47 protein-coding genes and 2 pseudogenes (1 of these 49 running past the window's edge) are annotated in these 57,472 nt (G+C 71.3%); 18 read left to right on the top strand and 31 right to left on the bottom strand.

Annotated features, from left to right (window positions below; all coding sequences use genetic code 11):
* Window positions 1–200, top strand: a pseudogene (locus tag ABZV42_RS29570) (hypothetical protein); its annotated part reaches 61 nt to the left of the window's first position; the annotation flags it as partial.
* A gap of 64 nt (window positions 201–264) precedes the next feature.
* Here ABZV42_RS29570 and ABZV42_RS29565 read toward each other — a convergent pair.
* Complete coding sequence (locus tag ABZV42_RS29565) at window positions 265–3,138, bottom strand: SpoIIE family protein phosphatase (RefSeq protein WP_356054386.1); 2,874 nt, start codon at window positions 3,136–3,138, stop codon at window positions 265–267.
* A gap of 479 nt (window positions 3,139–3,617) precedes the next feature.
* Here ABZV42_RS29565 and ABZV42_RS29560 point away from each other — a divergent pair, with 479 nt between their 5' ends.
* Complete coding sequence (locus ABZV42_RS29560; protein ID WP_355985018.1) at window positions 3,618–4,775, top strand: AI-2E family transporter; 1,158 nt, start codon at window positions 3,618–3,620, stop codon at window positions 4,773–4,775.
* Window positions 4,776–4,861: 86 nt separating this feature from the next.
* Here ABZV42_RS29560 and ABZV42_RS29555 read toward each other — a convergent pair whose 3' ends face one another.
* Together ABZV42_RS29555 and ABZV42_RS29550 are read right to left on the bottom strand one after the other, a co-directional pair.
* Window positions 4,862–5,308 carry an SRPBCC family protein gene (locus ABZV42_RS29555; protein WP_355984992.1) on the bottom strand — a complete coding sequence of 149 codons (447 nt, stop codon included), beginning with the start codon at window positions 5,306–5,308 and terminating at the stop codon, window positions 4,862–4,864.
* Window positions 5,309–5,416: 108 nt separating this feature from the next.
* On the bottom strand, window positions 5,417–5,995 hold the full coding sequence (locus ABZV42_RS29550) for a hypothetical protein (RefSeq protein WP_356054384.1): 579 nt from the start codon (window positions 5,993–5,995) through the stop codon (window positions 5,417–5,419).
* Window positions 5,996–6,173: 178 nt separating this feature from the next.
* Between ABZV42_RS29550 and ABZV42_RS29545 the strand changes: the two genes are divergently transcribed.
* The 4 genes from ABZV42_RS29545 to ABZV42_RS29530 all read left to right on the top strand — a co-directional run bounded on the left by ABZV42_RS29545 (window position 6,174) and on the right by ABZV42_RS29530 (window position 8,358).
* The gene (locus ABZV42_RS29545) at window positions 6,174–6,683 is read left to right on the top strand and encodes a molybdenum cofactor biosysynthesis protein (RefSeq protein WP_355984988.1); all 510 of its coding nucleotides are present in this window, start codon (window positions 6,174–6,176) and stop codon (window positions 6,681–6,683) included.
* A gap of 222 nt (window positions 6,684–6,905) precedes the next feature.
* The gene (locus tag ABZV42_RS29540) at window positions 6,906–7,268 is read left to right on the top strand and encodes a metalloregulator ArsR/SmtB family transcription factor (protein ID WP_356054383.1); all 363 of its coding nucleotides are present in this window, start codon (window positions 6,906–6,908) and stop codon (window positions 7,266–7,268) included.
* Entirely contained in the window at window positions 7,265–7,777 is a 513-nt protein-coding gene (locus tag ABZV42_RS29535) for an SRPBCC family protein (RefSeq protein ID WP_355984984.1), read from the top strand. Before ABZV42_RS29540 ends, ABZV42_RS29535 begins: the two co-directional genes overlap by 4 nt.
* A gap of 26 nt (window positions 7,778–7,803) precedes the next feature.
* Window positions 7,804–8,358: a TIGR03086 family metal-binding protein gene (locus ABZV42_RS29530; protein ID WP_356054381.1), complete on the top strand. Its 555-nt coding sequence runs from the start codon at window positions 7,804–7,806 to the stop codon at window positions 8,356–8,358.
* A 191-nt stretch (window positions 8,359–8,549) separates the two neighbouring features.
* Here the strand turns inward: ABZV42_RS29530 and ABZV42_RS29525 are convergent, their stop codons facing one another.
* On the bottom strand, window positions 8,550–10,772 hold the full coding sequence (locus ABZV42_RS29525; protein ID WP_356054379.1) for an FUSC family protein: 2,223 nt from the start codon (window positions 10,770–10,772) through the stop codon (window positions 8,550–8,552).
* A gap of 815 nt (window positions 10,773–11,587) precedes the next feature.
* On the opposite strand from ABZV42_RS29525, the gene ABZV42_RS29520 reads away from it, so the two are divergent.
* The 3 genes from ABZV42_RS29520 to ABZV42_RS29510 all read left to right on the top strand — a co-directional run bounded on the left by ABZV42_RS29520 (window position 11,588) and on the right by ABZV42_RS29510 (window position 16,226).
* A complete protein-coding gene (locus tag ABZV42_RS29520; RefSeq protein WP_356054377.1) occupies window positions 11,588–13,639 on the top strand; it encodes a serine/threonine-protein kinase in 2,052 nt (683 codons plus the stop codon).
* 87 nt (window positions 13,640–13,726) lie between these two features.
* Window positions 13,727–14,809 (top strand): MerR family transcriptional regulator, encoded by a 1,083-nt coding sequence (locus ABZV42_RS29515; RefSeq protein WP_355984976.1) that lies wholly within the window; start codon window positions 13,727–13,729, stop codon window positions 14,807–14,809.
* A gap of 439 nt (window positions 14,810–15,248) precedes the next feature.
* Window positions 15,249–16,226, top strand: a complete 978-nt coding sequence (locus tag ABZV42_RS29510) for a lamin tail domain-containing protein (RefSeq protein WP_356054375.1) — start codon at window positions 15,249–15,251, stop codon at window positions 16,224–16,226.
* Window positions 16,227–16,424: 198 nt separating this feature from the next.
* On the opposite strand, the gene ABZV42_RS29505 is transcribed toward ABZV42_RS29510, so the two are convergent.
* The 5 genes from ABZV42_RS29505 to ABZV42_RS29485 all read right to left on the bottom strand — a co-directional run bounded on the left by ABZV42_RS29505 (window position 16,425) and on the right by ABZV42_RS29485 (window position 22,211).
* Window positions 16,425–17,447 carry an ABC transporter permease gene (locus ABZV42_RS29505; RefSeq protein ID WP_355984972.1) on the bottom strand — a complete coding sequence of 341 codons (1,023 nt, stop codon included), beginning with the start codon at window positions 17,445–17,447 and terminating at the stop codon, window positions 16,425–16,427.
* Complete coding sequence (locus ABZV42_RS29500) at window positions 17,444–18,406, bottom strand: ABC transporter permease (protein WP_355984970.1); 963 nt, start codon at window positions 18,404–18,406, stop codon at window positions 17,444–17,446. Before ABZV42_RS29500 ends, ABZV42_RS29505 begins: the two co-directional genes overlap by 4 nt.
* Window positions 18,399–19,952: a sugar ABC transporter ATP-binding protein gene (locus tag ABZV42_RS29495; protein WP_355984968.1), complete on the bottom strand. Its 1,554-nt coding sequence runs from the start codon at window positions 19,950–19,952 to the stop codon at window positions 18,399–18,401. Before ABZV42_RS29495 ends, ABZV42_RS29500 begins: the two co-directional genes overlap by 8 nt.
* Window position 19,953: 1 nt before the next feature.
* Window positions 19,954–21,054 carry an ABC transporter substrate-binding protein gene (locus tag ABZV42_RS29490; RefSeq protein ID WP_355984966.1) on the bottom strand — a complete coding sequence of 367 codons (1,101 nt, stop codon included), beginning with the start codon at window positions 21,052–21,054 and terminating at the stop codon, window positions 19,954–19,956.
* Between the two features lie 143 nt (window positions 21,055–21,197).
* A complete protein-coding gene (locus ABZV42_RS29485) occupies window positions 21,198–22,211 on the bottom strand; it encodes a LacI family DNA-binding transcriptional regulator (protein WP_355984964.1) in 1,014 nt (337 codons plus the stop codon).
* A gap of 159 nt (window positions 22,212–22,370) precedes the next feature.
* Between ABZV42_RS29485 and ABZV42_RS29480 the strand changes: the two genes are divergently transcribed.
* From ABZV42_RS29480 to ABZV42_RS29470, 3 genes are all read left to right on the top strand, one after another.
* Window positions 22,371–24,983 carry a PA14 domain-containing protein gene (locus tag ABZV42_RS29480; protein WP_356054373.1) on the top strand — a complete coding sequence of 871 codons (2,613 nt, stop codon included), beginning with the start codon at window positions 22,371–22,373 and terminating at the stop codon, window positions 24,981–24,983.
* 184 nt (window positions 24,984–25,167) lie between these two features.
* Complete coding sequence (locus tag ABZV42_RS29475; protein WP_356054371.1) at window positions 25,168–26,355, top strand: MFS transporter; 1,188 nt, start codon at window positions 25,168–25,170, stop codon at window positions 26,353–26,355.
* 263 nt (window positions 26,356–26,618) lie between these two features.
* The gene (locus ABZV42_RS29470; protein WP_355984958.1) at window positions 26,619–27,734 is read left to right on the top strand and encodes a WD40 repeat domain-containing protein; all 1,116 of its coding nucleotides are present in this window, start codon (window positions 26,619–26,621) and stop codon (window positions 27,732–27,734) included.
* An 88-nt stretch (window positions 27,735–27,822) separates the two neighbouring features.
* On the opposite strand, the gene ABZV42_RS29465 is transcribed toward ABZV42_RS29470, so the two are convergent.
* From ABZV42_RS29465 to ABZV42_RS29410, 12 genes are all read right to left on the bottom strand, one after another.
* Entirely contained in the window at window positions 27,823–28,752 is a 930-nt protein-coding gene (locus ABZV42_RS29465) for an LD-carboxypeptidase (protein WP_355984956.1), read from the bottom strand.
* Window positions 28,753–28,894: 142 nt separating this feature from the next.
* Window positions 28,895–30,055 (bottom strand): M20/M25/M40 family metallo-hydrolase, encoded by a 1,161-nt coding sequence (locus ABZV42_RS29460; protein WP_355984954.1) that lies wholly within the window; start codon window positions 30,053–30,055, stop codon window positions 28,895–28,897.
* Entirely contained in the window at window positions 30,048–30,887 is an 840-nt protein-coding gene (locus ABZV42_RS29455; RefSeq protein WP_356054369.1) for a M55 family metallopeptidase, read from the bottom strand. Before ABZV42_RS29455 ends, ABZV42_RS29460 begins: the two co-directional genes overlap by 8 nt.
* Entirely contained in the window at window positions 30,884–32,038 is a 1,155-nt protein-coding gene (gene menC, locus ABZV42_RS29450) for an o-succinylbenzoate synthase (protein WP_355984950.1), read from the bottom strand. Before menC ends, ABZV42_RS29455 begins: the two co-directional genes overlap by 4 nt.
* 30 nt (window positions 32,039–32,068) lie before the next feature.
* Window positions 32,069–32,842 carry a hypothetical protein gene (locus ABZV42_RS29445; protein WP_356054367.1) on the bottom strand — a complete coding sequence of 258 codons (774 nt, stop codon included), beginning with the start codon at window positions 32,840–32,842 and terminating at the stop codon, window positions 32,069–32,071.
* 77 nt (window positions 32,843–32,919) lie between these two features.
* The gene (locus ABZV42_RS29440) at window positions 32,920–33,948 is read right to left on the bottom strand and encodes an ABC transporter ATP-binding protein (RefSeq protein WP_355984946.1); all 1,029 of its coding nucleotides are present in this window, start codon (window positions 33,946–33,948) and stop codon (window positions 32,920–32,922) included.
* Window positions 33,945–35,030: an ABC transporter ATP-binding protein gene (locus tag ABZV42_RS29435; RefSeq protein WP_356054365.1), complete on the bottom strand. Its 1,086-nt coding sequence runs from the start codon at window positions 35,028–35,030 to the stop codon at window positions 33,945–33,947. The genes ABZV42_RS29440 and ABZV42_RS29435 overlap by 4 nt, the downstream gene beginning before the upstream one ends.
* Window positions 35,027–35,980: an ABC transporter permease gene (locus ABZV42_RS29430; protein ID WP_356054363.1), complete on the bottom strand. Its 954-nt coding sequence runs from the start codon at window positions 35,978–35,980 to the stop codon at window positions 35,027–35,029. The genes ABZV42_RS29435 and ABZV42_RS29430 overlap by 4 nt, the downstream gene beginning before the upstream one ends.
* The gene (locus tag ABZV42_RS29425; protein WP_355984940.1) at window positions 35,977–37,035 is read right to left on the bottom strand and encodes an ABC transporter permease; all 1,059 of its coding nucleotides are present in this window, start codon (window positions 37,033–37,035) and stop codon (window positions 35,977–35,979) included. The genes ABZV42_RS29430 and ABZV42_RS29425 overlap by 4 nt, the downstream gene beginning before the upstream one ends.
* 3 nt (window positions 37,036–37,038) lie before the next feature.
* On the bottom strand, window positions 37,039–38,883 hold the full coding sequence (locus ABZV42_RS29420; protein ID WP_356054361.1) for an ABC transporter substrate-binding protein: 1,845 nt from the start codon (window positions 38,881–38,883) through the stop codon (window positions 37,039–37,041).
* Window positions 38,884–39,155: 272 nt separating this feature from the next.
* On the bottom strand, window positions 39,156–40,529 hold the full coding sequence (locus tag ABZV42_RS29415) for a M20/M25/M40 family metallo-hydrolase (RefSeq protein WP_355984937.1): 1,374 nt from the start codon (window positions 40,527–40,529) through the stop codon (window positions 39,156–39,158).
* A gap of 128 nt (window positions 40,530–40,657) precedes the next feature.
* Window positions 40,658–41,671 (bottom strand): SIS domain-containing protein, encoded by a 1,014-nt coding sequence (locus ABZV42_RS29410; RefSeq protein WP_355984935.1) that lies wholly within the window; start codon window positions 41,669–41,671, stop codon window positions 40,658–40,660.
* 218 nt (window positions 41,672–41,889) lie between these two features.
* Here ABZV42_RS29410 and ABZV42_RS29405 point away from each other — a divergent pair, with 218 nt between their 5' ends.
* The 3 genes from ABZV42_RS29405 to ABZV42_RS29395 all read left to right on the top strand — a co-directional run bounded on the left by ABZV42_RS29405 (window position 41,890) and on the right by ABZV42_RS29395 (window position 46,140).
* On the top strand, window positions 41,890–42,525 hold the full coding sequence (locus ABZV42_RS29405; protein ID WP_355984933.1) for an XRE family transcriptional regulator: 636 nt from the start codon (window positions 41,890–41,892) through the stop codon (window positions 42,523–42,525).
* A gap of 4 nt (window positions 42,526–42,529) precedes the next feature.
* Window positions 42,530–43,915: a diaminopimelate decarboxylase gene (gene lysA, locus ABZV42_RS29400; RefSeq protein ID WP_355984931.1), complete on the top strand. Its 1,386-nt coding sequence runs from the start codon at window positions 42,530–42,532 to the stop codon at window positions 43,913–43,915.
* A gap of 161 nt (window positions 43,916–44,076) precedes the next feature.
* Window positions 44,077–46,140 (top strand): prolyl oligopeptidase family serine peptidase, encoded by a 2,064-nt coding sequence (locus tag ABZV42_RS29395; RefSeq protein ID WP_356054359.1) that lies wholly within the window; start codon window positions 44,077–44,079, stop codon window positions 46,138–46,140.
* A gap of 136 nt (window positions 46,141–46,276) precedes the next feature.
* On the opposite strand, the pseudogene ABZV42_RS29390 reads toward ABZV42_RS29395, so the two are convergent.
* The 6 genes and pseudogenes from ABZV42_RS29390 to ABZV42_RS29365 all read right to left on the bottom strand — a co-directional run.
* Window positions 46,277–46,552, bottom strand: a pseudogene (locus tag ABZV42_RS29390) (L,D-transpeptidase); the annotation flags it as partial.
* Window positions 46,545–47,138, bottom strand: coding sequence for an amino acid permease (locus ABZV42_RS29385; RefSeq protein WP_355985016.1), 594 nt, complete (start codon window positions 47,136–47,138; stop codon window positions 46,545–46,547). The gene ABZV42_RS29385 and the pseudogene ABZV42_RS29390, both read right to left, overlap by 8 nt.
* A 59-nt stretch (window positions 47,139–47,197) precedes the next feature.
* A complete protein-coding gene (locus ABZV42_RS29380; protein ID WP_355984927.1) occupies window positions 47,198–48,073 on the bottom strand; it encodes an oxygenase MpaB family protein in 876 nt (291 codons plus the stop codon).
* Between the two features lie 203 nt (window positions 48,074–48,276).
* On the bottom strand, window positions 48,277–49,992 hold the full coding sequence (locus ABZV42_RS29375) for a serine/threonine-protein kinase (protein ID WP_356054356.1): 1,716 nt from the start codon (window positions 49,990–49,992) through the stop codon (window positions 48,277–48,279).
* A gap of 286 nt (window positions 49,993–50,278) precedes the next feature.
* On the bottom strand, window positions 50,279–50,500 hold the full coding sequence (locus tag ABZV42_RS29370; protein ID WP_356054354.1) for a helix-turn-helix transcriptional regulator: 222 nt from the start codon (window positions 50,498–50,500) through the stop codon (window positions 50,279–50,281).
* Window positions 50,500–50,991, bottom strand: coding sequence for a DUF2975 domain-containing protein (locus tag ABZV42_RS29365; RefSeq protein WP_356054352.1), 492 nt, complete (start codon window positions 50,989–50,991; stop codon window positions 50,500–50,502). The genes ABZV42_RS29370 and ABZV42_RS29365 overlap by 1 nt, the downstream gene beginning before the upstream one ends.
* 297 nt (window positions 50,992–51,288) lie before the next feature.
* Between ABZV42_RS29365 and ABZV42_RS29360 the strand changes: the two genes are divergently transcribed.
* A complete protein-coding gene (locus ABZV42_RS29360) occupies window positions 51,289–51,981 on the top strand; it encodes a hypothetical protein (protein WP_356054349.1) in 693 nt (230 codons plus the stop codon).
* A 380-nt stretch (window positions 51,982–52,361) separates the two neighbouring features.
* Here the strand turns inward: ABZV42_RS29360 and ABZV42_RS29355 are convergent, their stop codons facing one another.
* Complete coding sequence (locus tag ABZV42_RS29355) at window positions 52,362–52,565, bottom strand: hypothetical protein (protein ID WP_355984918.1); 204 nt, start codon at window positions 52,563–52,565, stop codon at window positions 52,362–52,364.
* A 166-nt stretch (window positions 52,566–52,731) separates the two neighbouring features.
* Between ABZV42_RS29355 and ABZV42_RS29350 the strand changes: the two genes are divergently transcribed.
* Entirely contained in the window at window positions 52,732–52,956 is a 225-nt protein-coding gene (locus tag ABZV42_RS29350) for a UBP-type zinc finger domain-containing protein (protein ID WP_355985014.1), read from the top strand.
* Window positions 52,957–53,067: 111 nt separating this feature from the next.
* On the opposite strand, the gene ABZV42_RS29345 is transcribed toward ABZV42_RS29350, so the two are convergent.
* Both ABZV42_RS29345 and ABZV42_RS29340 read right to left on the bottom strand, forming a co-directional pair.
* The gene (locus ABZV42_RS29345) at window positions 53,068–53,487 is read right to left on the bottom strand and encodes a contact-dependent growth inhibition system immunity protein (protein ID WP_355984916.1); all 420 of its coding nucleotides are present in this window, start codon (window positions 53,485–53,487) and stop codon (window positions 53,068–53,070) included.
* 530 nt (window positions 53,488–54,017) lie between these two features.
* Window positions 54,018–54,869: a LysR family transcriptional regulator gene (locus ABZV42_RS29340; protein WP_356054347.1), complete on the bottom strand. Its 852-nt coding sequence runs from the start codon at window positions 54,867–54,869 to the stop codon at window positions 54,018–54,020.
* Window positions 54,870–54,964: 95 nt separating this feature from the next.
* Here ABZV42_RS29340 and ABZV42_RS29335 point away from each other — a divergent pair, with 95 nt between their 5' ends.
* Window positions 54,965–55,696, top strand: a complete 732-nt coding sequence (locus ABZV42_RS29335; protein WP_355984912.1) for an SDR family oxidoreductase — start codon at window positions 54,965–54,967, stop codon at window positions 55,694–55,696.
* A 457-nt stretch (window positions 55,697–56,153) separates the two neighbouring features.
* On the opposite strand, the gene ABZV42_RS29330 is transcribed toward ABZV42_RS29335, so the two are convergent.
* A complete protein-coding gene (locus ABZV42_RS29330; protein ID WP_355984910.1) occupies window positions 56,154–57,407 on the bottom strand; it encodes a beta-propeller fold lactonase family protein in 1,254 nt (417 codons plus the stop codon).
* Window positions 57,408–57,472 lie beyond the last annotated feature (65 nt).

The raw sequence follows: 57,472 nt of genomic DNA, 5'->3' as shown, positions 1-57,472 counted from the left end.
GCCAGCCATGGGACGGCAACGACCTCGACACGTACGCCGACGACCAGATCGTTCCCATCGTGGCCGCCGGTGACAAGTCCTCGAAACTCGTCAAGGGCGCGGTCTACAAGGTGTACCCGGGCGCGCCCCACGGCCTGGCCATGGTGCCGAAGTACGCCGAGGTGTTCAACGCCGACCTGCTGGAGTTCGCGTGCGGTTGAGACCCGGCCGCCTTCCGACGGGACGCACGAAGCGGGCCCCGGGAGGACGGTTCCCAGACCGTCCTCAGGACGCAGTGACAGGGGAACCGGCGGGGCCGTCCCCGTCCCCGTCCCCGTTCGCGTCCGCGTCCGCGTTCGCCGGTTCCGCCGTGTCGGGGAGGGACTGTTCGGTCCAGATGGCCTTGCCGTCCGGGGTGTAGCGGCTGCCCCAGCGCTCGCACAGCGCGTTGATGAGCTGAAGCCCGCGGCCCCCCTCGTCGGTGTCCGTGGCACGCCGGATCCGGGGCATGGTCAGACTCGCGTCGGACACCTCGCAGACCAGCGTCCCGCTGCACAGGAGGCGAAGCCCGATGGGGCCGCTGGCGTGCCGGATGACGTTCCCGACGAGCTCGCTGGCCAGCAGTTCCGTCGTCATGACCAGGTCGTCCAGATGCCATTGGGCGAGCTGCTCCCGTACATGGCGACGGGCCTCACCCGCGGCCTCCGGACCCTCGGGCAGCGCCCACGAAGCCACCAGCCGGTCGGCCACATGGTGCAGTCGCGCGATCAGCAGGGCGGCGTCGTCGGCCGTGGGCCCGCCCGGCAGCAGCCCCGCGGTCACGGAGTCGCACAGTTCCGCCAGATCGGGACGATCCGCTTCGCCGGCGAGCAGACCGGCGAGCTGGTTCATGCCCTGGTCGATCTCCCGCTGGGGTGATTCCACGAGCCCGTCGGTGTAGAGGACCATAAGGCTCTCCGCCGGGAGTTGCAGTTCCGTCGTCTCGAACGGAGGGAACGCGGCGCCCAGCGGAGGGTTGACGGCGACCTCGGGGAAGTGGGCGGTGCCGTCCGGCCGGACGACGAGCGGCGGCGGATGACCCGCCCGCACCACGGTGCACGACCCGTCCGTGGAGTCGTACAGCGCGAACAGGCAGGTCGCGTACGCGTGATCGCCGAGGCCGCTCACGATGTCGTTGAGGTGGCCCATGATCTCGTCGGGAGGCAGTTCCAGGGCGGCCAGCGTGTGCAGCGCGGTGCGCAGGCGCCCCATGGTCGCGGCCTCGGACAGCCCGTGGCCCATCACGTCACCGATGACCAGCGCCACCTGGCCCGCGGACAGCGGGATCAGGTCGTACCAGTCCCCGCCCACGTCGGAGGTCTGCCCGGCCGGCAGATAGCGGGCCGCCGCGGTCGCCTCGGGCACCGTGGGCAGCTCCCGGGGCAGCAACGCCTGCTGGAGTTCCTCGGAGCGGGTGAGCTCCGCCTCGTACAGCCGGGCCCGCTCCAGCGCGTGCGCCACGAGGGCGCTGATGGTGATGAGAAGCGTGCGTTCCTCGGACGTCAGGCGCCGTGCGCTGTCGAAGGCGATGACACACACGCCGAAGGTGTGGTCGGAGGCCGTCAGTGGGAGGAACGCCCAGGCCTCCTTGCTGGTCGGAGGCCTGCTGCCGGGACCGGGGAAGGCTTCGGCCCATTCCTCGCGCGACGAGTGGAAGAGGGGTTCGCCGGTCAGGACCGCCTGCCCCGCGGGACCGGTGTCCGACACCTCCATGCCGTGCGCTCCGTGCATCTCCTTCAGGAAGGAGCTCGGATAGCCGACGGACCCGATGTGCACCAGCTTCTCGTCCTCGAGGACGAGAACGAGCAGGCCCTGGGCGCCGAAGGGGGGCAGGACACGCTGGGCGACGGCCGTCACCACGTCCTCGGAGGTGGTCGCCGCCGCGAGCTGCGTGGTGAGCTCCGCCGTCCGGCTCGCGCGGTCCGCGGCGGCCCGCGCGGCCTCCGCCTGTTCGGCCTCGCGGCGGCGGCGATCGGTGACATCGGTGAAGTACACCGTCAGACCGCCGGGGACGGGGACGATCCGCAGGTCGTAACAGCGTCCGGTGTCGGCCAGCGTGATGTCGAGGCCGGCTGCCGTGTCCTCCGCGGCACCCCGCCGGCACCGCTCCTCCAGGTCGGGCACATGGCGCAGGGCGGGCAGCTCCCACAGGTTCCGGCCGAAGAGCTGCTCGTCGGCCGAACCGAGAATGCGTTCCGCCTCCAGATTGGCGAAGGTGATCCGCCAGTCGCCGTCCACCGACAGGAAGGCGTCGCTCATATGGCGCAGGGCACGGCTGAGCGCGTCGCGGGTGGAGCGCGCCGCGTCGCTCACCCAGCCCTTGCCGACGATGCGCGTGACCTGGCCCTCGTCGTCGAGCACGACATGGCCGGACGCGCGGGTCCAGGTGTAGCCCCCGTCGCTGCGCCGGACGCGGTACTCGGCCTCGAACGGCGCGTGGGTGCGGATGGTGCGCTCGGCGGCGGCCAGGGTGCCGGCCAGGTCGTCGGGGTGCACCACCTTCATCCAGGTCTCGACACCGGGCACGAACTGCCCCGGCTCGGTCTGGTAGACCTTCATCGCCGCCTGGTCCCACAGCAGCTCGCCGGTGTGCACGTCCCAGTCCCAGGTGCCGACCGGAGTGACGTCGAGGTCGGTGCGCAGGCGGGCGGGCGTCGGCACCTTGTCCAGGCGGTTCATGGTCCATTCGGCCACCGAGGTGAGGAACTCCCACTGTTCGGGCGTGGGCTCCTCGTTGTCACCGGTGAGGCAGGTGATCGCGCCGATGGCGCGGCCCTCGTAGACCAGCGGTACGGCGAACCAGCCGGACCGCGACAGCAGTGGCGCGGTGGGTTCGGTCAGGTCGGAGGCGAGCGCGGCCACCCATTCGTGCCGACCGGAGCGTATCGAGCGGGCGGTCGCTGTCGGGCCGTCCTGGTCGACGATCTCCCATGCGCGGGTGACCGACGACGGCAGTCCGGTGGAGGACACCAGACGCAGGGCCGACATGGGGCCCCGCAGGTAGACGGCCCCGCCGACGCAGCCCAGCTCCGCGATGGAGTGCTGAAGGGCGAGCCGGAAGACCTCGCTTTCCGTGATGCCGTCGTCAGCGGTTTCGAGAAGGTCCAGCCGCCTGATCACAGACCCAATATAGGGCGCAATGCCTTAAATGACATTAAAGGGGTGGTGTGCTGGTAAGAGCGCCTCGGCCGGAGCCCTGTCCGTCCGCGGGGCCGGGTGTTCCGCGTCCCGATCGGCGGAAGACCTCGGCGGGTGCCCCGGGTTGCGAGGCGCGGAGCCCGACACCACGCTGGCCAGAACGCCCGCGTGATCGACGGCCCGGGACCGGTCGCCCGTTTCCCTCCAGGACGCGCGGCGGTCAGCGTCCGGGCGCGCGTGGCGGGTGGGCCCGACGACGGGAGGACGGTGGCACACAGGTGAACGCCGGATCACGTCGTCCGCGCCGACGGCCGGGCGGGCCCGGCACCCCTCCGCCGAGTGAGCCCGGCCCGGGGTACGGCGAGCGCAGGATGCGCTACGTGGTGGGGAACCGCTCCTCGCGCGGTGCCCGGGCGGTCGTGCGGGCCCGTACCGATGCCCGGCGCGGCACCGGGGGCCACATGGGATACCCGGTGAGTCACGGACTGGGCGTCGCCGCGGCCTACGCGTGGCGGCTGATCGTCCTCGGAGTCATCGCCTACGTGATCTTCGCCCTCCTCGGCAAACTGCAACTGGTCGCCGTGGCCATCTTCCTGGCGCTCGTCGTCACGGCTGTCCTGCGTCCGCTCGCCGACCTGCTGGCACGGCGCATGCCGAGGACCCCGGCGGTGATCGTGAGCATCCTCGGAACCATCCTTCTGGTGCTCGGCGTGATGGCGATCGTCGGTCGCGTCGTCGCGGGCGAGTCGGGGAAGCTGGGCCATGAGTTCGCCGGCGGCCTGGGGCGGATCGAACGATGGCTGGAGGGCTCCCCCTTCCACCTGAGCCACGCGGTGCTCTCGAACCTCCAGGGCAAGGTGGCCACCTTCGTCTCCGAGCACCGCTCCGTACTGATCAGCAGCGCCCTCAGCGGTGCGGGCCGCGCGGTGGAGTTCGTCACCGGACTGGTCCTCGCGCTGTTCTGCTCGCTGTTCTTCATCCGCTCGGGGGACAAGTTCTGGCGCTGGTTCCAGGAGCTGATGCCGGAGAGCGCCCGTGACCCGTGGGACCGCGGCGGACGGGCGGCCTGGCGGACCTTCGCCGGTTACACGCGCGGCATCATCATCGTGGCGGCGACCAACGCCGTACTCGTCGGCATCGCCCTCTACGTGCTGGGCGTCCCGCTGGCGCTGCCGCTCACGCTGCTGGAGTTCTTCGCCGCGTTCATCCCCCTGGTGGGCTCGCCCGTCGCGCTCGGCGTGGCCACCGTCGTCGCGCTGGCCACCAAGGGGCCGGTAGTCGCCATAATCGTGCTCGCCCTGATCGTCGTCATCGGCCAGTTGGAGGGGCACGTCCTGCACCCGCTCGTCCTGAGCTGGGCCGTCCGGCTGCACCCCGTGGTCGTGGCCGTCTCCGTCATCGCCGGGAGCATCCTGGCCGGTGTGACCGGCGCCGTCGTGGCGGTACCGATGGTGTCGGTCGCCTGGTCGGTGATCACAGAGCTGCGGGCACGCCCCGAGCCGGAACCCTCCGGGCGCTCACCGGGCCACCGGTCCGCCTCGCCGTCACGGCCTCACCCCGACACGAAGTCCGAACGGCCCACCGGGCGGACGGGAAGCGCCGGCGCGGAGGAACGGTAGGGGCCGAGCGCGTCGGCGGGTGCCTCCGGGCCCGCACGGCGTCCCTTTCGGCGCCCCGACGGACGGGCACCAAAAGGGACGCCGCCTCAGGAAGCCTCGACCGCCGCCTTGATCCGCCCGCCGAAGGCGTTCGCGTCCTTGCGGGCCGCACTCAGCGCGAAGCCCACCAGGAGCTTGCCGATGCCGTGGCCCTCGAGGACGTTGAAGATCCGCACGCGGGTTGTCCCGGCGCCGGTGGACTCGAGGTCGTAGCCGCCCTCCTTCGCCATGACGACGTTCTTCGAGATCTCCGCCCAGCGGATCCGGCGGGACGGCTCGAACTCGGTGATTCTGAACTTCCGGCCCGTCTTCATGCCGGCGTCCTTGACCGTGCTGGTGAAGACCGTTCCCACGGCCGTCGGGCCCTCCGGGGTCTTCGTGATCGCCTGCACCCTGGGGCTGAACTCGGGGTCGTTCGTTCCGGCGGAGAGGAAGGTGAAGACCTCCTCGATGGGGCGGTTGATCTCGGTTGTCGCCTCGAACTGACCGGACACGGTTCCTCCTGTGCTGCGATCACGGACCGCCCGCTGGGGGCGCGCGGTGCTTGCCGCGCCCGATCAGCCTAGAGGCCGGGGGTCCGTCGGGCGCGTCGCACGGCTCGTTCAGTGGTCGAACGCGTCCGTCAGCCGCACGGTGTAGCCGTCCTCCTCCATCAGGACGACGGTGACGCCGAACGGGTTGGGATGGTCCAGGTCCATCGGAGTGAAGGCGTAGTCGACGGCGGCCTTGACCGGCGGTGGAAGCTCGCCGTCCGGCCGCGGTGCGAGTGGCTGCTTCCAGTCGAGGGCGGCCGTAGGCTCCGCCGCGTCCCCGGAGCCGACGGGCGGTGCCCCCGCGCTGTAGGGGAACTGGTGCAGCACATGACCGTCCGGGGTGGCGCGGACCATGTTCAGACACGGGGAGGGGCCGGCTGCCGGCAGCTCACAGACGGTGGCGACCTCCTCCGTCTCCCAGGCCAGGACGACCTCGTCCGCGCCGGCCGCCGCCGCGATGTTCGACAGCGCCGCGATACCGGTGAGCGCGTCGGCCCCGGGCTTCGTCGGACGGACCCAGATCAGCCCGACCAGCTCGCCCCGCACGAGCGGCATGATGACCGGCCGGGGCACCGCGCCCTCGCGCACTCCCTTGGCGTAGGTGCTTTTCATCGAGCCGACCAGCGTGTCCCACGTGCTCGTGTCCACGGAAGCCCCCTTTGCCGCTGTTGTCTTCGATCACCGCCGACCCTGTCACGCGGAGTGTCCCCGTGTCAGCGGGATGTCCGGCACACCGCCCCTTCGGTGCTCTGCGCCCACATCCGTGCGCCGCCCGCTCGCACGTGGGTCCCTCAGGCGCGACGAGGTGGCGCGTAGGCTCGATGAGGTGGCGCGCGTGGAGGTCCTTCAGTTGCTGGTCTCGGCCGTGCACCGTTTCGAGGGCCGTCCGGGTGACGGAGTGCCCGCGCTGCCCGAGGCGGAACTCGTGACGACGGCCCGGGTGCGCGCCGGACTCGGGATCGTCGGCGACCGCTACTTCGGCCATCCGGCCCATCGCGACGCGTCGGTCACGGTCATGGCCGCGGAGCGCTTTCCGCCGGGGCCGGCCGCCGAGGCGGACCTCCGGCTGACCCGGCGCAACGTTCTGCTGCGGGGGCTGGACATCGACGCGTTCATCGGCGCGACCGTCTCCCTGGACTGCGGCACCGGCCCCGTGGTGCTCGCCGTACGCAGGGCGGCCAGGCCCTGCGCGTGGATGGACACCACGCTCGGCCCCGGGGCCCGACGGGCGCTGCGCGACGGCGGGGGAGTGCGCTGCCGCCCGCTGACCGACGGCACGCTCGCGGTCGGCCCCGCGGAGTTCGAAGTGGTGGAACCGGCGCCCGCGAAGGGCTGACCGGCGAATGGGTGACCGGCGAAGGGCCGGCCCGGACTGACCCGTCAACTGCTGGCCCCGAAGGTTTGACCGTGAAGTGCTGACCCCCGAATGCCTGACCCGTGGGTGCGGTCGGTCGTGGGGAGGAGCGGGACCCCTCGACTTGTTCAACCGGTTGGTTGACCAAGCCGCGCGACCGTCGTACGGTTATTCAACCAACTGGTTGATTACGTGAGGTGAGAGGTGTCCGACGACCGGCTGTCCCGGGTTTTCTCGGCCCTGGCCGACCCGACGCGGCGCGACATCGTGGCCAGGCTGGCCACGGGGGACGCCACGGTCAACGAACTGGCCGAGCCGTACGACGTGACGGTGCAGGCCGTGTCCAAGCACATCAGGGTGCTGGAGGGCGCCGGCCTGGTCAGCCGCAGCAGGGACGCCCAGCGCCGGCCCTGTCACCTCGAGGGCGAGGTGTTCGACCTGATGACGCGATGGATCGAGCGCTACCGCCGCGAGGCGGACGACCGCTTCCGCCGGCTCGACGCCGTCCTCGAAGACATGGCGGACGAGCCGGGGGACCGCACCTCGGCCAAGGAAGAGGCATCGTGAGCACCACGGACCGGAGCGACCGGCGCGAGACACGGATCGAGGCCGACCCGGCGCTGCCCACCATCCTCATCACCCGGGAGTTCGACGCCCCCGCGGAGCGGGTGTTCAGGGCGTACACCGACCCCGATCTCGTCGTCCGGTGGCTCGGCCCGCGCCGGCTGACCATGCGGATCGACGTGTACGAGGCGCGCACCGGCGGCTCGTACCGCTATGTGCACAGTGAGGACGACGGAACGGAGTACGGCTTCCGCGGCGTGTTCCACGAGGTCCGCCGCGACGAGCGCATCGTGCAGACCTTCTCCTACGACGGCTTCCCGGACGGCGTCAGCCTGGAGACCACCCTCTTCGAGGACCTCGGCGGCCGGACCCGGGTCACCACCACATCGCTCATGGCGTCCGTCGAGGCCCGTGACTCGATGATCAGAAGCGGCATGGGGCGCGGCGTACGCGAGGGCCATGAGCGCCTCGACGAACTGCTCGGCGGCCGCCGGAGCGGGAACCCCTCATGAAGAACCGAGACGGAAGGCTTGAGATCATGACGAGCGCAGCCGACGAGCACCGCACTGTCGCCGGGGTCTTCACGGAACGGGTGCGCGGAGTGCGCCCCGAGGCGTGGAACAACCCCGCGCCCTGCGACGGCTGGGTCGCCCGGGACGTGGTGCGTCACCTGGTCGAGTGGTTCCCCGACTTCCTGAAGGCGGGCGCCGGGGTCGAACTGCCGAAAGGGCCGTCGGTGGACGACGACCCGGTGAAGGCCTGGACGGTGCACAGCGACGGCGTGCAGGCCCTCCTGGACGATCCGGCCACACCGCACAGGACGCTGTCCAACCCGCACATCGGCGAGGTGCCACTGGACCAGGCGGTCGACCGCTTCTACACCGCCGACGTCTTCATGCACACCTGGGACCTGGCGCGGGCCAGCGGCCAGGACGAGCGCCTCGATCCCGGCAAGTGCGCCGCGATGCTCGAGGGCATGCTGCCGCTCGACGACGTACTGCGCGGGAGCGGGCAGTACGGGCCACGGGTCCAGGTCCCGGAAACCGCCGACGTACAGACCCGCCTGCTCGCGTTCATCGGACGCCGGCCCTGAGGCGCGCCACGGGAAGCTTCACCGGTCGGCCGCCGACGGCCGCCCCGGCGGCCCGACCGCCGGACCCGCCGACCGCTTGACGTTCGCACGACCGCCGGACCCATCGACGGCCTGGCCTGTGGCCGACCGCCGGACCGATCGACCGCCTGGCGTGTGGGCGACTGCCTGACCCGCGGACCGTCCCGTCCCCTTTATCCTCCCGATCGTGATGGGGCGTCCTGGGCGGTCGCCGGTCGCGTTCCGTCGCCTCGGACCGGCGGCGGTGGCTCGTCCGGGCCACTCCCGCCCATCGCCGTCAACTCCGCCGCGAGGGTCCGCAGCCAGGTGTCGATGTCGACCAGCGCTGGCAGGACGGGGGCCGGGGCGGCGGCGACGATCTCGTGCGGAAGTGGCACCGGCGCCGCCCGGACGCCCCCGGGCGGGAACGCCGCCGCGCTGTCCATCGCCGTGGCCAGCCGCCCGGCCGACTCCCGCGCCCACCTGACCGCCTCGGGCGGCGCCGGACCGTACGCCTGCCGGGGCAGCCAATGGGACCCGATCACCGCGTGCGAGGCGCAGTTGAGCGCCAGGTGCCAGTCCGGTCCGCTGTCGACGGTGTTCCTGCCGCCCTCCGTCCGGTACTGCGCGTAGGCGCCCTCGGCGATGCGGAGCCGGTGCCGGGTCAGCCGCAGCGCCTCCTCGGCCGCGCCCTGCTGCGAAGCCGGATCGCCGGACGTGCCGAACGTGTCGGGCGTCCCGGACGCGCGGACCACGGCGGACACGGTGACCTGCACCAGGGGCGCCGCCGAACGCAGCACCTCCGCTACACCTCGCCGAACCTCGGCGTGGGCTCCGGCCGGCCAGGCGAGCACGCCGCACAGCAGCCCGATGGTGCAGCCCGCCAGCACGTCGAGCAGCCGGGTCTCCGCCAGCCGCCAGTCCGCCGGTGCGAGCTGGCTGAACGCGGCGGCGACGACGAGGGTGAACAGTCCCTGCGCCCAGGCCGGTCCCGCGATCGGCCCCACCGAGAACGCCACGAACATCGCCGGTATCAGCACGGCGGCGTACACCTCGACGGTGCCGCCGGCCTCGAAGATCAGCGCCCCGGCGGCCAGCGCTCCCAACAGCGTGCCGAGCGCCGCCGAGCGAACCGTGGACCAGGTCGCTCCCGCGGTCGTACGCCCCAGCGTCAGCACGGCCAGCAGCACCCAGAAACCGTGCGAGAGCTCCAGCGCTCCGGCCACGAGACGGGCCGCGCCGAGCCCGAGGGCCGTACGTACGGCGTTCTGGAACAGGACCGAGCGTAGCGTGAGGTTGCCGGTCAGGCGCATTGCGAGGAGCCGCGGCGTGGAAGGCCGCGCGTACCAGAACTGCTCGGGCGGGAGTCCCGCCGAGTCGCGGCGCCCGCCGATCGCCACGGCCACCGCCGCTTGGGCGGTCAGGGCCGAGGCCGCCGTGACCAGCAGGTCGGACCGGCATTCCAGCAGCCGCTGCGACGCCTTGGCGTCCGTGTCGAGCCCGGCACCGGACGGACGCCCGCGGACGGCGACGAACTCGGCGACCATCTCCTCCAGGGCCTCGGGCCCCGGCACGGCGCGTGCGCCCCGCAGAGCGCCCGCCGTCGCGGTGCAGCCGGCGGCGACACCGCGCAGCAGCGCCTCGGAGGGCGGGTCGGCGGCCGTCGCGGAGTCCGGGCGCTCGGCCATGCGGGCGAGCTGGTCCAGCACCCGCCGGGTCGCGGATCCGGCCTGTGCCAGTCCGCGGTCGGTGCGGCCTGCCCCGGTCGGACGTGAGGCCGGTGGCGCCTTCGACAGGCGCAGCGACAGTCCTTCCGTACGCAGACGCCGGGCCCGCTCGGGATCGTGCCGGTGGCCCTGGGCGAACGCGAGCGCCGCGGCCGCCGCGAGATCCAGGGCGGAGGCGATCCGGGCGCGATACGGCTGGACGGACGGGGCCGGCAGGAGGAGCAACTCGCACAGGACCAGCAGGGCGACACCGGCCAGCAGACCGCCGAGCCGCTGCGGCAGGGTGTCCGGCGCGTAGGGCGGGAAGCACGCCAGGACGTAGAAGAGCAGCAGCCCCGGGACCGCACCCGCCGCGGCCGGTCCGTACGCCGAGGCGAAGGAGATGGCGAAGCCGATCACCAGCATCCCCGCGACGGCGGAGGCGGTTGTCACGGCGAGAGCGGTACCGAGGGCGGTCAGCGCCACGGCCACCGGCAACGCGAACAGGATGGTACGAGTCCTGTCCCGACTGCTGCCCGGGATGGGGGAGAGGACGCCGAGCGCGATCGGCGCGAAGAGGGCGTAGACGGCGACGACCGGCCGGTCCAGGGCGTAGAGGGCCGAGTAGAAGCCCGCGGCGGACGCGACCGTGACCCGTGCGGACTGCCGCGCGGCCCGTACGCGACCGGGGGAGCGGGGCCGCTTCGGCATGGACGTTCCTTCCCCGGCGCCTCCCCGGGCCCGTCCCCGCCGTACGCCCATTGTCGTCCGGGACCGCGACGGAGGCACGGGCAGCAGCGTCGGCGGGGCCCGATCCTGCGCGAGGGACACGAGATCGTGGGGCCCGTAGCCGTAGCCGTAGCCGTAGCCGTAGCCGTAGCCGTAGTCGGAGGCGGGGGCCGCACCGCTGTCCGAGCCGCAACCGCAGCCGCCGCAGCCCCAGCCGCACCGGAGCCGGTGAGCGGCACGGTCCCGGGACGCGAACGGCCGATGTCCGGTCGGCCGGGCCCTCAGGGCCAGGATTTCGCGGCGGTCGCATCCGGTTCCGCGACCAGTGCCCCGATTGGGAGCCCCAGATTGGGAGCCCCCGATCGGGAGCCCTCGACAGGGAGTCCTCGGACAGGAGACTCGGACGCGTGGCACACCCCGCCGACGGTTCCACCACGGCCGGGACGACTGCCCTGTCCGGGCTGCCGAACTCTGATCCGCGCGGTCATGCATCCGCCGTCGGGAACGGCACCAACAGGACTTGCGTGCAAGGCAGTTGAACGGATCGGACCCGAGGGGCGGCCGGTTGCCCGCTCGGCCCGCGACACGGTCCGCAAGCGGGTCGTCACCCGGCAGGCGAGAGTGTGCCGTCTGATCAGGGGTTTCGCTACCCAGGAGCCGGGCGAGCGCATAACATCCGGACGGGAAGTCACCCAGAAGGCATGCCCGGGCAACCTGCTGGGACCCGGGCCCCGCCCCCGACCACCCGTCACATCCGCGCCTGCTCAACCGTTCAGTCCCGCACGAAGGAACCATCAGTGAGCGAATCCGGATCCTCCGGAAGAGTCCAGCCGGCCCGAGCCGGCGATCCCTCCCGAATAGGTCCGTACCGGATCGTCGGTCGTCTCGGCGCCGGAGGCATGGGTACCGTCCATGCCGGAGTAGCCTCCGACGGAACGCGTGTGGCGGTGAAGGTGATTCACCCCTCGCAGGCTCAAGAACCCGAATTCAGGGCCCGTTTCAGGCGCGAAGTGGACATGTCCTCCCGTGTCACCGGCCCGTACCTGATCCCCCTGCTCACCTCCGACGCGAGTGCCCCGAACCCGTGGCTCGCCACCGAGTACGTCGCGGGACCGACGCTCGACGAGCAGGTGCTCGCGCACGGACGGGTCACCGGACCCAGCCTGTACGCCTTCGCGGCCGCCACCGCCCAGGCGTTGGCCGCCGTCCACTCCGCCGGCGTCGTGCACCGTGACGTGAAGCCGCAGAACGTCATCCTCACGTCCTCCGGCCCCCGCGTCCTGGACTTCGGAATCGCGCACGCCGACGACGACACGAGGGTCACCCGTCCCGGAGCCACGACCGGTACGCCGGGCTGGATCAGCCCCGAGCAGTACCGGACGGGCGCCGCCGGGTCCGAGGGCGACATGTTCGCCTGGGGGACGCTCGTGGCCTACGCGGCCACCGGGAGATCCCCCTTCGGGACCGGCGCGCCCGACGTGGTCGCGTTCCGCGTGACGTCCGGTGAACCCGACCTGGACGGTGTGCCCGCGCCCCTGCGCGAGATCGTGCGAAGGGCGCTGGCCAAGGAGTCGGCGGAGCGCCCCTCGGCGGCCGACGCGGCCGAGGAGTGCTACGAACTCCTGGCCGCGCAGCTCATCCAGGCGATGCGCGCCGACACGTTGTTCACGCGGGCGGAAGACATGATCACAGCGGTGTGGGACATGCCGCCCGTGGACGATCCGGCGTGGCCGCGTCCCGCGAGACGCGGACGAAAGCCATGGGCGGGCATGGCCGTTGTCGCCGCGGCGGTCATCGGTGGCCTGGCGGGCGGGGTGGTGGTGCTGATGCCGGGCAAGCAGGAGGGCGGTGGCCGTCACGGCACCTCGAACGCGTCCTCCGTTCCCGCTTCTTCCGCTCCCGGCTCGTCCGCCCCCGTTTCCCCGGCTCCCGCTTCCTCCCCGGCCGGATTCCCGCGCTCGTCCGGTACGAGTACGACGGCGAGCACGCCGTCGAAGCCCGAGCGGGCCGCGAGCGACCGTCCCGCGAGTGTGGAGAGCTGGGCCGAGGCGCGCTCGGCACGGGGCCAGGGCGAGCACGACGTGGCGCGTGCCGTCCTGCACGACCAGGGCGTCCTCGTCCAGGTGCTCGGCGACGGCATCGTCCTCGACCCCGGGACCGTGAGGTTCCACGCGTCGCGCGGGGAGGTCTACCTCTCGTACCGGCTCACCGCCGACGAGCCGGGAACGATGTACGCGGAGACTGAGGCCGCCGGGCTGATGTGCAGGACGCTGCGGGAGGTCGTTCTGCGGCTGCACCCTGATCTGCCGTATCGCGCCTTTGTCCTGGTGAAGGAAGCGAAGGGTCATGAGCCGCTCGTGACCTGGGACGACGACTTCCTCACCGACGCGCGGTGCACCTCGGCCGACGACACCTTGACCACGGTCGGCGCCGGGCTGAGCTGGGAGCCGGACGGGCGAGGCCTCGGTCAGGCCATGATTCCCAGTACCGACGGCGACGAGATCGCCGTCGCGGACCGCGCGACCAGGCGGATCATCGAGCGGACCAACGGGATGCGTACGGCGCTGGGCACGGATCGCGCGCTCGGCAACGCGGAGCTCAAGGTGGGCTTCGATCCGGGGCACTCGGCGATGTACGTGTGGTCGGACTACGGGACGTGGAACCAGCGGCAGGCCGCGGCCTGGGCGGACATGGCGGCCGGCGAGGCATGCCGGGCCCTGGTGGGGCAGCGTGACAGCGCGGGCGACGCGTGGCCGTACTCCCGTTATGCCGTGGCGGAACGAGGCGGCTCCGGGTATCTGATGATCCGTTGGGGCACGGCGGGATCGCTGGCCGACTGTCCGGCCTGATCCTGGCCCGGTCGAGGGGCGCCCGGACCGAACGGAGTTGACCCTCGACATGGTCGAGGCCGCAGGGTGCCGGGTGTGGAGAGCGAGATGCGCAGCATTGGCGAGATGGCCCGGGACAGCGGACTGAGCGTGAGCGCCCTGCGGTTCTACGACCGTGGCGGGGTGCTGGTCCCCGCCTGGGTGGATCCGGTGAGCGGCTACCGCTGGTACGACCCCGAACAGCTGGCAGAGGCACGGGTGCTGGCCCGGTTGCGCAGGGCCGCCATGCCGTTGGCGGACATCCGCCTGGTGCTCGCGGGCTGGTCCGGGGCGGACTCCGGCCTGGTGCGCCAGCTGCTTCAGACGCATCTGCGTCGTCTGGAGGCGGGTCTGTCCGATGCCCGCGACGAGTTCTCCGCGCTCCGAGCACTTCTCGACAGCAGGGAGAAACCCATGACTTTGCCCCGCACCACCGTTGTCCACCTTTCCGTATCCGCGCCTGAACTCGCCGGCGCCCTGGACGCGGTCCGCTTCGCCGTCGGCGGTGACCCGGGACTTCCGATGCTCGCCGGTGTCCTGTTCGACATCGAGGGCCGGACACTCGACGTCGTGGCCACGGACCGGTACCGGATGGCCGTCGCGCGGGCGGGCCTCGGCGGGGACGCCGGCACCCGCGTGCAGATCGTCGTTCCGACCCCGCTCGTGGACGCGATGCGGGCGCTGTTGAGCGGCGGGGAACAGGTCCGTCTCGCCGTCGACGGTGACCGCGTGACGCTGGAGAGCGGTGCCGGGCAGACGGCCGGGCCCTGCCTCGACCACGACTTCCCCGACTATCGCCGCCTCGTCCACGCGCCGGACGGCCGCCGGGCCCCGGTGGACGCGCGGGCCTTCCGGGAGGCGGTGACGACCGGCCCCGTCGTCCCGGGCGAAGTGAGCGGGCCGGGCGAGACAGCCGCCGACCTCACCCTGCTCAAGGTGACGGACGAAGGAACGGTGACCCTCGGCGACGACCGTTGGAGCGACCAGAACCAGGTCGCCGTCAACCGTGAGTACCTGCTGCACGCGCTCGACGCCGGGGCCGGTGACCGACTGATCCTGGAGGTCGGCGCCCCCGCCGCGCCCATCGCGATCCGACGGCCCGACGACGAGTACACGTTCTCCTTGCTGATGCCGGTCCGTCTGGAGAACTGAGTTCAGGGCCCGGCGCCCGCGTCACCGCCGTTCGACGTGGATCCGGCGCCCTCTTGGCGCGCCGGGATGGCGCGACACGCACCCGGATGCCCGGATCGGACCGGAGGGGCGTTACTCACTTTCGGGTGACATGCGAATGACGTGCGCTGACGCGAGAGATGCCCTGATTCGGCCATAATGCTGTTGGAGTACGGCAGTTGAGCATGGCAGTCCATCACTTTTCAGCTTTCCGTAGTTAAAGGCCATATACAGGCGCCTGTAACTGATATGTCCGTAATTGGTAACAGCGGTCTGGTGTCGCCCGTACTGGGCGGGGATGTGCAGCAAGTTATGAGTCCTCGGCCACCGGGCCGGGACTCGCACAGGGTCGCACCGTGCGGGTTCCCCGTGAGGGGCGCCCGCACGGGGTGTGCCGGCTCTCGAACCTTGAGGAGCTTTCATGTCCCTTTCCACCTCTGTCACGGCCCGCCGCGTGGCGGCCGCGGCGATCGCGGCAGGCGCTCTGGTCGGCTCGGCCTCCGTGTCGGCCTCGGCCGCGGAGCCCCGCTTCGAGCGCACGCACGTCGCGATCAGCCGGGTCCAGGCCGACGCGCCGGGCTTTGACGACCGCTCCGCCCGTTCCCTGAACGCGGAGTGGGTGGAAATCACCAACTCGAGCCGCCACGGCGTGAACCTGGACGGCTGGACGCTGTCGGACCGGGAGGGCAACCACTACACCTTCGACGACTACCGCCTGGGCGGCCGTGCCACGGTTCGTGTCCACACCGGCTTCGGCCGCGACACCAGCCGCGACCTCTACCAGGACCGTCGCAACGAGGTGTGGGACAACCACTCCGACGTCGCCACGCTGCGCACCGAGCGCGGCCGCTTCGTCGACAGCGTCTCCTGGGGCCGGCACCACGACCGCGACCACGGCCGCGACGACCGCGGTCACGGCCGCGACGACCGCGGTCACGGCCGCGACGACCACCGTGACCACCGGGGACACGGCGACGACCGCGGTCACGGCCGCGACGACCACCGTGACCACCGTGGTCACGGGGACGACCGTGGTCACGGGGACGACCGTGGTCACGGGGACGACCGCGGTCACGGCCGCGACGACCACCGCGGTCACGGGGACGACCGTGGTCACGGCCGCGACGACCACCGCGGTCACGGGGACGACCGCGGTCACGGGGACACCCGCGGCCAGGGCCAGCAGGGCCAGGGCCAGCAGGGCCAGCAGGGCCAGGGTCAGCAGGGCCAGGGCCAGGGTCAGGGCCAGCAGGGTCAGGGCCACGGCCAGGGCCAGCAGGGCCAGGGCCAGCAGGGCCAGGGCCAGGGCCAGGGCCAGGGCCAGGGCCAGGGTCAGGGTCAGGGTCAGGGCCACGGTCAGGGACACGGCCAGGGACTGGGGCACCTCCTCGGTCACTGAACAGCGACCGAAAGCACACCCGCTCGGGGTGTACGCGGGTGGCATCCGGTCAGGACGTGGAGATGACCGGCTGTAGTCCCGGGCCCGCCCGGACCCGATGAAGCAGGAACCCGCAGAACGGCACAGCCGCAGAAGACCCGCACCGGCCGGTGCGGGTCTTCTGTTCGCGCTCGCCAGGTTCCGGACCGGGCGAGGCCTTCACAGCACCCGGCGCCTGCGCCCCAGCCAGGTCTGCGCGATGACGACGACGGCCAGGAAGGCGCCGCTGACCACCTGCTGGTAGGCGGAGTCCAGGGAGCCGATCTGGTTGATGACGTTCTGGATGACCTTCAGAAGCAGCACTCCGACCAACGAGCCGCTGATGAAGCCGAACCCGCCGGTGAGCAGGGTGCCGCCGATGACCACCGCCGAGATCGCCTCCAGTTCCATGCCGGAACCGAGGATCGTCACGCCCGAGGCGAGCCAGGCCGCGTTGAGTGCTCCGGCGAGTCCCGCGCACAGCCCGGAGAGCGTGTAGACGGAGATCTTCGTACGGGCCACGGGGGCGCCCATCAGAGCCGCCGCGTCCTCGTTCCCGCCTACCGCGTACACGTACTGCCCGAACCGGGTGCGCCGCAGGACCACCGCGCCGAGCACGAACAGGCCGACGGTGATCCACACGGGCACGCCGACGCCGAGGAACGCCCCCTGCCCGAGCTTCGCGAAGAACGACCCCTTGTCCACGAGATAGGTCTTCGAGCCTTCGTCGGTGACGGAGAGCAGGATCCCCCGCGCGCCCAGCATCGAGGCAAGCGTGACGATGAACGGGGCGAGGCGGGACCGGGCGATCAGCAGGCCGTTGACGAGGCCGATCAGTCCGCAGACCGTGAGGGGCAGAAGCAGCGCGGCGACCACTCCGTACCGGGACGCCCAGGCCGCGAGCACACCGCCGAGCGCGAAGAGCGAGCCCACGGACAGATCGATGCCACCCGTGACGATGACGAAGGTCATGCCGAGCGCGACCACGGCGAGGAACGCCGAGGAGAGCGCCATGTTCTCCAGGTTGTCGCCGGTCAGGAACGTGTCGAAGCTCAGGGAAGCCGCGATCATCGCCACGATCAGCGTGACCAGGGCGCCGTGCTGCTGGGCGAGGGCGCTGAGCCGTTCGGAGCGGCCGGTGCCGGCCGGTTCCTCCTCGGCCGTGTTCTTCGCGTGCACCGGGATGTCCACGTCGGTCGTCATCGCTTTCCTCGTTCCCGTGCCGCGTAGACGGCGAGGACGATCACCACGGCCTGGGCGATCTGGGTCCACGACGGCGGAAGATCGTGCTTGATGAGCGTGGTGGTGAGCAGCTGGATGAGGACGGCGCCGGCGACGGTGCCGCCGATCCGGATACGACCTCCGCTCAAGGGCGTGCCGCCCACCACGACCGCGGTGATGGCCGACAGTTCCATCAGGTTGCCGAGCGAGGACGGGTCGCTCGCGGTGAGTCGGGCGGTGGCCAGTACGCCCGCGACGGCCGCGAGGACGCCCGAGCAGACGTACACGAGGATGAGGACGCGGCGTACCGGAAGTCCGGCGAGCCGGGCTGCGGGGCGGCTGTCGCCGATGGCGAGGAGGCTGCGCCCGAAGGTCGTGCGGCGCACGACGAAGCCGACGAGCAGGGCCAGGGCCGCGGCGATCAGTACGACGTAGGGGACGCCCAGGACGTCACCGGAGCCGAGTTCGGCCATGGCCGGGTCGTGGACGTCCTTGAGCTGGGGCAGGAGAACCAGGGCCAGTCCGCGCCCGGCGACCATCAGGGCGAGTGTCGCGACGATCGGCTGCACGCCCACGAAGGCGATGAGCGATCCGTTCGCGACCCCGACCACGGCACCGCCCACGAGCGCGACCAGGACGGCGATCCCGGGCCCGTAGCCGAGGTAGAGGGACAGCAGCGAGGTGGACAGGGCCATCACCGAGCCCACGGCCAGGTCGACACCCTCGCTGCCGATCGCCAGCGCCATGCCGAGCGCCACGATCAGGACCGGGGCGACCTGGACCGCCTGGGTGCGGAAGTTCTCGGTGGACAGGAAGTGCGGGGTGAAGACGGTGTTCACCAGCAGGAGGACCACGACGCCCAGGTAGACGCCGTACTCCTGGAGCAGGGACAGCAGACGGTCGCGGTCGGCGGTCACCCGGCCGAGTGTCAGGTCAGTCATCGTGGCCTCCCGGGCCGGTGCCCTCGCCGGCGGGCGCGGTCGTGACGGCGGGTGCGGCGGCGATGGCGCGCATCAGCCGGTCCTCGGTTACGGCGTCACCGGTCAGTTCCTCCACGACCGCGCCGTCCTTGAGGACGATCACGCGGTCGCTGCCCTCGATCAGTTCCTCGGGGTCGGAGGAGATGAGCAGGACGCCCAGTCCGTCCTCGGCCAGTTCGTCGATCAGTTTCTGCACCTCCGCCTTGGCGCCGACGTCGATGCCCCGGGTCGGCTCGTCGAGGAGCAGGACCTTGGGCTGCATGGCCAGCCAGCGGGCCAGCAGCACCTTCTGCTGGTTGCCGCCGGAGAGTTCGCCGACCTTCTGGTGCGGGCTCGCCGCCTTGATCCGCAGCCGCTTCATGAACGTGTCGACGATCCGGTCGATACGTGCCTCGTCCACCAGGCCGAAGCGTGAGAGTCCGGGCAGGGCGGCGAGCGCGATGTTCTCACGCACCGAGAGGCCCGGCACGATCCCCTCGGCCTTGCGGTCCTCGGGGAGCAGGCTGATGCCGGCCCGGATCGCGGCGGGCGTCGAGCCGGTGCGTACGCGCACGCCTGCCACCACGACCCGCCCGGAGTCGGTGGGCAGCGCGCCCGCGATGGCCTTGGCGGTCTCGGTGCGCCCCGAACCGAGCAGCCCGCCGAGCCCCACCACCTCGCCGGGCCGCACCGAGACGGACACGTCGTGCAGCTGATGACGTACCGTCAGATTCCGTGCCTCCAGGACGGGTTCGGCCTCGGTGTCGTGGCCGCCCGTGAACCTGGTCAAGCCGTCCTGTCGTACGTCCGCGATCTCCCGCCCCAGCATCAGCGCCACGAGCCTGAGCCGGTCGAGTTCGGCGATGCGGCCCGTGTGCACGACCTTGCCGTCGCGCAGCACGGTGACCGCGTCGCAGATCTCGTACAGCTCGTCGAGCCGGTGGCTGACGTAGATCACCGCGATGCCCCGCTCCCGCAGCATCCGGATCACCCCGAACAGGGTCCGCACCTCGCGTGGTTCGAGCGAGGAGGTCGGTTCGTCCATGACGACCACGCGGGCGTCGACCGAGACGGCGCGGGCGAGGGCCACCATCTGCTGTGCGCCGACGCCCAGTTCGCGCAGCGGCCGACGGACGTCGACGTGCAGGCCGAGGTCGCGCAGTGCCTCCTCGGCCTGCCGGTGCATGCTCCGGAAGTCGATCAGGCCGAGCCGGCCGTGGGGTTCGCGGCCGAGGAAGAGGTTGCGGGCCACGCTCATCAGCGGGACGAGGTTGACCTCTTGGTAGATGGTGGAGATTCCCGCGTGCTGCGCCTGGAGCGGGGTGGCGAAGCGGACCGGGGCGCCGTCGTACGTCACTTCGCCCTCGTCGGGCTGGTAGACGCCGGTGAGGACCTTGATGAGGGTCGACTTGCCGGCGCCGTTCTCGCCTATGAGCGCGTGCACCTCCCCGGCGCGGGCCGTGAAGTCCACGCGGGACAGGGCCTTCACGCCGGGGAAGGTCTTCGACAGGCCGTTCACTGACAACATGTCAGAAGGCCTTGCCCAGATCGGCCTTGGCGTTGTCCTTGGTGTACGCGCTGTCCTGGATGACGATGTCCTGGGAGACCTTCTCGCCCTTGGTGAAGGTGTCCAGGGTCTGGAAGGCGAGCGGCCCGAAGCGCGGGTTGGACTCGATGACCCCGTCGATCCAGCCGTCGACGATGCCCTGGACGGCGTTGCGGGTGCCGTCGATCGTCACGATCTTCACCGCGCCGGGCTTCTTGCCGGCCCCCTTCAGGGCGTTGACCGCGCCGAGGCCCATCTCGTCGTTCTCGGCGTAGATCCCGGTGATGCCGGGCTTGGACTGGATGAGGTTCTCGGTGACCGACTGGCCCTTCTCCCGGGCGAAGTCACCGGTCTGCTTGAAGACGATCTTGAGGCCCGGGGCCTTCTCCTTGACGCGGTCCTCGAAGCCCTTGGTGCGTTCGGTCGTGACGTTGTTGCCCGCGGCGCCGAGCAGGATGGCGATCTCGCCCTTGCCGCCGGTCGATTCGATCATCTGGTCCGCGGCCCGCTTGCCCTGCTCCACGAAGTCGGAGCCGATGAAGCTCACATAGTCCTTGCAGGCGGTGGCGTTGATCTTGCGGTCGATGGTGATGATCGGGATGTGCTTGGCGGACGCCGAACGCAGGACCGGTTCCCAGCCGTCGGAGTTGAGCGGTGCGATCACGAGGAGGTCGGCGCCCTTGGCGATGAGGTCCTGGACGTCACTGATCTGCTTGGAGAACTGCGACTGGGCGTTGGCCGTCAGCAGTTTCACGCCCTCCTTGTCCGCCTCGGCCTTGATCGACGCGGTTTCGGCGATCCGGAAGGGGTTGGCCTCCTTCTCGGACTGGGAGAAGCCGACGGTAGCCGACTTCAGATCGACCTTCTTGGCGCCGTAGGCGTCGATGGCGCAGGTCGGTCCCGAGCCCGTGGAGGGCGAGGCGACGACCTGTCCCTGGTCGGTCCGGCCCGCGGAGCTTTTGTCCTTGCCCGCGGTGTCGTTCTCGGACTTCGCGCATCCGGAGACGAGCGCGAGGCTCGTGATGAGGCCGGTGGCGAGGAGGGTCCTGGCGGAGGTGCGATGACGTGGTGCGAGCGGCTTCATGGAGTCCCCAAACGGCGCGGCCCCGGCGCTGAGAGCGCTCCCGGGGATGATCGGCTCTTGCGGTCAACTCGATGTACTCATCGTTCCGGGGAGGTTTTTACATCGTTGGAAGGAGCCTGTAAAGCCCTCCGTCCGAAATCCCGTCAGCGCCGCCCCAGCGTGCTCTCGCGCTCGATCAGTACGAAATCCGCGGTCAGTTCACGTCCGCCGGGCTCGGTCCGGCCCGACAGACTGCGCAGCAGGGAGGCCACCGCCATCCGCGCGATGGCCTGCTTGTCCGGCGAGATCGTCGTCAGCGTGACCGCGCCGAACCGCCCCTCCTCGATGTCGTCGAAGCCCACCACCGCCACGTCCCACGGCACCCGCAGGCCGCGCTCGTGCAGCACCCGCATCGCACCGATCGCGACCAGGTCGTTGTACGCGAAGACGGCGTCCGGACGTACCCCGGAGTCCAGCAGCCGGGCCATGGCCCGCGCCCCCTCGTCGCGGTCCCAGCCGCCGACCGGCACCACGAGTTCGTCGGGCGCGGGCACCCCGGCCTCCGTCAACTCCTCCCGCCAGCCGACCAGTCGCAGATGTGCCGGCCGGTTGGCCGAATCCGTGCGGGCCCCCAGGTAGGCGATCCGCGAGCGTCCCCGGCTCAGCAGATGGCGTACCGCACTGCGCGCGGCCGACACGTTGTCGATCGCGATGTGGTCGTAGGGCAGTTCGTACTCCCGCTCGCCGAGCAGCACGAGCGGCACGTCGTCGGTGCGCGAGCGCAGGTCCTCGTCCTCGAGCTCCAGCGGGCTGAGGATCAGACCGTCGATGACATTGGCCCGGAACCCCTGGCTGACCAGCACCTCCTGCTCGCGGTCGCCCCGGGTGTGGTCGAGCAGCACGGTGAACTCGTGCTCGGCCGCCGCGTCGATGACCGCCCCGGCCAGCTCCGCGAAGTACGGGTTGCCCAGCTCCGGGACGGCGAGGGCGATGATGCCCGTGCGCCCTTTGCGCAGGTGACGCGCCGTGAGGTTCGGCCGGTAGCCCAGCTCGTCGATGGCCCCCTGCACTCGGGCCCGCATGGCCGGGGTGACGTGCGGATAGTTGTTCACGACGTTCGAAACCGTCTTGATCGAGACGCCGGCGTGCTCCGCGACGTCCTTCAGGCTGACCCGCAAGGGATCTCCTCTTCATCGATGTGCGCTCCTGTCACCTGGGCGTTTGTCATGACCCTGGACAGAGGCCGGGACCCGTGCTGTGATGCCCACTCCCGCTACTTCCAACGTTGTACAGACTGAAGCAACGAGCCGCCACCCTTCCTCAGCCAAGGAGGATCCGTGCGCATCAGAAGCCCCAGAAGACTCCGAACCCAACTCGCACTCCTGCTCGCCGCGGTACTCGGCCTCGCGGGCTTAACCGGCGCCCCGGCCGCCACAGCCGCCGGCGACCCCGTGGAAGTCCACGGTCTGAAGGGCGAGTACTACACACAGTCCGCCCCGGGCGCCTTCGACTTCCATGAGCTCAAGGCCACCGGCTTGGACACCAACCTCGATTTCGACAACCTGGAACCCCGGCTGGCCTTCGCCACCGGACAGTCGGACGACGTCAACGTCCGCTGGACCGGCCGGATCGTCCCCGAGAAGACCGGCCCGCACACGTTCTCGATCATCGGGGACAACGGCTTCAGGCTCTGGATCGACGGGCACCTCGCCATCGACCACTGGGTCGACGACTGGGACCGCGAACAGACCTCCCAGCCCATCGACCTGACCGCCGGACAGGCCTACGACATCAAGGTCGAATACTTCGAGCACTTCGGCGGCTCCAACCTCCACCTGCGCTGGACCCCACCCGGCGGCACCAGGACCGCCGTCCCCCAGTCGGCACTCCGGCTGCCCGACGGATACGCCTACGACGGCGCCGTCGCCACCGCGGTCCAGGGCGACGGCCGCACCCTGCGCCTCGACTTCGCCCAGCCGCTCACCGCACCGCCCGCGGGTCTCACCGACCATGTCGAAGCGGTCATCGGCGGCGCCAAGTGGCCACTGACCACAGCCAAGTTGGACCCCGCCGACCCCAAGTCCCTGATCGTCGGCCTGAAGGAACCCGTCGTCGGCAACAAGTCCGGCACCGCCAGAGGCACCGCCGACCTGCGCTACGACGGCAAGGGCGGCCTCTCCGCGGCGAACGGCAACGTTGTCAACGCCTTCTGGAGCAGCGGCCCCAACCGCTCCACCCACGAGCTGCGGACGAAGTGGGCCGACGCCGTCGACGCCGGCAAGGCCCGCACCGAGTACCCCAGGCCCCAGCTCACCCGGGCCGACTGGCGCGATCTCAACGGCTCCTGGCAGTTCGCATCGGCCAAGGCCGGCGAACAGCCCCCGGTCGGCAGGAAGCTCGGCGAGAAGATCCGCGTGCCCTACCCGGTGGAGTCCCAGCTCTCCGGCGTCGAACGGCACGAGGACCGCATGTGGTACCGCCGCACCTTCACCGTTCCCTCCGACTGGAAGGTCGGCTCCCGCAAGCGGCTCCGGCTCAACTTCGGCGCCGTCGACTGGCAGGCCGAGGTCTATGTCAACGGCGTCAAGGTCGCCGAACACGAGGGCGGCTACGACAAGTTCAGCGCCGACATCACCGCCGCGCTCAAGCCCGGCCGCACCCAGGAACTGATCGTCGGCGTCTACGATCCGACCGACGCGCAGGGCGGCGAGAACCCGCCGGTCGGCAAGCAGCGCCTCGACCCCAGCGGCATCTGGTACACCCCGTCGTCCGGCATCTGGCAGACGGTCTGGATGGAACCGGTGGCGACCGACCACGTCGACTCGCTCAAGCTCACCCCCGACGTGAGGAACAGCCGGCTCACCGTCGAGCCGAAGGGCGTGCGGGACGGAGTGCCGGTCACCGCGACCGCGTACGCCGGACACCGCAAGGTCGCCACCGTGAAGGGGAGGACCGGGCAGCCGCTCGTCCTGAAGATCACCGACCCGCACCTCTGGTCACCCGACGACCCCTTCCTCTACGACCTGAAGGTGAGCGTCGGCGCCGACCGGGTCGGCAGCTACTTCGGCATGCGGTCCATCGCCGTCGAGCAGGTGAACGGAACCCCGCGCACCGTTCTCAACGGCAAGCCCGTCTTCATGATGGCCACGCTCGACCAGGGCTTCTGGCCCGACGGCCTCTACACCGCACCCACGGACGAAGCCCTCGCCTACGACCTGAAGATGCACAAGGAGATGGGCTTCAACGCGGTCCGCAAACACATCAAGGTGGAACCCGACCGCTGGTTCTACTGGGCCGACCGGCTCGGCCTGATGGTCTGGCAGGACATGCCCGCCATGACCGCAGGGGTCAACCCCGGCGCCGCGTCCAAGGCCGAGTACGAGCGCGAGATGAAGCAGATGATCGACGAGCACATCAGCAGCCCGTCGGTCGTCATGTGGGTGACCTTCAACGAGGGCTGGGGCCAGTACGACGAGGCCCGCATCGCCGACCAGGCCAAGTCCTGGGACCCGACGCGCCTCGTCAACTCCATGTCGGGCATCAACCTCGGCGTGGACGGCGGCACCGGCGACATCATCGACGAACACGGCTACCCGAGTCCGGCGCTGCCGCCGAACCCGGACGGGAAACGGGCCCTGGTCAGCGGCGAGTACGGCGGTCTCGGACTGGCGGTGCCCGGACACGCCTGGTCCGTGCAGCAGTCCTACGTGGACGTCGACCCCTCGGCGTACACCGACGACTACCTCGCCCGGCTCGCCGAGGTGCACAAGCTCGCCTGCAAGGGCGGCAACGGCGCCGTCTACACCCAGATCTCGGACGTGGAAGGAGAACTGAACGGCCTGATCACCTATGACCGCGCGGTGGTCAAGCCCGACGTCGCCCGGCTGAAGGCCGCCCACGACGCGCTGATCCACGACGCGTCCCAGGCGACACCGGCCGGCTGCTCCTGACGGCGAGGCGCCCGGCACACGCCTCCCCGCTGTCCCGCGCGCCTCACCCCGGCCCCTGACGGGCGGTCGGCGCGGTCCGCCCTCCCGCGAGGGGAGGGCGGACCGCGCCCGGTCTACGCCGCGCGGTTCCGTCCGGCGGCACGTCGGGCCGGAACAGGGCGGCCCACGACGTTACTGTCGGCGGATGGACGGTGATCGCCAAGGGTGGCGCCAGTGTTTGCTCAGCGGGGCGGTGTTCGCCGTCTGCATGGCCGGCACCACGCTGCCCACCCCCCTCTACGGCCTCTACCAGGAGAAGTTCGGCTTCTCCGAGCTGACCGTCACCATCGTGTACGCCGTGTACGCCTTCGGGGTCATGGGCGTTCTGCTGCTCGCGGGCAACGCCTCGGACTCGGTGGGCCGGCGTCCCGTCCTCCTGTGGGGCCTCGGCTTCGCGGCGGCGAGCGCCGTCTGCTTCCTGTGCGCCACCGGCCTCGGCTGGCTGTACGTGGGGCGGCTCATGTCGGGCCTGTCCGCCGGCCTGTTCACCGGGGCCGCCACGGCCTACGTGATGGAACTGGCACCGCCGGGCGGCGCGGCCCGGGCCACGTTCGTCGCGACGGCCGCCAACATGGGCGGCCTCGGCTGCGGTCCGCTGCTCGCGGGCCTTCTCGCGCAGTACGCCCCCTGGCCGCTGTACCTGCCGTTCGCCGTCCACCTCGCCCTGGTGGCCGTCTCGGCCGCCGTGCTGCTGCGGCTCCCGGAGACCGTACGCGAACGCCGGCCGCTGAGCACCGTACGACCGCAGCGGCCGGGCCTGCCCCCACAGGTGCGGCCGGTGTTCACGCCACCCGCGATCGCCGCGTTCGTGGGGTTCGCCCTGTTCGGGGTGTTCACCTCCGTCAGTCCCGCGTTCCTCGCCGAGTCCCTGGATGTGACCAATCACGCGGTGGGCGGACTGGTGGTCGCCCTCGCCTTCTTCGCCTCGACCGCGGGCCAACTCGCCGTCGGCCGGGTCGGCGCGGGACGATCCCTGCCCCTGGGCTGCGCCGCACTCCTCGGCGGCCTCGCCCTGCTCGCGGGCGCGCTCCGATGGGACCTCATGGTCCTGGTGGTGCTCAGCGCGATCGTCGGCGGCGCCGGCCAGGGCCTCGCGTTCCGCGGCGCCCTGACCACGGTGGCCCAGGCCTCGCCCGAGCACCAGCGCGCGGCGGTGATCTCCACCCTGTTCGTGGTCGCCTACGCGGGCATCTCGGTACCGGTGATCGGAGTCGGCGTACTGGTGGGCCCGATCGGGCTGGAGGGCGCGGGCCTGGTCTTCATCGCGGTCATGGCCGTACTGGTCACGGTCGCTGGTGCCTACCTGCTGCGACGTCCGGCCACGGTCGAGTGACCCAGCCCCTCGCCCCGACTGCGGAGCCCGAGGGCTTGCGGGACTTCGCTGCATACATCTCCGAAAGAATCGGCACGGACCTGCGCAGGTATCTCTACCGGCTTCAAGAGGGCCACTACCCCGGGGAGTTCGGACCACTGCTCGAGTTCCGCCGAGCGGCGGGACCACTCGGTCCCAAGTGCTTCGCCAGACCTTTCCGCGGTCGGACGGCGGAAGTCGGTGTTCCGGCTTCCACGGGATTCCGGATCGCGCGAGACTGCACCATGGCATTCCTGGGAACGCCCTCGCCGCCTCCGTCGAGAGGGCCGGTTGCCGGCCTCACCGGCCATCGCCGGGCGGTGAACGCGGTGGCGTTCGGTCCGGACGGACGGTTGCTGGTGACCGGAAGCAGCGACCGGACCGTGGTCCTGTGGGATGTCACAGACGCATCGCGTCCGACCCGAGTCGTCCGCCTCACCGGCCATCGCCGGGCGGTGAACGCGGTGGCGTTCAGTCCGGACGGTCGGCTGTTCGCGAGCGGAAGCACCGACTGGAGCGTGATCCTTTGGGACGTCACGGACCGGTCGAGCCCGATGCGGGTGGCGACCCTCGTCCATGAACGCCCGAGCTGGTTGTTTCGCGACGGGTGGCGGCAAGGTGGTGTCCACGCGGTGGGTTTTGACCCGGACGGACGCTTCATCGCCTGCGCCGTCGACCGCGCCGTGACCGTCTGGGACCTCTCCGACCCGGCACGGCCGAGCCGGGGTGCCCCTGTCACTCACCACCGGCGTGTCTGGCAGACGGGTCCCGTCGCCACGCTGATGTTCGGTCCGGACGGGCGGTTGTTGGCCACGGGCTCCTCGGGCGACAAGAACACCGGAGTCCTGTGGGATGTCAGTGATCCGATGCGCCCGGCCCGAACCGCCGTCGTCCGACCGCAGGCCCGCACGTGGCCGAAGGCGTTGACCTCGGGCGGTGCGCCTGCTGTCCATTCGGTGGGATTCAGTCGGGACGGGCGGCTGCTGGCCACCGGCAGCGGGGATCTCGGCGTCGTCTCCGGCACCTACGGGTCGTGGCGGCGAGGAGCCGTCATCGTGTGGGACATCACCGACCCGGCCCATCCCGTGGAGATGGGCACCGGCAGCCTTCCTCTGGCCGGTCGTGGGGACACCGGGCAGATGTACGCGGTGGCGTTCAGCCCTGACGGACGGTCCCTGGCCTCCGGATGCGAGAACGCGACCGTGACCCTGTGGGACGTCACCGATCCCACGCACCTGACCGTGACCGCCCAACTCACCGGCCACCGAAAGGCCGTGCGGGGTCTGGCGTTCAGCCCCGACGGACGAGTCCTCGCGAGCGGCAGTGCCGACTCGACGGTGAAGTTGTGGGAGACGGGCTGACGTCCGTGACCGGCGGGCGACCGGCCGGGGGCGGGGAGCGCACCTCGTGGTCTGCTCCCCGCCCCTCCCTTTCCCGCCGCGTGGTGGGTCAGGCCAGTACGGGGTCCAGGAACGTCAGTACGCCCGCGTCCGCGTCGAGACGGGCTCGGGTGCCGACGGGGAAGGTCTGCTGCGGTACACCGTGGCCGATGTCCGCGCCGACCAGGACCGGGATGCCGAGGTCGCCGAGTCGGTCGTGCAGCAGCTCCTCCACGCGTTCGCGGGTGCCGCAGTCCGTGAAGGTGCCGCAGACGATGCCGGCGGCGCCGTCGAAGTATCCGCTGCGGCGCAGTTGGGTGAGGAAGCGGTCGAGTCGGAAGGTCTCCTCGTCGACGTCCTCCAGCAGGACGATGCCGCCGCGGGCGGGCAGCGAGGTGTCGGTGCCCAGCGAGCAGGCCAGCAGGGTGACCGTGCCGCCCAGGGTGACGCCCTCGGCCGTGCCGCCCACCAGCGGGCGGGAGTCCGGGAAGCGCAGCTCCTTCACCGAGGCGGGGTCGGTGAGCAGCGTGGCGAGCGCGTCGAAGTCGGCGCGTCCGGGGTGGAAGCCGCGGATCGCGGGCATCGGGCCGAACAGTCCCGTCCAGCCGAGCTTCACGGCGACCGCCTCCAGCAGGGCCGTCACGTCGGAGAAGCCGATGACGGTCCGCGGGGTGGGTGTGCCGACCGCGTCCCAGTCGACCAGTTCGAGGGTGCGCTGGGCGCCGTAGCCGCCGCTGGCGCAGAAGACGGCCGTGAACGCCGGGTCGGTGAGCGCGGCGGTCAGGTCGCGGGCGCGCAGCGCGTCGTCTCCGGCGAGGTACTCGCCGCCCGTGCGGGCGGAGGCGAAGACCTCGGGCTGGAGACCGAGGCCGCGCAGGGACTCGAGGCCGACCTCCAGGTTCTCCTGGTTGGGCGGGCCGCTGGCGGCGATGACGGCGACACGGTCGCCGGGCCGGGGTGCGGCGGGGCGGACGAGCCCCGCCGGGGGCAGAGTGGGCATGGGACTCCTTGGAGTGGGGCGTGGTGCGCGGATGGTGGCCCGGCGAGCGGGCCGCGGTGTGGAACGCCGTGGGGGTCCGGCCGTGCCGACGGCGGCCGGGCGGATTCGGCGGCGGGACAAGGTGTACGAACGGATTCGGTGATCAGTGCGATTGCAGGAACCCGGCGATGAGCGCCGCCCGCTCCAGCAAGGAGGCCAGCGAGGCGTGCTCGTCCTCGCCGTGCGCGCCGGCGCCCGCGGGTCCGAGCCCGTCGACGGTCGGGATGCCGAGCGCTCCGGTGAGGTTGGTGTCGCCCGCGCCGCCGGAGGAGCCGAGCGGCAGTTCCAGACCCAACGTGCCTGCCAGTGACACCAGTTCGGCGGCCAGCGGGTTGCCGGGATCCATCGCCCAGGCCGGGCGGTGGGACAGAGTCAGCGCGCACAGAGCGGCCCGATCCCGAACCGGCACCGGCGCCAGCAGGGCCTTCATCAGGGCCTGTTCGGTCTCGGGGGTGGCGTAGCGCAGGCCGATCTCCGCCTCGGCGTGATCGGCGACCACGTTCGCCCGGGTGCCGCCGGTGATGGTGCCGACGTTCAGCGCCGCGTCCGCGAAGGATGCGGCCGTGGCTCGCAACGCGGCCAGCTGGTCGACGAGTTCGTCGATCGCGGAGACGCCGAGCGCGGCGTCCAGACCGGCGTGCGCGCTGACTCCGCGCACGCTCAGCCGGACCCGGGCCACGCCGCGTCGGCCGATCTTCAACGCGCCGCCGGGCAGGGGCGGTTCGAGGCCGAGCACCGCGTGGGCGCCTTCTGCGTGCCGGGCCACCAGCCGGCTGCCGTCGGGGCTGCCGATCTCCTCGTCGTTGACCACCACCAGTCGGACCGGTCGTCTTGGTGTGCCGCCGGTGCGCGTCAGCAGGTCCATGGCCAGTTCGACCGCGACCAGGGAGCCCTTCATGTCGAAGACGCCGGGTCCGGTGACCGTGTCGCCGTCCTCGGCGAGCGTGAAGGGCCGCCGGGCGACCGTGCCGGCGGGGAAGACGGTGTCGCTGTGGGCCACCAGCAGCGTGTGCCCGGCGGAGGCAGTGTCGTCCGGTGTCCCTCGGCCGTTCCAGTACGCCACCAGGTGGTCGCCGCCCGGTCCCGGCGGGTGCTCGATCCGGTCCGCGGTGGCGGCGAGGCCCGTGGCGAGTTCCTTGCCGAACACGGCCGCGCGGTCGGCGTCCGCGGAGGGCGTCTCCAACGCGACCAGGCGCTCCCAGCGTTCGAGGACGGTGTCGCCGAACGTGCGGGCCAGGGTGAGGAGTTCGGTCGGCTCAGCCATAGCAGTTCTCCACGGCCGAGGTGACGACCCGGGTCAGCGCGCGGAAGCAGCGGATCGCCTCGTACATCGTCGGCAGTGTGAACCGCACGGTCAGCGGGTCGGTCTGGACGACGCCGGGGATGTAACTGGCCGCGGGCGCCAGGTGGGCGGCGTCGAAGGACACCTCGTAGGTGTAGCCCTCGGCGGGTGGGGCGATCGGACCGGTGGGGGCGGGCAGGGCGGCGAGGCCTTCGCGGGCGGCCTCGGTGATCCGGGCGGCGCTCAGCTCTGGTGGCAGGCAGATCGCGGAGTAGCGGTCCACGCAGGTCTTGACCACGGCGTGCGCGGCGTGCGGCGCCCAGTCGCGGGCGTCCTCGCAGGCCAGGTCGTCGCCGGTGACCAGGACCACCGGGACGCCGTACTCGTCGGCGAGGAGCGCGTTCATGCGGCCCTCGGAGGCCGGCTCGCCGTTGATGCGTACGGCGGTGATGGTGTTGGGCAGATAGGTGTGGGCGAGGACGCCGGGCTGGCCCGCACCGGTGTGGTAGCCGACGAACGCGACCGCGTCCGGCGAGCGGTCGATGCCCTCCATCATGCCGAGCGGCTTGTGCGTGCCGATGAGCAGGGTGGCCCTCTTGTCGAGCCGGTCGAGCAGGAGGTTGCGCTGGTCGGCGTGGGCCTCGTTGACGAGGATCTCCGTGGCGCCGGCTTCGGCGAGACCGGCGATCGCGGCGTTGACGTCCTCGGTGAGGAAGCGCCGGTTGTACTCCCATCTGGGGTGGCCCGGCTCGCAGTCGTCGGGGAAGGTGACGCCGGTGACGCCCTCCATGTCGGCCGAGATCAGGACCTTCATGCTGCCTGCTCCTTCGGGGTGGTGAGGTGGGCGCGGGGACGGATCGTCCAGGTGCGCACGGTGTGCCGCTCCAGTTCGTCGACGTCGACGTCCAGGCCGAGGCCGGGGCGGGAGCGGGGTACGGCGACCATGCCGTCCACGGCGCGGATCGGCGGTGTCACGATGTCGCGCCGGTAGTACTTGTCGGAGCCGGAGACGTCCGAGGGCAGGGTGAAGCCGGGCAGGCCCGCGAGGGCCAGGTTGGCGGCCCGGCCGATGCCGAACTCGTGCATTCCGCCGCACCACACCGGCACACCGGCGTCCAGGCACAGGTCGTGCACGGTCTTCGACGGGCCGAGCCCGCCGAGCCGGGACACCTTGATGTTGACGATGTCCGCGGCGCCGAGGTGCAGTGCGGTGCGCAGCACGTCCGGAGTGGTGACGGACTCGTCGAGGCACACCGGGGTGTCGAGCCGGGCGGCGAGCCGGGCGTGCGAGAGCAGGTCGGTGGCGGCGTACGGCTGCTCGATCATCAGGAGGCCGCGGCCGTCCAGCTCGGTGAGGACCGACTCCTGTTCGGGCCGGTACGCGGTGTTGGCGTCGACCTGGAGGGCGACGCCGGGGAAGGCGTCCTGGACGGCGCGGACCGGTTCGAGGTCCCAGCCGGGGCGGATCTTCAGCTTGATCCGGCGGTAGCCGTCGGCGACGTGCCGGGAGACCTGCGCGAGCAGGGCGTCGATCGTCGGCTCGATGCCGAGGCTCACCCCGGCGGGCACCGCGTCGGCGCGGGCGCCGAGCACGTCCGCCAGCGGTTCGCCCCGGTGCTGCCCGTACAGGTCCCAGCAGGCCATGTCGAGGCCGGCGCGGGCGAAGTGGTTGTCGCTGACCTTGGCGGTGATCCGGGCGGCGTCTTCGGGGTGCTCCCAGGGACGGCCGAGGAGCATCGGGGCCAGGTACTCGCCGAGCACCTGCCAGCAGCTCCACGTGGACTCGCCGCAGTAGAACGGGTCGCTGGGGGAGGCGCACTCGCCCCAGCCGACGCTGCCGTCCTCGGCGGTCGCGCGGATGACGATGTGCTCCAGGTGGGACTTGCGGTGCGAGCTGGTCTCGAAGGAGTGGACGAGGTCGAGCCGGACCAGCGCCAGCTCGATCTCGGCAAGGGTGACGGTCATGTGTGGGTTGTCCTGCCGTGCGGGGCCCGGTCAGGGGCGGGGGATCGTGGCGTGTGCGGCGGGCCGGGGGACGAAGCGGTACGCGGCGAGGCCGTCGGGCAGGCGTACGCAGGAGACGGCCGTGCGGTCGGTGAGCAGCCGGGCGAACGTGTGGCTGAGCCGGCCGCGCAGCCGGGCCGCGTGGTCCGGACCGGTCTCGGCCCGCAGCCGGTGCCAGTCGTCGGGCAGGACCACGATCCGGTCGTCGCCGTCGTCGTACACCTCGCCGGGGTGGTGGCCGCCGGGTGGCGGACCGGGTGCGGGCGCGGCGGGCCGTGCCGGGCCGTTCAGGTCCCAGGAGACGATGAAACGGTCGGTGGGTTCACCGGTGGCGGCTCCGAAACCGGAGGTGCCGTACAGGGCGGGCTTGAAGGCGTCGACGACCGCGCCGAGCACGTCCAGGTTGAAGTGGGCGTTGCGGGTCTGCAACGGGTCGTACGCCCAGCGGATCAGTGTGGTGCCCTGCGCGAGGCAGCGGTCCCGCTGGCCGAGCTTGAGGAGTCGTCCGATGCCGAGGCCCTGGCGCTCGTCCGCCACCACGGCGAGCTGCGAGTACTGGTACAGGCGCGGGCCGTGTCCGTCCGCGCCGTGCTCGAGGGCGAGGAAGCTGTAGGTGAATCCCACCAGTTCGTCGCCGAGATAGGCGCCGATGACCAGCCCGCTGTTGTGCTGGAGGGCGGTGAGCAGACGGGGGTTGAGGCTGCCGTCGTCGGGACGCAGCCCCATGACACGCTCGTACAGCGCGACGCAGTCGGCCATCTCCACGGGGCCGTCCACGTCCCGCACGACCAGCGGCGGGCCCGGACGGGTCCGGGCCGCCGGCCTCGGCGGCGCCGTCGACCTCACGACACGCTCGCGAGGTGACACGCTGCCTGACCGCCTGTCGGCGCCTGCGCCGGCAGCACCGGCAGCGTCCGCCGGTCGCAGCCCGCCTCCGCGCGGCCCGCTTCGTCGAGGCCGGCCCACAGCGGGCAGCGCGGGTGGAACCGGCAGCCGTCGGGAACGGCCGTCGGGTCCGGCGGCTCGCCCTGGAGCAGCTGCGGCCGCCCGCCGCGCGCGGCCTCGGCGGACACCACGGAAAGGAGCGCCTTGGTGTACGGGTGCTGGGGCGCGAGCAGGACCTCCTCGACGGTGCCGACCTCGACGATCCGGCCCAGGTACATCACCGCCACCCGGTCGGCGATGTTCCAGGCCAGGCCCAGGTCGTGACTGACCACCAGGGAGGACAGGCCGAGATCGCGGCGCAGGTCGAGGACCAGCTTCAGGATCTCGCCGCGCACCGAGGCGTCAAGGGAGGCCACCGGCTCGTCGGCGACGATCACGGAGGGCTCGAGCGCCAGCGCGCCCGCGATCACGACGCGCTGCTGCTGGCCGCCGGACATCTCGTGCGGGAACCGCGACAGGAACTGTTGCGGAGGCCGCAGCCCGGCCTGGGAGAGCGCGGTGTGCACCCGCTGTTCGAGGCCGGCCTTCATCCGGTGCAGCCGGGGTCCCTCGGCGACGGCGTCGAAGACGTTCTGCCGCGGGTTCAGCGCGCCGCCGGGGTCCTGGAGGACGAACTGGACCTTGCGGCGGTGTGCCTTGAGCGCGGCGCTCGTGTAGCGCAGCGGCTCGCCGTCGCACAGCACCTGGCCGGACGTGGGTTTCACCAGCCCGGTCAGCGCGCGGGCCAGGGTGGACTTGCCGCAGCCGGATTCGCCGATCAGCGCGAGGATCTCGCCGCGTCCCAGTTCGAGGTCGACGCCGTCCACCGCCCGGGCGGGGCCGCGGCCGGCCCGGGGCGGATAGGCGATGTGAAGGTCGCGGACCTCCAGCGCGGGTGCCGCGGCCGCGGTGGGGGCGGTGACCGTGCCGGTGGTGGTGGCGGTCATGAGCGGGCTCCTTCCGCAGAGGGTTCGGGCAGGTCGGGGGAGGGGGTGGGGCCGTCCGAGGAGCGTTCGAGCCCGCCCGAGGAGACGTCGGGGAAGCCGGGCAGCACCCTGAGGCACGCCGACAGCCGGCCGGGGCCGGCCGGGACCAGACGTGCGGGTGTGTCCTGGCAGACCTCGTGCGCGTCGGGGCAGCGCGCCGCGAACGCGCAGCCGGCGCCGAGGGCGGCCGGGTCGGGCGGGTCGCCGGGCAGGCCGGCCGGCGCCCTGCGGGAGGCGGGGTCGCCGATGGTGGGGAAGGCGCGGGACAGCGCCCGGGTGTAGGGGTGTCGCGGGTCGTCCAGGAGTTGCCTGGACGGGCCGGACTCGACCAGTTCACCGGCGTACATCACGGCCAGCCGGTCGCACATCTGGCCGAGGACGGACAGGTCGTGGCTGATCATGATGACGCCGATGCCCTCGTCTCGCACCAGGTCCGACAGCAGGTCCAGGATCTGGGCCTGCACCATCACGTCCAGCGCCGTCGTCGGCTCGTCCGCGATGATCAGCTTCGGCCGGCAGGCCAGCGCCATCGCGATCATGATGCGCTGGCGCTGGCCGCCGGAGAACTCGTGCGGATAGCTGCGCATCCGGCGCGCCGGGACGCCCACCGACTCCAGCAGTTCGCCCGCGCGGGCGCGGGCCTGCTTGTCGGTGATGCGGCCGCCCTCCTCGCCGGCCTTGCGGCCGTGCAGCAGGATCGGCTCGACGAGCTGGTCGCCGATGGTGTGCACCGGGTTGAGCGCGGTCATCGCGCCCTGGAAGACCACGGAGGCCTCTGCCCAGCGCACCGCGCGTATCCGGCTCCACTTGGCGGTGAGCAGGTCCTCGCCCTGGTAGAGCACCTGGCCGGTGACCTCGGCGGCGGCCGGCAGCAGCCGCAGCAGGCTCATCGCCAGCGTGGACTTGCCCGATCCGGACTCGCCGGCCAGGCCGAGCGTCTGCCCGGCGTCCAGGGTGAGGTTCACTCCGCGCACGGCCGGCACCGTGCGATCGCCGCTGCGATAGGTGACTGTGAGGTCCTTGACCTCCAGCAGCGCGTTCAACGTGTCTTCACCGACCTCGGGTTGAGAATGGTCTCCACGGCGCGGCCGGTCAGGGTGAAGCCGAGGACGACGATCAGGATGGCGACGCCCGGCGGGTACAGGTACCACCAGGCGCCGGAGGTGACGGCGCCGCCGCTCAGCGCAGAGTTGAGCATCGCGCCCCAGGAGATGCCCGTCGGGTCGCCCAGACCGAGGAAGGTCAGGGTCGCCTCGGAGAGGATCGCCGAGGCCACCGTCAGCGTGGAGGAGACCAGGATCAGCGGGGTGACGTTCGGCAGGACGTGCCGCAGCATCACCTGCGGCCCGCCCGCGCCGAGCGCTCTGGCCCGTTCGATGAACGGCTTCGCCTCCACCGCCAGGGTCTGCGCCCGCACCAGCCGGGCCGTGGAGGACCAGCTGGTGACCGCGATGGCGATGGTGATGGAGGCGGTGCCCTGCCCGATCACCGCCGACAGCGAGATGGCCAGCGGCAGGCTGGGCAGCGCGATGAACCAGTCGGTCAGGTGCATCAGCGCCTTGCCGGTCCAGCCGCCGTAGTGCCCGGCGACCAGGCCGACCGTGCTGCCGAGCACCACGGTCAGCACCGTCGCCATCAGGCCGATGGACAAAGAGGAGCGCGCGCCCCAGATGACCAGCAGCAGGATGGAGCGTCCCTCCTGGTCCGTGCCGAGCGGGTAGCCGCCGGTCGGGGCGTGCAGGGAGGGTCCGTCGACCTTGATGACGTCGAGGTCGTTGTCCGAGATGAACAGCGGCGCGCAGACGGCCAGCAGGCCGAACACGACCAGGATGCCGAGGCCGGCCACGCCGGATCGGATGCGGACGAAGGAGCGGACGAAGCCGGCGAGTCCGTTGCGGCGCGGCTTCGACGCGGCCGGTGCGACCGGCGGAGCGGGGTCGGCCTCCGCCGGCGGCGGGGTGACGGCCTCGGTGAGGGGTTCGTGGTGGGTCACTGGGCACGCACCCGTGGGTCGAGGAAGCGGTAGATGACGTCGGCGAGGAGGTTCATGAGGATCACCGACGCGCTGAAGACGATGAACGTGCCCTGGAGCAGCGGCAGATCGGGCACCTTCAGGGCCTGGTAGCTGAGCTGGCCCAGGCCCGGCCAGGAGTACACGGTCTCCACGGTGATGGCACCGCCGAGCACCGTGCCCAGGTGCATGAAGATCATGGTGACCGACGGCAACAGGGCGTTGGGCAGCGCGTGCCTGCGCCGTACGTCGTCGTCACGCAGGCCCTTGGCCCGCGCGGTGAGCAGGTACGGGCTGCCCAGCTCGTCGATGATCGACGAGCGCATGACGGCGACGTACTGGGCGAAGACCACCAGGATCATGGTCAGGCAGGGCAGGACCAGGTGCTTGGCCACGTCGAGGACATGGTCCAGGCCGCCGGTGATCGCCGGGTCGCTCATTCCGCCCGCGGGCAGGAAGCCCGGGAGCGGACCGATGCCGACACTGAAGGTGATCAGCAGGATCATGCCCAGCCAGAAGGTCGGCACCGACCACAGCGTCAGCGAGGCGCCGGTGGCGATCCGGTCGAGCCAGCTCCCCTGCCGCCAGCCGGACCTGACGCCCAGCCAGAGGCCGAGCGCCACCGAGATGACGGTGGCGGTGCCCATCAGCAGCAGGGTCGGCCATAGCCGGTCACCGATGAGGGAGCTGACCGGCTGCTGGAACTCCCAAGAGGTGCCCAGGCGTCCGGAAAGTGTGTCGGTGACGAAGTGGAAGAAGCGTTCCGGCACCGACTGGTCCAGGCCGAGCTGACGGCGCAGCTGCGCCATCTGCGCGTCGCTGGTCGGCCGGCCGCGGGTGATGGACTGCACCGGGTCGGCCGGCATCAGGCTGAACAGGACGAAGCCGATGACGAGCGTGGCCAGGAAGCTGACGGCCGCGGCCACCAGCTTCGTGGCCAGGTAGCGTGCGAATCCCGAGCCGGACCGGCGCCCGCCAAGGGCGCCGGCACTGCTCTTCGCCGCGGTGGTGCTTGCGACGTCGATGATGTCTGACACGGTCTACTCGCGGTCGTCGGAGGAGGAGCGGCGGCGGGCCATGAACACTCCGCCGGCGGCCAGCACGACCACGACGGCCGCAGAGACGCCGATCATGGTGCCGGAGTTGCCGCCCGAGGAGGACGACGATGCCTTGGCCGGGGCCGCGTGCAGGTACTGGTCGAAGGAGAACTGCGCGGGGTAGGCACCGGCGGAGTTCGCCTGGCCGGTCACCATGCCGCCCACGTGGTCGGTGCGGTAGGCCGCGAGGCCGCTGGCGTTGTAGATCATGATGTTCTCGTTGGCCTTGTACAGGATGGCCTGCATCTGCCGGAGCAGATCCGCGCGCTCCTTGTCGTCGAAGGCGCTCTGCTGACGCAGGAACAGGTCGTCGTAGTTCTTGTCGCAGAAGAACGAGTCGGTGCTGCCGCCCTCGCCCTTGCTGTCGGGCAGCGCCGAGCAGGTCTGGATGCCGAGCAGGTACGTCGGGTCGGGGCCGGTGGACCAGGAGTCCATCAGGATGTCCCAGTCGCCCTTCGCCAGGTCGGCGTTGAGCTTCGAGGAGCTCATCGACTCGATGTCGGCCTTGACGCCGATCTCCTTGAACCAGCCGGCGAGATAGGTGGAGACCTTGGCGTCGGCGTCGTCGTCGGAGTGGATGCCGAGCCGGAACTCCAGCTTGCGCTTCGACTTCGGGTCGACCCGGACCCCGTCGGAGCCCTTCTTGTAACCGGCCGCGTCCAGCACGGAGTTGGCCTTGTCGGGGTCGAAGCCGAACTTCTCCGAGTCGGAGGGCTGCCACGCGAACTGCGGCAGGGACTGCGGCAGGTAGCTCGCGCCGACCTCCGCGAGGCCGTTACGGACCTTCTTCACGATCGTGGCCCGGTCGATGGCGAGCGCCAGCGCCTCACGGACCTTGGTGTCGGCGAGGGCCGGGTGAGCGGTGCCGATCTTCTTGCCGTCGCGGGTACGGGCGCCGCCGTTGACCTCGATGCCGCTCCAGCGGTTGCCGACCTGCTCGTACGCCTTGATGCCGGACTGGCCCTTCAGGGCCTGGTACTGCGTGGGGTTGAGGCCGCTGACGTAGTCGAGCTGCCCCGAGCGCAGCGCCGCCACCGCGGCGTCCGTGTTCTTGAACGACTGCTGGATCATGTGGTCGTACTTGGGCGCTCCGAGGACGAAGTCCTTGTTCGCGTCGAACTTGGCGTACTGCTCGGGCTTGTAGGCCGTCAGGGTCCACGGGCCGTAACCGACGATCGGGAAGCTGTCGTTCTTGTAGCTCTTCAGATCCGTGACGTGGGATTCCCATATGTGCTTCGGCACGATCGGGATGCCCGAGACCGGGATGCTGACCGACAACATGGTGGCCTGCGGCTTCTTGGTCTTCACGATCAGCGTGGTGGCGTCCGGCGCGGTGACCGACGCGAAGTTGCTCACCAGGGACCCGTTGGCGGTGGCCGCCGTGGAGTTGCTCATGATCAGGTTGAACGTCCAGGCGGCGTCCTCGGCCGTGATCGGCTTGCCGTCACTCCACTTCAGACCCTTGTGGATCTTGAAGGTCCAGGTGAGCTTGTCGCTGGAGGTCGTCCAGGAGTCCGCCAGGTACGGCTTGACGGTGCCGTCCTGCTCGACCCTGTCCAGCGCCGGGTAGATGCCGGCGAACACGTCCAGGCTGCCCGCGAAGTAGGCCAGGAACGGGTTGAGGGAGTCGATGCCGATGCCGGTGATCGGCATCCGCAGGGTACCGCCGCCGTCGGCGGCCGAGGCGGTCGGCGCGGCGGCGAGGCCCGCGGCGGTACCGAGCAGCAGTGACGTGGCCAGTGCGGCGGCCTTGCGGCCGGTTCTGCGCACAGCGGTGGGCTTGGTCATCGTGAACTTCTCCTGGAGTGCCGGCGGCGCGGGGCCGCGAAGGGGCGGGAGGGTGGTGCGAGGGCCGCTGCGCCGCGGACCCGGGGACGGGCCGTACGGCGTGACGGTGGCTGTGCGGTGCATTTATTGGCGCATACATTGGTTCATGCATTGGTGCATGCATGCATATGGACTTGCGTGTGGTGGGGTGGTAGGGCTCTGGCGAGCGGGGGAGGGGCCGGTCCGCGGCGCCGTTGGCGGCCCGCGAGGGGTTCAGCGGAGGTGCGGGGCGCTCACCGCTCCGCCTTGTGGGGCCCGGTGCCGGTGCGCAGGAAGTCCTCCAGCACCCGTACGCCGAACTCCAGGCTGCTGACGAGGACCTGCTCGTCGACGCCGTGCACATACCGCCACGCGTCGAAGCCGGGCGGGGTCAGGCCGGGGCCGAAGCCGTAGCACTGGATGCCCAGTCGGGCGAACGCCTTGGCGTCGGTGCCGCCCGACATGATGAACGGCAGCACCAGCGCCTGAGGGTCGGCCCGGCGCAGCGCCGCCGCCATCGCCGCGAACTCGGCCGAGGTGTGGTCCGCGAAGACCGGCGCCGCGAAACTGTGGAAGGAGCGCGAGACCTTCTCGCCGAGCAGGGAGTCCACGGTCGCGAAGAAGTCCTCCTCCGCGCCGGGCAGGATCCGGCCGTCCACGCCGGCCGTCGCCTCGCTCGGAATGACGTTGTGCTTGTAACCCGCCTTCATCATGGTCGGGTTGAGCGTGTTGGCGACGGTGGCCTCGACCAGCTTGGCCGCCTCGCCCAGCTGCGCGAGGGAGGCGGGGTCGGCCGGGTCGACCGTGACGCCCAGATGGGCGGAGAGCCCCTCCAGCAGGGCGGCCACCGCCGGCACGATCTGCACCGGCCAGCGGTGCGCGGCCAGTGCGGCGAGGGTGGCGGCCAGGGTGGCGACAGCGTTGTCCGGGCCGGGCCGGGAGCCGTGGCCCGCCGCGCCGTGCGCCGTCAGGTTCATCCAGGCGCTGCCGCGCTCACCGACGGCGATCGGGTAGAGCCGGGAGGCGTCGGGCAGATGGAGCGAGTAGCCGCCGGACTCGCCGATCGCGGTGGTCACGCCCTCGAAGAGGTCCGCGTGCCGGTCGACGAGGAAGCCCGCCCCCAGCTCGCCGGTGTCCTCCTCGTCCGCGACGAACGCCATCACGACGTCGCGCGCCGGCCTGACCCCGCGGCGCGCCCAGGACCGGGCGGCCGCGAGCATCATCGCGTCCATGTCCTTCATGTCCAGCGCCCCGCGACCGAGGATCACGCCGTCACGTATCTCCCCGCAGAACGGGTCGAAGCTCCAGTCGGCGGGCTCGGCCGGAACCACGTCCAGGTGACCGTGGACCAGCAGCGCCGGGGCGTCGCGGTCCTCGCCGGGGATGCGGACCACGGTGCTGGCCCGGCCCGGCGCGGCTTCCAGTACCACCGGCTCGTAGCCGGACTCGGCAAGCAGTCCCGCGGTCCACTCGGCCGCCTCCCGCTCACCACGGGAGTCTCCACCGCCGTAGTTGCTGGTGTCGAAACGGATCAACCGGGCGCACAGCTCGGTGACTTCGGAGATCAGTGCGGCGTCCTCGGCGGGGGAGAGTGCGCCGCCGTCCTGGTAGAGGGAGGGGTCGTTCATGGAGAGGAACCACTTGCTTTCCCGGCGGCAGGGCGTGAGGACGGGGCCTCTGCCGTCGATGGCTCAGCGAGACGGACTCGCGGAAACGGGGAACAGGCGGGACGGGAGAGGACGCAGGGGCGGAGCGGTCACCGCGCGGGCGGGAGCTCGTTGCCGGCTGCCGCGGGTAAGTCGGCGGGGTCCGTGACACGGGCGCCGGGAATCCCGGCGGCGGGTCCTGGGAGATCCGGCGCGCCGCCCGTCTCACCCGCGGCGGACGGCGTCTGCCCGAGGCCGTAGCTGCCCAGGGAGCGGAAGACCTCGGCTCGGCGCCGGCTGCGCCGGGCCGCACCCTTGGCGCCCGCGGCGGCCAGCGCCGCCAGCACATGGGCCACCGCCGCCACCGCCGTGGGCGAGTGGTGCGGCGACTCGCTGCGGGTGTCCACCGCCAGGACATGCGAGGCGAAGGCACAGACCGGACTGGTGTAGCTGTCGGTCAGCGCGATCACCGAAGCGCCCAGCGCGTGGAACTCCCGGGCCACGTCCACCGTCAGCCCGCTGTAGTTGCGGAAACTGAACGCGACCAGGACGTCGTCCGCGTGCGCGTCGCTGATCGCGTTGACCGCCGCGCCCGTCGCCGGCTGCACCAGGAACACGTCCCTCATGCTGCTGGTGAGGTCGCTGGTCAGCAGCGACGCGTACCCGGCCGACTTCAGGTCGCCGAGCACCCACCGCCGCCGGGCCTGGAGCAGGACCGCGGCCGCCAGCTCCAGGGCGCCGTTGGCCTGGAGATCGGCCAGCGTGCGATGGAGGTTGCCCTCCTCCGCGGTGATCATCCGGCGCAGCGCCGACCGCTCCCGCGGCTCTGACTCCGGATCGCGGCTGGTGAACCGCAGATCCGGCTCGGCGAGCCGCAGTCCGCTCTCGCGGGCCGCCAGCAGTCGCAGGTCGTCGGTGGAGGCGACCCCGGCCGCCGCCAGCAGTCCGTCGAGGTCCGCGGCGCTCGCGTCCGCCGCCCTCAGCAGTTGACCGGGGCGGCGCTCCAGCGAGGCCGGGTAGTCCTCCGCCAGCACCTCGAACAGGCGCTGCGCGGCGGGGCCGCACAGAGCGGCGGCCGCACGCAGCAACTCGAGGGTCGGCGTCGGCGCCAGCGGTCCGGTCACTGCTCACCCCTCCTGCTCAGGGCAGCCCACACCCGTGGGTCCGGCTGCTGAACGGCATCTCTGCTGACAGTTAAACGTCGGTGTCAGATTGCTTGATCTAAGCGATGCGTGAGTCTTACTGTCGCCGCATGACCTCGTCAAGAGCCACAGGCGCGGAAAACTCTTCGGCCGATCCCCCCGTCCCGGAAGAGAATTCGCTTCGCGCCACGGACGGTTCCGTGCAACCCGACGGCGAATCGGGCAGAAGGACAGGAAAGACCGACCCCACGGACACGGGCCGTGGCGCGCCGCCCAACTCCGCGGACACCGGCGACGTGCTCGCCGCCTCCGTAGCCCGTGTCCGCCGTGCGGCCGGGCTCACCCTGAGCGCGGTGGCGACCCGGGCCGGCGTCTCACCGGCCTACGTCTCGCAGATGGAGTCCGGGGCCGCCAACCCCACGGTCCGCACCCTCTGCCAGATCGCCGACGCCCTCGGCGCCACCCCGGCCGAACTCCTCGGCGGCACCGGTCCGGTCACCCCCGCAGCCGCCCCGGGCTTCCCGCCGCGCTTCGCCCCGGCCCCGCTGCTCGCCCAGGCGGAAGGCCACCACGGCATCTGGGACCTCACGGCCCCCGGGGCGAGCCGGATCGGAGCCCGGCTGCTCCACGCCGACCTCGGCGACCACGACCACCCGACGGCCCACCCCGGCGAGGAGTTCGCGCTCGTCCTCGCCGGCTCCTGCCGGGTGTCGGTGGGCGGCGCCGACCGGCTGCTGCGCCGCGCCGACAGCTGTCACTTCGCCGCCACCGACGAACACCACTTCACCGACCCCAGCGACGACCTGCTGATGCTGGTCGTCCTCACCGAGGAGTAGTCCCGTGCCCACCGCCGCATCCCTGCCCGCCTCCGCGAGGACCCCGCTGCCCGACGGACTGGCCCCGGCGGCCTCCCCGGAGACCGCCCCCGAGGTGTGGCCGCTGACCGCCCGAACGGTCGAGGGCCGGCTGCACGTGGGCGGCGTCGCCCTGGACGACCTGGCCGATGCCTGCGGCACCGCGCTGTACGTGGTGGACGAAGCCGACTTCCGCCACCGCGCCCGGAGTTGGCGCGCATCCGGCGCGGACCGGGTGCACTACGCCTCCAAGGCGTTCCTGTGCGCGGAGATGGTCCGCTGGGTCGACTCCGAGGGACTGCACCTGGACGTGTGCAGCGGCGGTGAGCTCCAGCTCGCCGCCGACACCGGCTTCGACCCCGCCCGGATCGTCTTCCACGGCAACAACAAGTCCGTCGCCGAACTGGAGGCCGCCGTCGCACACCGCGTCGGGGTCGTGGTCGTCGACTGCCTGGAGGAGATCGACCGGCTCGCGGCCGCCGCCCAGGCGGCCGGCCGGGTCCAGGACGTATACGTCCGCATCACCCCCGGTGTCGCCGCCGAGACCCATGACTACATGGCCACCGGCGGCGACGACGTCAAGTTCGGCTTCCCGGTCCGGGGCGGCCACGCCGAACGCGCCGTGCTCGCCGTCGCCGCACGCCCCGCGCTGCGGCTGGCCGGCGTGCACTCCCACATAGGCTCACAGATCACCGCCACCGAGGGGCTGACACTGGCCGCGGAACGGGTCGGCGCATTCGTCGCCGCGCTCGCCGAGCGGCACGGCATCACGGTGGACGAGATCGACCTCGGCGGCGGCGCCGGAATTCCCTATCTGCCGGGCCAGCCGCGCCTGGAGCCCGCCGACTTCACCACCGCGCTGCGCGCCGGACTGGACCGGGCGCTGCCCGGGGCGCCGGTCCGCCTCGCCGTCGAACCCGGCCGTTCGATGATCGGCACGGCCGGCCTGACGCTCTACCGTGTGGGCCTGGTCAAGGACGGTCTGCACCGCCGGTTCGTCTCCGTCGACGGCGGCATGAGCGACGCCCTGCGGCCCTCCCTGTACCTGGCCCGCTACACCGCGTGGACCGCGAACCGGACCGCCGAGGGCGAGCCCGTGCACGCGGTGGTCGTCGGCCGGCACTGCGAGAGCGGGGACGTCGTGGTGCCCGACCTCGCCCTGCCGGACGACATCGCCGCCGGCGATCTCCTCGCGGTCCCCGCCACCGGCGCCTACCACCACGCCATGGCCAGCAACTACAACGCCCAGCCCCGGCCCGCCGTCGTCGCCGTACGGGACGGCCGGGCCCGCCTGATGGTCCGCCGGGAGACCCCGGACGACCTGCGCCGCCGCGACGCCCACGGCGAACCGGTGCACCTGAACGCCGTCTGACCCGGCCGACCCGGTCCGCCGCGCCCGTGGCGGACCGGGTCCTCGAAGTCTTCGTCCTGACCGGCCCGCGAGCGCAGCGCGGAGTGATCCGAACGTGAGCTCCCGCCCGTCCCGAAACCGGCCAGGCCCCCCGCCGCCCGCCCCGCACTCGGAGTCATCCCATGCCCAGCACGCCCCAACTGCCCTACGGCACTTGGCCATCACCGATCACCGCCGAAGCCGTCGCCGACGCCTCCGGGTCCACCTCCTGGCCCTCCGGCGCCGGCGAGGAGAACTGGTGGTGCGCCTCGGACCCGGCCACCGCCACCGTACGTCTGCTGCGCAACGCGCCCGGCCACGAGCAGACCGTGCCCGTGCTCGCCCCCGGCGTCTCGGTGCGCAACCGCTCCCTCGGCTACGGCGGCAGGCCGTACTGGGTGCGCCCGGCCTCGCCCGGCGCCGACAGCCACCTGCTTGTCTTCACCGACCACCGCGACCAGCGGCTCCACCGGGCGGAGGTGCCCCGCATCGGGACGGCACGGGACGCGGGGTTCCCGGCGGCCGTGCCGCTCACCCCGGCGGACCCGCCCGGCCGGGAGACCTGCTGGGCCGACCCGGTGCCGTCACCGGACGGGACCGAGGTGTGGTGCGTGCGGGAGACCACCCGCGCCGCCACCGGACCGGACGACGCCGACCCGGCCGCCCGCACCGTCCGCGAGATCGTCGCCGTGCCGCTGTCGGGTGCCGCCGCCGACGACCCCGAAGCCCTGCGCGTGGTCGCCCGCTCGCACCACTTCCTCTCCGGGCACCGCCCCTGCCCGGACGGCCGCCGGCTCGTCTGGATCGGCTGGGACCACCCCCACATGCCCTGGGACAGCTCGGAGTTGATGGTCGCCGAGCTGCGCGACGGCGTGGCGTCAGAGCCCGTACGCCTGCTCGGCGGCAGTCACGACGGTACGGAGGTCTCCGTCTCCCAGGCGGAATGGGCGGACCCCGACACCCTCTACGCCATGGCCGACCCGGACGGCTGGTGGAACCTGCACCGCGTCGACCTCGCCGCGGACGCACCGGAAGCGTTGAAGATCACCAACGTCCTTCCCCTGGAGGAGGACTGCGCCGGCGCCGTCTGGCGGGTCGGCCCGAGCTGGTTCGCCGTGTCGCCGCACGGCGTGGTGTTCCCGCACGGCAACGGAGAGCAGAAACTCTCTCGTTGGAGCCCCGACGACGGCAGCCTCACCGAACTCGCCGACGGCTGGAGCAGGTTCAACGGCGACCTGTGGTCGGACGGCGAACGGGCACTGGTCAGAGCTGCCGATCCCGCCCTCGGCTCCGCCCTGTTGTCGGTGCCCCTGGCCCCCGGCGGCGGAGGGGCCCGGCGGGTGAGGCCCAAGTCCGAGGACCCGCTGGCCGCGTGGCAGCCGCTGCCCGAACGACGCACCGTGCACGACGCGCAGGGCCGCCCCGTGCACTACGTGCTGCACCGCCCGAGCAACCCCACCGCCACCGCACCCCGCGGCGAACTCCCGCCGCTGCTGGTGCAGGTGCACGGCGGTCCGACCAGCACCAGCGGTGTCACCGCCGACCTGGAGTACTCCTTCTTCACCAGCCGTGGCTTCGTGGTCGCCGACGTCGACTACGGCGGTTCAACCGGCTACGGCAGGGCCTACCGCGACCGCCTGCGCGGACAGTGGGGCGTCGTCGACGTGGAGGACTGCGTCACCGTCGCCCGTGCCCTGGCCGCCGAGGGCCTGGCCGATCCGGGCCGTACGGCCGTGCGCGGCGGCTCGGCCGGAGGCTGGACCACCCTGGCCTGCCTGGCCCACACCGACGCCTTCTGTGCGGGCACCGTCTACTACCCCATCAGCGACCCGGCGAGCTGGCGGGCCGAGCAGACCCACGACTTCGAGTCCCGTTACGTCGACACCCTGGTCGGCGTCCTGCCCGAGGACCGGGCCCGCTTCGACAAGGTCTCGCCCGCGGGCAACGCCGACCGCATCACCGCACCGCTGGTGATGCTCCAGGGCGCCGACGATTTCATCTGCCGCCCGGACCAGGCCACCCGGATCGTGGACCACCTCGCCCAACGAGGCGTGTGGCACCGCTTCCTCCTCTTCGAGGGCGAGGGCCACGGCTTCCGCAAGGCGGACAGCGTCCGCCGCTCCCTGCTCGCCGAGGTCGCCCTGTACCGCGAGGTCCTCGGCGCCCACATCGCCCCCGACGTACCGGCGGACCCCGACGACCGCTGACCGCCCCGGCGTCGGCCTCCCGCGTTGTCGTCTTCGCGGTCCTTCTCCCAAGGGAACGCGAAACGGTCGCGGCGGCCGTTCGTCACGAGCCCGGGCCTTGGCCCGGGCTCGTGGCCTTGCCGGGCGACCTCCGCCGTCAAGAACCGGTGCCGGGCTTGACGCCCCATACGTGGATGCTGTCGCCGATGCCGAGGAGGTCCCGGAGTGTGGCCGCGTCGGCCACGGTGAGGCCGACGCATCCTGCCGAGCCCCCGCCGTCGTAGAGGTCTCCGGGGTGGCCGTGCAAGGCTTGTCCGCCGTCGAAGAACTGGCAGTACGGCATCGGAGCGCGGTCATGGATCGTGGACACCTGATCCCGGTTGCGCAGGTGGATGGAGTGCCGGCCAGGTCGTGTCTCCTGGGCGTCACGCCCTCAACAGCTTGAAGTTGAGCAGGATCAGCACCGTCAGAGCCACGAACACGCAGCAGGAGACAGCGGTCACGATGATGGTGGCCGGCCCGGTCTGCTCGCGGCGACGCCAGAAGTAGGCGACGATCGCCGCCGCCGCGCCCGCCTGGAGAAGCACGGTGCCCATGGCGCCGAGGCCGGTGGCGATGGTGGCCATGGACAGGTAGCGGTCCAGCCCGAGCAGGGCGAACACCGCCGGCACCACCGCGCTGAACACGGTCTGCACCAGGCCGGCTCGGCTGGGGGTGCGCGGCCGAGGGTGGCTCGCACCGACCCAGGAAGGCAGCATCCGCTCGCGGCCCAGCGCGAACATGTAGCGGGCGGTGGCGTTGTGCAGGGAGAGCTGCGAGGCGAACATGCCTGCCACCACGGCGACCGACAGCAGCACCGTCAGCGTGTGCCCGGCGAACTGCTGCGAGATGCCGAACACGAGGTCGCCCTGGGCCTTGGCGGTTCGTCGAGGCCGGGCCGCCGCCGGCCCCTCGCGGCGATCAGCCTTGGGCGGGCGACCGGCTGGCGAGAGCGGCCTGATCGAGTCGGCACACCACATCGCCCAGGATGCTCCGAAGGCCCTCGTCACCGCCACGCGGGCGCTCTGAGGGAAGGGAGTCAGGCAGCCGAGCGGCGCGCGGCGTAGGCGTAGGGGAGGTAGCGCAGCCGCTCCGGGAGCAGCGGGACGGTCCTGCGTACGAGCACCCCGAAGCGGCGCAGCCGGCGCTCGTCCCGGGCGCTCCACGTCAGGCCGAGCCGCTTCCGCGCCGAGGGCGGCAGCAGGCCGGTCGTGACGAAGACGTTCAACCGCGCCAGCGGCGGGCGCAACAGGGGCCAGAGGCGGCGGAGAAGGGCCGGTGATCCGTCCGGGAGCGCGACGGGGCGGTGCGGGTCGAGGAGTTCTTGGACGACGGCCGTCGCCTCCAGCTCGTCGTGGACCATCGAATCGAAGTACCGCCAGTACGCCTCAGGCGTGGGCGGCATGTCACGGCGGTGGATGCCGAGAATGTCACCGAGTCGCAGGAGTTCGTCGTAGAGGCGGCGCTGTTCGTCCTCGTCCAAGGGGCGGGAGAGATACTCCGCCGCCCGCAGGAAGACCGGGTAGGCGGTGGCGTGGACCCAGGCGTAGTAGGCCGGGGTCAGGGCGTGATAGGCCCGGCCGTGACGGTCCGTGCCCGAGATCGTCTTGTGCAGGTGCCGCAGCCGGCGTCCTTCCTCCAGGGACTGCTCGCCGCCGTAGACCCACAGTTGCAGCGAGTCCAGCGAGCGCCGCGCGCGGCCCCAGGGGTCGGTCCGGAAGACCGAGTGTTCGTCGACGCCGGCACCGACGGCCGGGTGCGCGACCTGGAGCACCAGAGCGGCGGGCAGGGCGAACAGCATCCGTACGTCGCCCGTGAGGTCCCACAGGACGGATCCCGGTGCGAACGGGACCGGCTCGGGCGGCGGCGTACGGGCCGCGCCACCGGGTTCGGCTGCTTTCGGCAGGCCTGGCATGGTGCCCCCGTCCTTCGTTCCTCCGGAGTGTCGACGCCCCCGGTGGACAAGCCAGTAGCTTTTGTAGATTCCCCGCACTCGACGATACGCCCCGCACGTCCCCCTCCATCGATGACGTCCGCTTCCGAGGCTCCGACCCCACCGTGGACCCGGACCGGGGCGACCTTCGTCGACCACGCCGTCGGTCTCGGCCGACGGGCCGCTCAGTCCTGGGCCGGCATCACCCGGGTCACCTTGCCCTTCAGGTCGGCGTCCAGATAGCCGGTGACGTGGTCGTCGGCGAGATAGACAGCCAGTCCCAGCGGGGTGTCGAACGTGTCGTCGGCAGGGCGGACAAGGACGTAACGCATGGTCGGCCGCTGTACGTTCAGGTCCTTCTTCGCCCGCTTCAGCAGGGTGGGAAGGACGTCCCAGTCGAAGCTGTCGAGACTGAAGGGGCGTTCGCCGCCGATGATCGCGCTGCTGATGATGCCCTTCTCGACGCCCTGGCCCGGGCGGTAGCTGTAGCTGTCGTACTTGGTGTCGCTGCCCTTGACCATGATGTCCGCGGAGACATACGTCGGATAGACCGTGAGGTCGCAGGCGCGATCCGTGCCGGTCGCGGCCTTGATCTCCTTCACCGCCGTCCGGATGCCGGCGGGGGTGAGCAGATCCGTCTTCGCGTCGGCCTGCGGCGCCGGGGTCGAGCGGGACGGTGTGCGCGTAGTGTCCGTCGTCCTGGTCGAGGAGGTCGCGCCGGCTGAATCGGAGGGCTTTCCGCTGTCTTTGTCGCCTCCGTCCGGCAGCAGGGTCCACACCAGGACTCCCGCCAACACGGTCCCGACGACGGACGAGGCGATCGCGATGCGGCTCTTCGCACGGTTGCCCGGCCGTGCCGACGTCGGCCGGGTGGGGCCCGCCGGGTACGGAGTCGGCGAGCCGAAGCCCGAGGCTGGCCCGAAGCCGGCCGGTGGCCCGAATCCGGGGGGCGGCCCGGACCCAACCGGGGCGGGGGGTACGGGCGTTGGACCCGGCGGAGGTGCCAGCCAGTACGACGTGGCCCCGTCCGCCCCGGCGGGAGCACTTGGAACCGTGCTGCCGCCCTCGATCGCTTCCGCGAGCAGCCGGTCCGCGGTCTTCGCGTCCGCCCGGTCGGCCGGGTTCTTGACGAGGGCGGCGTTCAGGAACCCGGTCAGGACTCCGGCTCGGGCGGGTGGCGGAAGCTGCTCGCTCAGCATGGCCGCCAGCGTGGCGAGCGTGGTTCCCCTGCGCAGCGGGTGATGTCCCTCGACGGCGACGTACAGCATCATCGCCAGCGACCAGAGATCGGAGCCCGGCCCGCCCTCGCCGCCGGAGATGCGCTCGGGTGCCATGTAGTCGGGCGTGCCGATGATCGACCCGGTCGCGGTCAGGGCGGACGAGTCCCTGATGGTCGCGATGCCGAAGTCGGTGAGGACGGGACGCCCGTCGGGTCTCATCAGCACGTTGGCGGGTTTCACGTCCCGGTGCTGGATGCCGACATCGTGCGCGGCACGCAGCGCGGCCAGCACCTCGCGACCCAGCCGGGCGGCGTCGGCGGGCGCCAACGGCCCCTTCTCCAGCCGGTCCTGAAGTGATCCGCCGGTCACCAGTTCCATGACCAGCCACGGGTAGACGTACTCCCCGCCGTCCACCACGTGGTGGATGGTCACCACATTGGGGTGATCGACGCGAGCCAACGCCCGTGCCTCGCGCAGTACTCGGGCCCGGAGCATGGCCGCGCCCTGCGGGTCGTACTCGGCAAGACCCGGATCAGGCGGCCGTACCTCCTTGAGCGCCACGGCCCGGTCAAGGACCAGATCGCGTGCACGCCACACCGTGCCCATGCCACCGCCACCGAGCCGCGTCTCCAGCTCGAAGCGCCCCTCTATGACCCGTCTGCCGGAATCACCCTCGTTCATGGCCGGAAGCCTACGAGATACCTGTGACACGGTCCCACGCAGGTGACCGCAAACACGCGCGGACCGGTGCGATCCGCGCCGCCGGGAAGGAGACCGGCCCTGAGTGGTTCACGGTCGGCGATTCGACCCTGAACGTCGCGCTCGTGTGCCCGATGCAAGTGCCTGCCGGCATCTTCGGTTCCGCGTGTGAGAGGTGCGCGGCGCTGTCCGTCCTGGTCAGTGTCCTTGGGCTGCTGCACCGGTCCGGTTCGGAGCCACGTGCGTCGAGTGCTTCGGCAGGCACGGTTCAGTCGATCGCGGTGTCCTCGGTCTCCCAGCGAAGGAGGTCGCCCGGCTGGCACTCGAGTACCTCGCAGAGCGCGGCGAGCGTCGTGAAGCGCACCGCCTTGGCGCGGCCGTTCTTGAGTACCGCAAGGTTGGCGGGTGTGATCCCTACGCGGTCCGAGAGTTCGCCCACGGACATCTTCCGCCTCGCCAGCATCACGTCGATGTCGACGGCGATCGGCATCAGATCACCTCGTCCAAGTCGGCCTGCATCTGCGCCGCTTCGACGTCGCGGGCGACGGCCTGGGCGAGCAGCGTCCGCAGCACGAGCACGATGAGCGCGACTCCCAGGATGGCCAAGCCGATCCCGCCCATGATGAGGGTGACGCCCGGGTCGTCCCGCTGGCCGGGCGCATTCAGGGCCGTGACGGCGAACCACACGAGAGCAGCCGCGACGATCGCGCCGATGATGATGTCCACGTACCGGAAAGCGGCATGGGAGAACACGGTTCCGCGCCGCACCATCGTCACCAGTCGCCATACACAGGCCAGGGCGACCTGGGCCGCCCCGATTCCCAGGATCGTGCTCACGCGCATCGGGGTCAGCGGGAGCGATCCGTCCTCCGGGTCGTTCCCGCTGACCAGCGCCCACACCATCAATGCCTGGACCAGCACGCTGCCGGTGAGCACCACCACGAGCACGGCGCGCAGCGCGCGCACTGTCAGCTTTCCCATGACCCATCCCTCCATCGACCTACGATGGGAATCTATCGAATCTCGATAGGTGAGGCAAGCGTCGGATCACACGCCACCCAGCGCACCGCGGTCACGGCCGGATGGCGACCGCGCAACCATGGTCGGCTGTGCGGCGTGTGATCCGGTGGGACGGCTCTCGTCCGTCCCCGACCGGAAGGCGAGGGGGACCCGATGGCGCGGGAGCAGACCGGGGACACGGCATCGCGGACTGGACCGGGCACGAGGCGGCCCAGGACAGTGCTGGGCCATGCGCTGCGCTGGGTGTTCCGCCTGGTCATGGCTGCTCTGATCCTGCTGCTCGCCATGCGCACCTACGAGGAGACTGGCGTCGCGCACGCACAGTCGAACGGGACGTTGCACACGACCGGGGCCACCATCACGAGGCTGACGTCCCACACGACGAGTGGGAGGGACGGCGGAGGACAGGGCGGTGGCAGCGGCGACTGGTACGTCACCACCAAGTACACGATCGAACTGCGCATCGGCGACGAGACGAAGACGGTGAACGGCGTCCCGAACGATTCCGCGAACGGCTTCCGGGAGGGGCAGCGGGTCCAGGCGGGCCTGTGGCGGGGGCGGGTTGTGGAGATCGACGGGCGTGACGTGTGGCTCGGCTGGTACCCCGGGGGGTGGGACATGGCACTGTTCATGCTCTACCCGCTGATCATGGGCTATCTGATCGCCCTCGCGCTGGCCGCCGCCGCGTACCTGGCCGGCCGCGGCGGCCGGGTCCGGCTGGAGCGGCAGGAGCGGGCCATCCCCTGGGTGTTCGGGTTCCTCGTCGCGATGGCGGCCAGCTTCGTGCTCATGGGGTGCGCGGCTTTCGGGAACACCATCGCGTACTGGCCGCTTGCTCCCGTCGGAGCCGGAACCGCCACCGCGCTGGCGGGGCTGGGGGGAGCGCTCCGGCGGGCCCGGGCCACGCGCGTAAGGGACTCACCCAGTGGGAGCGCGCCGGCCCAGGTCTGATGGCCGGGCCCGGCTGCGCAGGGGACCACTGTTGGATGGCGTCGTAGTAGTTGAGCATGTGCTGATCGCTCTGTGGCATGTCGTCGAAGGCGTGCTGCAATGAGCAGCCGACCAGGAGTGCGGGAAGGCCGTCTGCTTTCACGCCTTGGCGGGCGTCGGGCCGGTTCGCAACCGAACGACGAAGCAGCTTCTTGGTCGGCACTGCGACGGCAGTCCACCACGCCGCTCCCGGTCAGAAGGAATGACAACTCCCCAGCAGGGCAATGGGCGTTTGGCCGAGAGGGCGCGTGAATCGAGGGACGACCCGGTGGGCCCCTTGGATCACTTGTTGACGGAATACGAGTGTGCGCCGGTGCCGGCCAGGCCGCCGCCGTCGGCGATCAGATCCTCGTCTCCCAGTCCGGGGTCACGGTCATCCGCCCGACCTCGGTGACGCGGCCAAGGTCGACCTGCACGCTCCATGGGGCGCCAATGGTGGACTGTGCGAACGTCGAGGGATCGCCGTCGACGGCGTTCTCGGCGGGCTTGCCCCACTCGCGTGCAGGCGTGCCCGCAGTTGTGCATCCGCTGGTACCTGCACGCACGAAGTACCGGTGACTGTTGCAGCAGCGACCGCAGGGACTGGCCGGGGTGAAAGGCGACACCATGACCGTGTGGGTGGTGCAGCCGGACGGTGGCCGTCCGGAGGGTCCTGGCTGCCCCCATGGCTTCGCCGCAGGGCCGGAGCCGGAGCCCCGCAGCCGTGTATGCCTGAAGTGCGCCGCCCAGGGGCGGGCCGAGACGCGTCTGCGACTTTGCCTGACCTGTGGCCACATGGGATGCAGTGACAGCGCGCCGGGCGCCCATGCCACCGCTCACTTCGAATCGAGCGGTCACCCCCTTGCACGTTCCGCGGAACCCGGCGCCGAGGCATGGGCCTGGTGCTACATCGATGAACGCTTTCTGCGGCCGGACGACGCCCGCTCGCCGGGGTAAGCGGTGGAGGGTAGCTTCACGTTTGCCCGTTGTCGGCGGCGGAACAGGTCATGGGCTGGGGTGCTGTGAGACCTGAAAGCGGGTCGGTCCGACGGCCGAGTTCACTCGCTGTCAGGCATCGTTCCGGGGCAGGGCCGAGAGGAACGCGTCGATCTCCCGTCGGACGTAGCGCGAGGCGTCGGTCAGGGCGGCAAGGGCCTTCTTGAGTTCGTGAGCCGGCTCCGGGGCGGTGGCCCAGACCTCTGGCTCTCTGGTGACGACCGCGTACAGCAGGTCATGGTCGAACCAGCCACCATCGGCCTGCGTCGGCGCGGTGTCCCGCAGAATCTCCACGGCCAGAGGCAGCAGCCAGGGCAGTCCCACATCCTGCCCGATCAGCCGGGCCAGCTCCTGCGGTTTCAGGGTTGAGACCGGTCGACGCCGTAGCTCGTACACGCTCCGGACCATCGGGGTCGTGTCCGCGGGAGGAACCGGCCATCGCAGGCCCTCCAACTCCTCGAGGGAGCTGTCGCGGTCGAACTCTTCGGGCATCGGCGGGTCCTCTCGTGCTCCGCCGCCGCGGTGCGGAGGCGGAGCTACTGGAGTGCGTCTGTGTCCGCGTTGCCCCGCGGGAAGGCGGTGCGCTCCACAAATGCCAGGGAAGGGCTCTGGGGACAGATGACTTTGACTCGTCGTCGACGCGGGCTTCACGCCGGCGGGGCGTGGTGTCCCTGAGTTGGCAGACATCGTCGTTCGCGTTCATGGGCTCGGCGGGCGTGCAAATGCTGCGTGTCCACGGCACCGAGGTGTGTGACCTCGAGCGCACACCATGCGCGGGGTCGCGCCACCGACCGACATCGGCGCGCGTACTCCAGCAGTGGATCGTGATCTTCACTGTGCCTTTGCGCGATAGAGGGCCATTTGCAGGAGTGGCCAGACTTTCCGGGCTTGTTGGCCAGCTGGCCGAGCCGGGACGCGGTAGTGGGAACCGGGTCTTGATTGTTCGCACCGGGCCTTGATGGCTGACGTCGGAGCCGCTGAACCTGGACACGACATGTGGAAGCTGGCCGGGCGTGTTGGAACTACTGGAGACGTGTCGCAGTCCGGATGAGATCGGCGACGGCTGTGGACCGGCTGTGCGGTGGCCAGGCGATCACGGTGGTGACTGTCGGCGCGTCCACCACGGGCACGGCGGCGAGGTCGCCGTGCAGTTGGGCCCGGCACGACTCCGGTGAGACCGCGCAGGCACGGCCGAGCGCGACGAGCTGCAACAACTGCGCGTGGTCGCGGACCTGTGGGCCGGGGCCGGGCGGGTAGGTGCCGTCGGGGTCGGGCCATCGGGGGAGGGGCAGGCCGGGCAGCCGGGTGATGTCGGCCATGTGCACATGGGTCCGGGCGGTGAGCGGATGCCCGGCCGGCAGGATCACGACCTGGCCCTCCGCACTGAGCTCTTCGGTGTGGAAACCGGCCGTCGAGTCGAACGGCCGGTGCAGCAGGGCCACGTCGGCCCGGCCCTCGCGCAGGAGTTGTGCCTGCTCGGCCGGACCGCACAGGATGACGTCGACGGGGACCGCGCCGGGTTCGGCGGCGTACGCGTCGAGCAGTTTCGCCAGCAGTTCTCTGGACGCACTGGCCTTCGTGACCAGGACCAGGCCGGGACGGCCGGTCACGGAAAGTGCGGCGCGGCGGGTCCGGCGCTCGGCGGCCTCGACCGCGTCGAGGGCCGCCCGGCCCTCGACCAACAGCACCGAGCCGGCCTCGGTCAGCGTGACAGTGCGGCTGGTCCGATCCAACAGCACTGCCCCGAGCCGGCGTTCGAGCTGCTGGATCGCCCGTGACAAAGGCGGCTGCGCGATCCCGAGCCGCTGTGCGGCGCGCCCGAAGTGCAGCTCTTCAGCGACAGCGACGAAATAGCGCAGTTCCCGGGTCTCCATACGGCCACGCTATCCCGGATCAATATCCTGACGGTATCGTTGCGCACCCGATCGGTCTTGGACCCCGGCCGAGGTCCGAGGGCAGCATGGCCCCTATGACTGAACGGACGATCGCGCTGGTCACCGGCGCGAACAAGGGAATCGGCTACGAGATCGCCGCGGGCCTGGGCGCCCTCGGCTGGAGCGTCGGCGTCGGCGCCCGCGACGATCGGCGCCGAAGCGTCGCGGTGGAGAAACTGCGCGCCGCCGGCATCGACGCGTTCGCCGTACCGCTGGACGTGACCGACGACGCGAGCGTGACCGCCGCCGCACGGCTGATCGAGGAGCAGGCCGGGCGCCTCGACGTGCTCGTCAACAACGCCGCCATCACAGGCAGCATGCCGCAGGAGCCCACCCAGGTCGATCCCGCCGTCATCCGGACGGTCGTGGAGACCAACGTGATCGGCGTCATCCGCGTCACCAACGCGATGATGCCGCTGCTGCGCCGCTCCGCCTCACCGCGGATCGTGAACATGTCCAGCAGTGTCGGCTCCCTCACCCGGCAGTCAGGAGCCGCTGCTGAGCAGACGGCGGGTCCGGTGGCCGTGGCGTACGCGCCGTCGAAGACGTTCCTGAATGCCGTCACCCTCCAGTACGTCCGGGAGCTGAGCGGCACGAACATCCTGATCAACGCCGGCTGCCCCGGCTACGTCGCGACCGACCTCAACGGCTTCCGCGGCGTGCGCACCCCCGAACAGGGCGCGGCGATCGCCATCAAACTCGCGACCCTGCCCGACGACGGCCCGACCGGCAAGTTCTTCGACGACGCCGGCGTAGTGCCCTGGTGATGTACATGGCGGTCATGGCAGAGCCACCAGCCCCGCCAGCACAGCACCGCCCCGGAGCACGCACCACGTACAGCTGAACATAACTGGGTTCAACGCCGCCCGTACAGCCTGGCCTGAGCTCGTCCCACCAACTCCTCGACCAGCTGGTCATGCACCGCTTTCACCATGTGGTGGCCCATGCGTGATGCGCTCAAAGCCGTGAGCGAGGAACGCTTCCTCCTCCTCGCCGGCCCGCCGGCCCTACTTCTCACGGATCACCGTCCCGCAGGCGGCTGACATCCCAGTCAGCCGCAGAACGTACGGCCCCGTGGGCCCGGCGTGCTGCTCAACCTGCTTCGAGGCAGGGCCGGAACCCCTCATATTCGGAGGGGCTCCGGCCGGGAAGTCCGGCCGACCGCGGCGCGCGCCGTAGCCGCCACTTGCATCCGGAGAGGTTCTCGATGACGGCTGCTGAGGATCAGACGGCGACGATGCCTTCCATGCCGGACTCGCCGAAGGCGAGCAGGCCCTCGTCGGCTGTCGTGACCTTGGTGAGAGAGCCGTCGGCCTTGACGCGGAAGCCGTCGACGGTACCGGAGACGGCGTTCTGGACGTAGACGAACCTCTCGTCCTCGGTCACGGCGAGGTCGATCACACCCTGCGACTTGGCCGAGGGCGGTGCGGCGATGCCCACGTCGTTGGTCAGGGAGAGCCGGCCGTGCCTGTCCATGCGGTACCCGGTGACGGTGGAGTTGCCGGTGTTGCCGCCGTAGAAGTGGTTGCCCGCTCGCTCGAGCCAGCACAGGGTCTCCTGGCCATTGGGCAAGGGCGCCTGGAGGACCTTCAGTGTGCCGTCCTGCCGGACCTTGTAGGTGGTGACCGTGGACTTCGCGGCCTCCGCGACCAGCATCCGCTTGCCGGACGCGTCGAAGCTGATCGCGAACGGAACACCGCCGGCCGACTTGTTGACGACGGGTGCGGCGACGGCCGGCAGGCCGTTCCGCTTCATGGGGAGGACCTCGACGGTGTTGGCGGCCTTGGTGGTGACGATCAGGTCGCGTCCGTCCGGTGTGAACGCGACCTCGCCGGGAGAACTGGAGAACAGGGGGATGTCCTTGTTGTCCAGGCCCAGGGAACGATAGGACCCGGGCAGCGGCCGCAGCCCCTTGCCGGTGATCTCGAAGCCCTGGACGCTGCCCTGCCCACCCGCGTTCATGACGTACGCGACCCTGCCGTGTACCGCTATGGAGGCAGGGAACTTGCCGCCGGAGCTCACGACGTGCCGGTCCTTGAGCTGCCTTCCTTCGACGTGGAAGGAGGTCACCGTGCCGCTGCCGGCGTTGACGGCCAGCAGTGTTCCCGAGGCGTCGTCGTAGACGAGTGAGCCCTGGGAGGCGAGCGAGTCGGTCGGGGCGTCGACCTGGTCACCGCCCTTCCCGCCGGTCGCGTAGGTCCCCGAGGCGCTCAGCGTGCCGTCGTCGCCACGGGCGAACACATGGATGGTGTTGCCGCCCAACTCGTTGCCCTGGACGAAGACGCTGTGGTCGGCCCCGGCCGTGCTCCCGGAGTTCTGACTGGCCGAGGCCGCGGTCACGGCCACCGTGGCCGCCGCTGCGGCGGCCAGAACCCCGCCGCCGATCACGATGCGCCGTGTCCTGGACTTCGCCCGGTGACCGCCCCGGATGCCGGCGGATCGGTTCGTGCGGCCATTGTTCTGGGGGGTGCTGTGCATGTGCGCTTCCCGTCCCTGTAGGTGTGTCCCTGCGGTGCGGTCCACGGGCTGTGGACCGCACCAGA

It is taken from the genome of Streptomyces sp. NPDC005281 (genome assembly GCF_040607495.1).
Lineage (GTDB): Bacteria > Actinomycetota > Actinomycetes > Streptomycetales > Streptomycetaceae > Streptomyces.
The sequence above is the reverse complement of the archived record's forward strand: the minus strand, read 5'-3'. Positions and strand labels throughout refer to the sequence as shown.

What these genes read in the sequence shown, in the direction of transcription:
- ABZV42_RS29495 (WP_355984968.1), bottom strand. Translation starts at nt 19,952, where the DNA reads ATGTTGTCAGTGAACGGCCTGTCGAAGACCTTCCCCGGCGTGAAGGCC.
- ABZV42_RS29375 (WP_356054356.1), bottom strand. Translation starts at nt 49,992, where the DNA reads ATGAACGAGGGTGATTCCGGCAGACGGGTCATAGAGGGGCGCTTCGAG.
- ABZV42_RS29440 (WP_355984946.1), bottom strand. Translation starts at nt 33,948, where the DNA reads ATGACCGCCACCACCACCGGCACGGTCACCGCCCCCACCGCGGCCGCG.
- ABZV42_RS29330 (WP_355984910.1), bottom strand. Translation starts at nt 57,407, where the DNA reads ATGCACAGCACCCCCCAGAACAATGGCCGCACGAACCGATCCGCCGGC.
- ABZV42_RS29525 (WP_356054379.1), bottom strand. Translation starts at nt 10,772, where the DNA reads ATGCCGAAGCGGCCCCGCTCCCCCGGTCGCGTACGGGCCGCGCGGCAG.
- ABZV42_RS29335 (WP_355984912.1), top strand. Translation starts at nt 54,965, where the DNA reads ATGACTGAACGGACGATCGCGCTGGTCACCGGCGCGAACAAGGGAATC.
- ABZV42_RS29475 (WP_356054371.1), top strand. Translation starts at nt 25,168, where the DNA reads ATGGACGGTGATCGCCAAGGGTGGCGCCAGTGTTTGCTCAGCGGGGCG.
- ABZV42_RS29465 (WP_355984956.1), bottom strand. Translation starts at nt 28,752, where the DNA reads ATGCCCACTCTGCCCCCGGCGGGGCTCGTCCGCCCCGCCGCACCCCGG.
- ABZV42_RS29380 (WP_355984927.1), bottom strand. Translation starts at nt 48,073, where the DNA reads ATGCCAGGCCTGCCGAAAGCAGCCGAACCCGGTGGCGCGGCCCGTACG.
- ABZV42_RS29560 (WP_355985018.1), top strand. Translation starts at nt 3,618, where the DNA reads ATGGGATACCCGGTGAGTCACGGACTGGGCGTCGCCGCGGCCTACGCG.
- ABZV42_RS29500 (WP_355984970.1), bottom strand. Translation starts at nt 18,406, where the DNA reads ATGACTGACCTGACACTCGGCCGGGTGACCGCCGACCGCGACCGTCTG.
- ABZV42_RS29415 (WP_355984937.1), bottom strand. Translation starts at nt 40,529, where the DNA reads ATGAACGACCCCTCCCTCTACCAGGACGGCGGCGCACTCTCCCCCGCC.
- ABZV42_RS29420 (WP_356054361.1), bottom strand. Translation starts at nt 38,883, where the DNA reads ATGACCAAGCCCACCGCTGTGCGCAGAACCGGCCGCAAGGCCGCCGCA.
- ABZV42_RS29510 (WP_356054375.1), top strand. Translation starts at nt 15,249, where the DNA reads ATGTCCCTTTCCACCTCTGTCACGGCCCGCCGCGTGGCGGCCGCGGCG.
- ABZV42_RS29460 (WP_355984954.1), bottom strand. Translation starts at nt 30,055, where the DNA reads ATGGCTGAGCCGACCGAACTCCTCACCCTGGCCCGCACGTTCGGCGAC.
- ABZV42_RS29340 (WP_356054347.1), bottom strand. Translation starts at nt 54,869, where the DNA reads ATGGAGACCCGGGAACTGCGCTATTTCGTCGCTGTCGCTGAAGAGCTG.
- ABZV42_RS29470 (WP_355984958.1), top strand. Translation starts at nt 26,619, where the DNA reads ATGGCATTCCTGGGAACGCCCTCGCCGCCTCCGTCGAGAGGGCCGGTT.
- ABZV42_RS29515 (WP_355984976.1), top strand. Translation starts at nt 13,727, where the DNA reads ATGCGCAGCATTGGCGAGATGGCCCGGGACAGCGGACTGAGCGTGAGC.
- ABZV42_RS29385 (WP_355985016.1), bottom strand. Translation starts at nt 47,138, where the DNA reads ATGTGGTGTGCCGACTCGATCAGGCCGCTCTCGCCAGCCGGTCGCCCG.
- ABZV42_RS29505 (WP_355984972.1), bottom strand. Translation starts at nt 17,447, where the DNA reads ATGACGACCGACGTGGACATCCCGGTGCACGCGAAGAACACGGCCGAG.
- ABZV42_RS29530 (WP_356054381.1), top strand. Translation starts at nt 7,804, where the DNA reads ATGACGAGCGCAGCCGACGAGCACCGCACTGTCGCCGGGGTCTTCACG.
- ABZV42_RS29365 (WP_356054352.1), bottom strand. Translation starts at nt 50,991, where the DNA reads ATGGGAAAGCTGACAGTGCGCGCGCTGCGCGCCGTGCTCGTGGTGGTG.
- ABZV42_RS29360 (WP_356054349.1), top strand. Translation starts at nt 51,289, where the DNA reads ATGGCTGCTCTGATCCTGCTGCTCGCCATGCGCACCTACGAGGAGACT.
- ABZV42_RS29370 (WP_356054354.1), bottom strand. Translation starts at nt 50,500, where the DNA reads ATGCCGATCGCCGTCGACATCGACGTGATGCTGGCGAGGCGGAAGATG.
- ABZV42_RS29455 (WP_356054369.1), bottom strand. Translation starts at nt 30,887, where the DNA reads ATGAAGGTCCTGATCTCGGCCGACATGGAGGGCGTCACCGGCGTCACC.
- ABZV42_RS29395 (WP_356054359.1), top strand. Translation starts at nt 44,077, where the DNA reads ATGCCCAGCACGCCCCAACTGCCCTACGGCACTTGGCCATCACCGATC.
- ABZV42_RS29345 (WP_355984916.1), bottom strand. Translation starts at nt 53,487, where the DNA reads ATGCCCGAAGAGTTCGACCGCGACAGCTCCCTCGAGGAGTTGGAGGGC.
- menC (WP_355984950.1), bottom strand. Translation starts at nt 32,038, where the DNA reads ATGACCGTCACCCTTGCCGAGATCGAGCTGGCGCTGGTCCGGCTCGAC.
- ABZV42_RS29490 (WP_355984966.1), bottom strand. Translation starts at nt 21,054, where the DNA reads ATGAAGCCGCTCGCACCACGTCATCGCACCTCCGCCAGGACCCTCCTC.